The sequence below is a fragment of the Acinetobacter sp. 22512 genome, from assembly GCF_052044755.1.
GTDB lineage: Bacteria > Pseudomonadota > Gammaproteobacteria > Pseudomonadales > Moraxellaceae > Acinetobacter > Acinetobacter pittii.
The window spans coordinates 230,686-288,356 of the sequence record NZ_JBQENP010000002.1; the positions used below are offsets into that span (position 1 = coordinate 230,686).

At 39.5% G+C, this 57,671-nt stretch carries 54 protein-coding genes and 1 pseudogene (2 of these 55 only partly in view); 25 read left to right on the plus strand and 30 right to left on the minus strand.

Annotation, left to right across the window (positions count from 1 at the left end; all coding sequences use genetic code 11):
- A protein-coding gene (locus ACTJJG_RS04045) for a M23 family metallopeptidase (RefSeq protein ID WP_017399845.1) crosses the window boundary here: on the minus strand, positions 1-114 show its 5' portion. Its footprint begins 579 nt before the window's first position; only the first 114 of its 693 coding nucleotides appear in the window; its start codon is at positions 112-114; the stop codon falls past the left edge of the window.
- Between the two features lie 100 nt (positions 115-214).
- Between ACTJJG_RS04045 and ACTJJG_RS04050 the strand changes: the two genes are divergently transcribed.
- On the plus strand, positions 215-661 hold the full coding sequence (locus ACTJJG_RS04050; protein ID WP_002121887.1) for a DciA family protein: 447 nt from the start codon (positions 215-217) through the stop codon (positions 659-661).
- Between the two features lie 97 nt (positions 662-758).
- On the opposite strand, the gene lpxC is transcribed toward ACTJJG_RS04050, so the two are convergent.
- From lpxC to gshB, 8 genes are all read right to left on the minus strand, one after another.
- Positions 759-1,661: a UDP-3-O-acyl-N-acetylglucosamine deacetylase gene (gene lpxC, locus ACTJJG_RS04055; RefSeq protein WP_002121967.1), complete on the minus strand. Its 903-nt coding sequence runs from the start codon at positions 1,659-1,661 to the stop codon at positions 759-761.
- 110 nt (positions 1,662-1,771) lie between these two features.
- Entirely contained in the window at positions 1,772-2,947 is a 1,176-nt protein-coding gene (ftsZ, locus tag ACTJJG_RS04060; RefSeq protein WP_002121912.1) for a cell division protein FtsZ, read from the minus strand.
- A 164-nt stretch (positions 2,948-3,111) separates the two neighbouring features.
- A complete protein-coding gene (ftsA, locus tag ACTJJG_RS04065) occupies positions 3,112-4,374 on the minus strand; it encodes a cell division protein FtsA (protein ID WP_002122057.1) in 1,263 nt (420 codons plus the stop codon).
- Between the two features lie 60 nt (positions 4,375-4,434).
- On the minus strand, positions 4,435-5,289 hold the full coding sequence (locus ACTJJG_RS04070; protein WP_014207933.1) for a cell division protein FtsQ/DivIB: 855 nt from the start codon (positions 5,287-5,289) through the stop codon (positions 4,435-4,437).
- Between the two features lie 2 nt (positions 5,290-5,291).
- Positions 5,292-6,218: a D-alanine--D-alanine ligase gene (locus tag ACTJJG_RS04075; RefSeq protein WP_032054508.1), complete on the minus strand. Its 927-nt coding sequence runs from the start codon at positions 6,216-6,218 to the stop codon at positions 5,292-5,294.
- A 37-nt stretch (positions 6,219-6,255) separates the two neighbouring features.
- Positions 6,256-7,704 (minus strand): UDP-N-acetylmuramate--L-alanine ligase, encoded by a 1,449-nt coding sequence (gene murC, locus ACTJJG_RS04080; protein ID WP_002122011.1) that lies wholly within the window; start codon positions 7,702-7,704, stop codon positions 6,256-6,258.
- A gap of 11 nt (positions 7,705-7,715) precedes the next feature.
- Complete coding sequence (murG, locus tag ACTJJG_RS04085; RefSeq protein WP_005078668.1) at positions 7,716-8,813, minus strand: undecaprenyldiphospho-muramoylpentapeptide beta-N-acetylglucosaminyltransferase; 1,098 nt, start codon at positions 8,811-8,813, stop codon at positions 7,716-7,718.
- Between the two features lie 237 nt (positions 8,814-9,050).
- Positions 9,051-9,995 carry a glutathione synthase gene (gene gshB, locus ACTJJG_RS04090; RefSeq protein WP_032057094.1) on the minus strand — a complete coding sequence of 315 codons (945 nt, stop codon included), beginning with the start codon at positions 9,993-9,995 and terminating at the stop codon, positions 9,051-9,053.
- A 160-nt stretch (positions 9,996-10,155) separates the two neighbouring features.
- Between gshB and ACTJJG_RS04095 the strand changes: the two are divergent.
- The 3 genes and pseudogenes from ACTJJG_RS04095 to ACTJJG_RS04105 all read left to right on the plus strand — a co-directional run bounded on the left by ACTJJG_RS04095 (position 10,156) and on the right by ACTJJG_RS04105 (position 13,403).
- Positions 10,156-10,368 (plus strand): annotated as a pseudogene (locus tag ACTJJG_RS04095) (DUF1737 domain-containing protein).
- Between the two features lie 230 nt (positions 10,369-10,598).
- On the plus strand, positions 10,599-12,788 hold the full coding sequence (locus ACTJJG_RS04100; protein WP_032057095.1) for a TonB-dependent receptor: 2,190 nt from the start codon (positions 10,599-10,601) through the stop codon (positions 12,786-12,788).
- A 330-nt stretch (positions 12,789-13,118) separates the two neighbouring features.
- Positions 13,119-13,403: a surface-adhesin E family protein gene (locus ACTJJG_RS04105; protein ID WP_227502952.1), complete on the plus strand. Its 285-nt coding sequence runs from the start codon at positions 13,119-13,121 to the stop codon at positions 13,401-13,403.
- A gap of 51 nt (positions 13,404-13,454) precedes the next feature.
- Here the strand turns inward: ACTJJG_RS04105 and pyrE are convergent, their stop codons facing one another.
- Positions 13,455-14,105 (minus strand): orotate phosphoribosyltransferase, encoded by a 651-nt coding sequence (gene pyrE, locus ACTJJG_RS04110; protein ID WP_000211305.1) that lies wholly within the window; start codon positions 14,103-14,105, stop codon positions 13,455-13,457.
- Between the two features lie 38 nt (positions 14,106-14,143).
- On the opposite strand from pyrE, the gene ACTJJG_RS04115 reads away from it, so the two are divergent.
- Together ACTJJG_RS04115 and ACTJJG_RS04120 are read left to right on the plus strand one after the other, a co-directional pair.
- The gene (locus tag ACTJJG_RS04115) at positions 14,144-14,968 is read left to right on the plus strand and encodes an exodeoxyribonuclease III (RefSeq protein WP_016142748.1); all 825 of its coding nucleotides are present in this window, start codon (positions 14,144-14,146) and stop codon (positions 14,966-14,968) included.
- 459 nt (positions 14,969-15,427) lie between these two features.
- Entirely contained in the window at positions 15,428-15,778 is a 351-nt protein-coding gene (locus ACTJJG_RS04120) for an arsenate reductase (RefSeq protein ID WP_032057097.1), read from the plus strand.
- A 38-nt stretch (positions 15,779-15,816) separates the two neighbouring features.
- Here ACTJJG_RS04120 and ACTJJG_RS04125 read toward each other — a convergent pair whose 3' ends face one another.
- Positions 15,817-16,254, minus strand: a complete 438-nt coding sequence (locus ACTJJG_RS04125) for a DUF2147 domain-containing protein (RefSeq protein ID WP_002121971.1) — start codon at positions 16,252-16,254, stop codon at positions 15,817-15,819.
- Between the two features lie 152 nt (positions 16,255-16,406).
- Between ACTJJG_RS04125 and ACTJJG_RS04130 the strand changes: the two genes are divergently transcribed.
- Positions 16,407-17,318 (plus strand): alpha/beta hydrolase, encoded by a 912-nt coding sequence (locus ACTJJG_RS04130; RefSeq protein ID WP_004790086.1) that lies wholly within the window; start codon positions 16,407-16,409, stop codon positions 17,316-17,318.
- A gap of 174 nt (positions 17,319-17,492) precedes the next feature.
- The gene (locus tag ACTJJG_RS04135) at positions 17,493-18,686 is read left to right on the plus strand and encodes a GGDEF domain-containing protein (RefSeq protein ID WP_032057098.1); all 1,194 of its coding nucleotides are present in this window, start codon (positions 17,493-17,495) and stop codon (positions 18,684-18,686) included.
- On the opposite strand, the gene dsbD is transcribed toward ACTJJG_RS04135, so the two are convergent.
- The 4 genes from dsbD to ACTJJG_RS04155 form a co-directional block, all read right to left on the minus strand.
- On the minus strand, positions 18,681-20,507 hold the full coding sequence (gene dsbD, locus ACTJJG_RS04140; protein WP_032070465.1) for a protein-disulfide reductase DsbD: 1,827 nt from the start codon (positions 20,505-20,507) through the stop codon (positions 18,681-18,683). The genes ACTJJG_RS04135 and dsbD overlap by 6 nt on opposite strands.
- Positions 20,508-20,525: 18 nt before the next feature.
- On the minus strand, positions 20,526-21,293 hold the full coding sequence (locus ACTJJG_RS04145) for a transporter (RefSeq protein WP_069120254.1): 768 nt from the start codon (positions 21,291-21,293) through the stop codon (positions 20,526-20,528).
- A 12-nt stretch (positions 21,294-21,305) separates the two neighbouring features.
- Positions 21,306-21,851, minus strand: a complete 546-nt coding sequence (locus ACTJJG_RS04150) for an ankyrin repeat domain-containing protein (RefSeq protein ID WP_005066773.1) — start codon at positions 21,849-21,851, stop codon at positions 21,306-21,308.
- A 153-nt stretch (positions 21,852-22,004) separates the two neighbouring features.
- The gene (locus ACTJJG_RS04155) at positions 22,005-22,355 is read right to left on the minus strand and encodes an HPF/RaiA family ribosome-associated protein (protein WP_001019316.1); all 351 of its coding nucleotides are present in this window, start codon (positions 22,353-22,355) and stop codon (positions 22,005-22,007) included.
- A gap of 252 nt (positions 22,356-22,607) precedes the next feature.
- On the opposite strand from ACTJJG_RS04155, the gene puuE reads away from it, so the two are divergent.
- The 5 genes from puuE to ACTJJG_RS04180 all read left to right on the plus strand — a co-directional run bounded on the left by puuE (position 22,608) and on the right by ACTJJG_RS04180 (position 26,735).
- Positions 22,608-23,573: an allantoinase PuuE gene (gene puuE / locus ACTJJG_RS04160; RefSeq protein WP_005804409.1), complete on the plus strand. Its 966-nt coding sequence runs from the start codon at positions 22,608-22,610 to the stop codon at positions 23,571-23,573.
- Positions 23,574-23,672: 99 nt separating this feature from the next.
- Positions 23,673-24,176, plus strand: coding sequence for a 2-oxo-4-hydroxy-4-carboxy-5-ureidoimidazoline decarboxylase (uraD, locus tag ACTJJG_RS04165; protein ID WP_014207943.1), 504 nt, complete (start codon positions 23,673-23,675; stop codon positions 24,174-24,176).
- Positions 24,173-24,496 (plus strand): hydroxyisourate hydrolase, encoded by a 324-nt coding sequence (gene uraH / locus ACTJJG_RS04170; protein ID WP_005066767.1) that lies wholly within the window; start codon positions 24,173-24,175, stop codon positions 24,494-24,496. The genes uraD and uraH overlap by 4 nt, the downstream gene beginning before the upstream one ends.
- A 24-nt stretch (positions 24,497-24,520) precedes the next feature.
- A complete protein-coding gene (locus tag ACTJJG_RS04175) occupies positions 24,521-25,888 on the plus strand; it encodes a nucleobase:cation symporter-2 family protein (RefSeq protein WP_031949632.1) in 1,368 nt (455 codons plus the stop codon).
- Positions 25,889-26,009: 121 nt separating this feature from the next.
- Positions 26,010-26,735 (plus strand): outer membrane protein OmpK, encoded by a 726-nt coding sequence (locus ACTJJG_RS04180; protein WP_002121976.1) that lies wholly within the window; start codon positions 26,010-26,012, stop codon positions 26,733-26,735.
- 53 nt (positions 26,736-26,788) lie between these two features.
- On the opposite strand, the gene hpxO is transcribed toward ACTJJG_RS04180, so the two are convergent.
- Entirely contained in the window at positions 26,789-27,946 is a 1,158-nt protein-coding gene (hpxO, locus tag ACTJJG_RS04185; protein WP_032057105.1) for an FAD-dependent urate hydroxylase HpxO, read from the minus strand.
- 199 nt (positions 27,947-28,145) lie between these two features.
- Here hpxO and alc point away from each other — a divergent pair, with 199 nt between their 5' ends.
- Positions 28,146-29,156: an allantoicase gene (gene alc, locus ACTJJG_RS04190; RefSeq protein WP_002121874.1), complete on the plus strand. Its 1,011-nt coding sequence runs from the start codon at positions 28,146-28,148 to the stop codon at positions 29,154-29,156.
- A complete protein-coding gene (locus ACTJJG_RS04195) occupies positions 29,153-29,656 on the plus strand; it encodes an ureidoglycolate lyase (protein ID WP_044425248.1) in 504 nt (167 codons plus the stop codon). The genes alc and ACTJJG_RS04195 overlap by 4 nt, the downstream gene beginning before the upstream one ends.
- Positions 29,657-29,782: 126 nt before the next feature.
- On the opposite strand, the gene parE is transcribed toward ACTJJG_RS04195, so the two are convergent.
- Together parE and ACTJJG_RS04205 are read right to left on the minus strand one after the other, a co-directional pair.
- Entirely contained in the window at positions 29,783-31,666 is a 1,884-nt protein-coding gene (gene parE / locus ACTJJG_RS04200; RefSeq protein ID WP_372552649.1) for a DNA topoisomerase IV subunit B, read from the minus strand.
- Positions 31,667-31,680: 14 nt separating this feature from the next.
- Complete coding sequence (locus tag ACTJJG_RS04205) at positions 31,681-32,262, minus strand: YqiA/YcfP family alpha/beta fold hydrolase (protein WP_032070466.1); 582 nt, start codon at positions 32,260-32,262, stop codon at positions 31,681-31,683.
- A gap of 211 nt (positions 32,263-32,473) precedes the next feature.
- Between ACTJJG_RS04205 and ACTJJG_RS04210 the strand changes: the two genes are divergently transcribed.
- The gene (locus ACTJJG_RS04210) at positions 32,474-33,817 is read left to right on the plus strand and encodes a PGAP1-like alpha/beta domain-containing protein (RefSeq protein ID WP_032057108.1); all 1,344 of its coding nucleotides are present in this window, start codon (positions 32,474-32,476) and stop codon (positions 33,815-33,817) included.
- A gap of 55 nt (positions 33,818-33,872) precedes the next feature.
- On the opposite strand, the gene ACTJJG_RS04215 is transcribed toward ACTJJG_RS04210, so the two are convergent.
- The 5 genes from ACTJJG_RS04215 to gshA form a co-directional block, all read right to left on the minus strand.
- Positions 33,873-34,400, minus strand: a complete 528-nt coding sequence (locus tag ACTJJG_RS04215) for a hypothetical protein (protein WP_032062531.1) — start codon at positions 34,398-34,400, stop codon at positions 33,873-33,875.
- Between the two features lie 15 nt (positions 34,401-34,415).
- Positions 34,416-36,014 carry a glycoside hydrolase family 19 protein gene (locus tag ACTJJG_RS04220; RefSeq protein ID WP_032057109.1) on the minus strand — a complete coding sequence of 533 codons (1,599 nt, stop codon included), beginning with the start codon at positions 36,012-36,014 and terminating at the stop codon, positions 34,416-34,418.
- A 3-nt stretch (positions 36,015-36,017) separates the two neighbouring features.
- Positions 36,018-38,894 (minus strand): type VI secretion system Vgr family protein, encoded by a 2,877-nt coding sequence (locus tag ACTJJG_RS04225; RefSeq protein WP_032057111.1) that lies wholly within the window; start codon positions 38,892-38,894, stop codon positions 36,018-36,020.
- A gap of 158 nt (positions 38,895-39,052) precedes the next feature.
- Positions 39,053-39,574 carry a disulfide bond formation protein B gene (locus tag ACTJJG_RS04230; RefSeq protein WP_002121896.1) on the minus strand — a complete coding sequence of 174 codons (522 nt, stop codon included), beginning with the start codon at positions 39,572-39,574 and terminating at the stop codon, positions 39,053-39,055.
- A gap of 16 nt (positions 39,575-39,590) precedes the next feature.
- On the minus strand, positions 39,591-41,168 hold the full coding sequence (gshA, locus tag ACTJJG_RS04235) for a glutamate--cysteine ligase (RefSeq protein ID WP_005066727.1): 1,578 nt from the start codon (positions 41,166-41,168) through the stop codon (positions 39,591-39,593).
- 168 nt (positions 41,169-41,336) lie between these two features.
- Here gshA and ACTJJG_RS04240 point away from each other — a divergent pair, with 168 nt between their 5' ends.
- The 5 genes from ACTJJG_RS04240 (at position 41,337) to ACTJJG_RS04260 (ending at position 46,480) form a co-directional block, all read left to right on the plus strand.
- Positions 41,337-41,876, plus strand: coding sequence for a DUF924 family protein (locus ACTJJG_RS04240; protein ID WP_002121850.1), 540 nt, complete (start codon positions 41,337-41,339; stop codon positions 41,874-41,876).
- A 59-nt stretch (positions 41,877-41,935) separates the two neighbouring features.
- Positions 41,936-42,499, plus strand: a complete 564-nt coding sequence (locus ACTJJG_RS04245; protein ID WP_372552652.1) for a CC0125/CC1285 family lipoprotein — start codon at positions 41,936-41,938, stop codon at positions 42,497-42,499.
- A 13-nt stretch (positions 42,500-42,512) separates the two neighbouring features.
- Entirely contained in the window at positions 42,513-43,823 is a 1,311-nt protein-coding gene (locus ACTJJG_RS04250; protein ID WP_017387594.1) for a DUF445 domain-containing protein, read from the plus strand.
- Between the two features lie 28 nt (positions 43,824-43,851).
- Positions 43,852-45,006, plus strand: a complete 1,155-nt coding sequence (locus ACTJJG_RS04255) for a pyridoxal phosphate-dependent aminotransferase (protein WP_032013090.1) — start codon at positions 43,852-43,854, stop codon at positions 45,004-45,006.
- Positions 45,007-45,112: 106 nt separating this feature from the next.
- The gene (locus ACTJJG_RS04260; RefSeq protein ID WP_017387596.1) at positions 45,113-46,480 is read left to right on the plus strand and encodes an MATE family efflux transporter; all 1,368 of its coding nucleotides are present in this window, start codon (positions 45,113-45,115) and stop codon (positions 46,478-46,480) included.
- A gap of 57 nt (positions 46,481-46,537) precedes the next feature.
- On the opposite strand, the gene ACTJJG_RS04265 is transcribed toward ACTJJG_RS04260, so the two are convergent.
- Positions 46,538-47,371: an SDR family NAD(P)-dependent oxidoreductase gene (locus ACTJJG_RS04265; protein WP_002121857.1), complete on the minus strand. Its 834-nt coding sequence runs from the start codon at positions 47,369-47,371 to the stop codon at positions 46,538-46,540.
- Between the two features lie 210 nt (positions 47,372-47,581).
- On the opposite strand from ACTJJG_RS04265, the gene ACTJJG_RS04270 reads away from it, so the two are divergent.
- From ACTJJG_RS04270 to phoR, 3 genes are all read left to right on the plus strand, one after another.
- Positions 47,582-48,253, plus strand: coding sequence for a TetR/AcrR family transcriptional regulator (locus ACTJJG_RS04270; RefSeq protein WP_000224580.1), 672 nt, complete (start codon positions 47,582-47,584; stop codon positions 48,251-48,253).
- Between the two features lie 253 nt (positions 48,254-48,506).
- The gene (gene phoB / locus ACTJJG_RS04275) at positions 48,507-49,217 is read left to right on the plus strand and encodes a phosphate regulon transcriptional regulator PhoB (RefSeq protein WP_000650776.1); all 711 of its coding nucleotides are present in this window, start codon (positions 48,507-48,509) and stop codon (positions 49,215-49,217) included.
- Between the two features lie 9 nt (positions 49,218-49,226).
- Complete coding sequence (gene phoR / locus ACTJJG_RS04280) at positions 49,227-50,585, plus strand: phosphate regulon sensor histidine kinase PhoR (RefSeq protein WP_002121907.1); 1,359 nt, start codon at positions 49,227-49,229, stop codon at positions 50,583-50,585.
- A gap of 67 nt (positions 50,586-50,652) precedes the next feature.
- Here the strand turns inward: phoR and ACTJJG_RS04285 are convergent, their stop codons facing one another.
- From ACTJJG_RS04285 to pncB, 6 genes are all read right to left on the minus strand, one after another.
- Positions 50,653-51,849, minus strand: coding sequence for an alpha/beta fold hydrolase (locus tag ACTJJG_RS04285; protein WP_372552653.1), 1,197 nt, complete (start codon positions 51,847-51,849; stop codon positions 50,653-50,655).
- Positions 51,850-51,888: 39 nt separating this feature from the next.
- Positions 51,889-52,308 (minus strand): hypothetical protein, encoded by a 420-nt coding sequence (locus tag ACTJJG_RS04290; RefSeq protein WP_069120258.1) that lies wholly within the window; start codon positions 52,306-52,308, stop codon positions 51,889-51,891.
- Positions 52,309-52,438: 130 nt separating this feature from the next.
- Positions 52,439-53,659 carry an acetamidase/formamidase family protein gene (locus tag ACTJJG_RS04295; RefSeq protein ID WP_032006661.1) on the minus strand — a complete coding sequence of 407 codons (1,221 nt, stop codon included), beginning with the start codon at positions 53,657-53,659 and terminating at the stop codon, positions 52,439-52,441.
- A 425-nt stretch (positions 53,660-54,084) separates the two neighbouring features.
- Positions 54,085-54,936, minus strand: coding sequence for an archaetidylserine decarboxylase (asd, locus tag ACTJJG_RS04300; protein WP_032006660.1), 852 nt, complete (start codon positions 54,934-54,936; stop codon positions 54,085-54,087).
- Entirely contained in the window at positions 54,933-55,781 is an 849-nt protein-coding gene (locus tag ACTJJG_RS04305) for a sulfurtransferase (RefSeq protein ID WP_032006659.1), read from the minus strand. The genes asd and ACTJJG_RS04305 overlap by 4 nt, the downstream gene beginning before the upstream one ends.
- A gap of 148 nt (positions 55,782-55,929) precedes the next feature.
- On the minus strand, positions 55,930-57,144 hold the full coding sequence (gene pncB, locus ACTJJG_RS04310) for a nicotinate phosphoribosyltransferase (protein WP_032006658.1): 1,215 nt from the start codon (positions 57,142-57,144) through the stop codon (positions 55,930-55,932).
- A 168-nt stretch (positions 57,145-57,312) separates the two neighbouring features.
- Between pncB and dtd the strand changes: the two genes are divergently transcribed.
- Positions 57,313-57,671, plus strand: partial view of a D-aminoacyl-tRNA deacylase gene (gene dtd / locus ACTJJG_RS04315; RefSeq protein WP_032005029.1) — the 5' portion only. It continues 85 nt past the right edge of the window; 359 of the gene's 444 nt are visible here — the first part of the coding sequence; it begins with the start codon at positions 57,313-57,315; its stop codon lies beyond the right edge, outside the window.

Here is a 57,671-nt window from a genome sequence, read left to right on the forward strand (position 1 = left end):
CTGTTCCAATCGATCTGAATCAGTAGATTGGTTAATTGTTTGATAATCTGCAAAAGCAACTGATGCTGCCGAAGCGGCAAGTGAAAACGCTAATAAAATACGACGCGTGTGCATAAAAACCTCTTGAAACTGTTCTTACTCAAGTTCCTTATGATCTCTTCCTTGATATCGATTGAAATGAACGCTTAAGATTAAGACAAGAATCCATCCGAGAATGACCATGTCTAAACCCGATAACGTTTTTCAACAAACCGGAAAACACATAAAAACAGGAAACCTTACGTTTCTAACAACGCAAGTCGCGCAATGGCAAAGACTTACGAAAATTATCCAACCCTTATTGCCCCAACCGGAACAATGGCAGGTCGTGTGTTATCAAAATGGCTCTTTAATCATTACTGGTGAAAATCAAGCGATGATTAGTCAACTCAGCTATTTACAGAACCAATATGTATCTAAATTATCTCAGCTTGAAGGGTTAAAAGACTTACAAAGAATTCAGGTCCGATTGAGAAATAAAAACATTCCAAATACACCCTCATCTGAGCCATCTAAACCCATTCCCCCGGAAACACAAGAAATGTTACGTAGTGCAGCCGACTTCGTGAGCGACCCTAAGCTTAGCCAAGCTTTACTACGTTTGGCAAGCAATAAAAAATGACGAGCTTTCTATTTCTTAATTAGAATCATTATTATTATGTGATTATAATCACACTTTTTAATGTTACATTATAACGTAGCCAAGTAAAGACAAGGACTTATGTCACGCTCACATATGGAATTGGACATTGACTCTCGTCATCAAATGTTACAATTTCATAATTACTCGGATCACTTTGAACATTGCGTAACAACTGATTATTTAAAGCATGTCCTGATTTATAGCCATCAAACTTGGCAATAATTTGATGACCAAGCAAATACAAATCACCAACTGCATCCAAAATCTTATGTCTAACAAATTCATCAGCGAAACGTAAACCTTCTTCGTTGACGACCCCTGTATCATCTACACCAATTGCATTATCTAAACTTGCACCTAGTGCTAAATTGTTTGCCTTCAGGTAGTCCAAATCTTTCATGAAACCAAAAGTACGTGCTTCACTGACTTCATAAACAAACGTTTCAGTCGAAAAATCGATAGTCGCAGATTGATATTCTTTAGCAAATGCCGGATGGTCAAAATCAATCGTGAAATTTAATTGAAAACCATTGTGAGGGCTAAAAATTGCTTTCTTATCATCGATGAGTGCTTCAACTGGTTTTAATATTCTTATGAATTTTTTCGGTGCATCCAGTTCTCGTAATCCACCTTGCATTAAAAGGTAAATAAATGGACCAGCACTACCATCCATAATTGGAACTTCAGAAGCAGATACCTCAACAATCAGGTTATCAATTCCTAAACCTGCAATCGCACTCATTACATGCTCAATTGTGCCTACTTTTATATCTCCGGTTACCAAGTTGGAGCACATAAAAGCTTCTTGGATGAGCAATGCATTAGCAGGGATATCGACTGGCGGATCCAAATCGATACGGCGAAATACAATACCCCCATCCACGGTATGTGGAATGAAATTGATCATCACTTTTTGACCGCTATGAAGACCTATTCCACTCGCTTTTACCACACGATTGAGAGTACGCTGTTTCACCATGCTTTGTAACTTCTTTTTTAAAACCGCTATACGTTAGCATATTTAGTCATTGATCAAAAATAAAAAAAGGCAGTGTTTAAACACTGCCCTTCATTAAATCTAACGATACTTTACTTACGTTGCTGATTTTTCAAGTAATCTTGAATACTCATTGGAGAAGAACGCGGAGTAGAACTTGCTGTGCTACTGACTTCATTATCGGCGTTTTGACGCTTATTAATTGCAGGAACGTCATCTTCATCAACAGATTGAGCTGATTGAGACGAAGCATGGCTTACCGTATTACGTTTTCTTGGTTCAGCATCTGCTGCATTACGAGTTAAACCAGTTGCAATCACTGTTACGCGTAATTCATCACGTGCATCTGGATCAAATACTGTACCGTAGAAGATTTCACCTTCATCAAGGTCAACAATCTGGTTCACAACGTCAGTAATGATTTCTGTTTCACGTAACGTAATATCATCACCACCCGTAATGTTAATTAACACACCTTTGGCATTAATAATATTAACATTATCAAGTAATGGACTACGGATCGCTTGTTCAGCAGCTTGACGTGCACGATCTTCACCACGACCTAAACCAGCACCCATCATTGCGTAACCGCGAGTACTCATTGCAGTTTTCAAATCGGCGAAGTCAAGGTTAATATGACCACGGTTAACAACCAAGTCAAAGATACTACGTACAGCGTTTAACAATACATCATCAGCTTTTTTATAAGCATCTTTCATTGAAATATCGCCATATACACTTAATAAGCGTTGATTAGGGATAATAATCAATGAGTCAACATGTGCTTCAAGTGCTTCAATACCACGTTCAGCAGACTTTAAACGGCGGCGGCCTTCAAAGTTAAATGGCGTTGTAACTACACCAACAGTCAAAATGCCCATTTCTTTGGCAACTTCAGCCACAACAGGCGCTGCACCAGTACCTGTACCACCACCCATACCAGCGGTAACGAAAACCATATCCGTACCTTCAAGGTGGTGACGAATGATTTCACGGCTTTCTTCTGCTGCAACTTGCCCTACTTCGGGGTTAGCACCAGCACCAAGACCACGTGTACTTTGCTCGCCTAACTGAATTTTGAAAGGTGCATTCATACAGTCCAGTGCTTGTTTGTCTGTATTGGCACAAACGAATTTAACACCTTGAATATCAGACTGCACCATATGTTGAACGGCATTACCGCCACCACCACCTACACCAAATACAGTGAAACGGGCTTGACCGTTGCCATCGTTTAGTTCATCTTCTATAAATTCAAATGAGGCCATGACCTTTAGGGTTCCTAATACATTATGGCAGTCACTTCAGCCCGTATACTGCCTTGATTTTCAAAAATAACTAATTTTAAGAATGCTGTGCAATACCAACCTTGTCAAGTACAGCGGTTTTCTCTTACAACTTCCTAACAATTCTACCAATAAATACATACATCCTAAAAAATGGCTTTTAACTTGCTATTAAACGCATTCCAGCCATTTACCATTCGTTCCCATACCGAACGGTCATTTGCCTCTTCAGGCTCTTCAACAGCATCTTGCAACTCACTTTGGCTAAACATGAGCAAACCAGCTGCTGTTGCATACATAGAACGACGTAAGGCTGCTTGATGTTGATCATCAGCATAAACCTGTAACGGCGGATTACCCAAATGTGCAGATACACCCAACATACGACGAGCTAAACTCACCATACCTTCTATTTGACAAGCATCCCCTGTCAATACTACCCCATGGTATAAACCATGAATTGCACCACTTTGTTCGAGTTCATCGCGAATCTGGCTAAAGATCTCTTCATAACGGGCAATAATAATTTCTGACAACTCAATTCGGCTAATCGTTTGAGGGCCATCAATTCCTTCTACCTGAATCATGTGATCTGGCTTAACAGCACTTAAATCGACACAACCATGCAGAATTTTAATTCGTTCAGCTTCTTCTGTCGTGGTTTGCAATACAGCAGCAATATCACGTGTAACGTGCTCACCACCGCGTTGCAATGTACGTGCTAGAGCTAAACGACCATCTAGATAAACAGCAAGATTGGTAATGCCTGCGCCAATATCAACCAGACAAACACCATACTCTTTTTCATCTTTCAGCAAGCTTGCCTCAGCGGTTGCCAGACAAGACACCACCATTTTTTCAACCCCGATATTTGCACCTTTCATGGCACGATCAAGGTTTTGCATAGTCGCTATAGGCATCATCATTAACTGATAATGTCCAGTCATACTATGGGCAGTCATATTAATTGGATTCTGCACCCATTCAGCAGAATCACCTAATTCAAAGCCTAACGGCACTGCACTTGCTAAATAGTAATCAGAAGTCACATGACTTGCTTTTGCCAATTCTAACGCGCGCACGACTTCATTTGTTGTAATCACATGTGCTGGATTAGATACTGGTGTGCGACCAGAGGCATAAAAACTTTGCAACTCGGTACTCGGAATAGATACCCATGCGCTATGAATGCGACATTCGGCCATATTTTCCGCTTCAGCAACAGCATTTTTAATCGCAGCAATGACTTTATCGAGGCTTACAATTTTTCCTTTATTCATGCCTCGATTGCGAGCAGTTGCCATACCGATAACTTGAATGTTATCCGGCGCATGAATTTTTCCAATCAAAACTGAAACTTTATGCGTCCCAATGTCAATCGCAACAACTGAGGGAACAGCTTCACTCATCACTCATACCATTTCTTTGTTGTTTAATACCAGGCAAATTGCCTATTTTAAAGCCACGTATTATGGCTTTGCTTTTGTTCCACCTGCAATGCTTGTGTCATCACTCGTTACAACAAACTGACCATTCACAATTTTAGGTGGTGTTGCGTTCTTCCATTGAATAGATAATCCATTACGATATCGCAAATCAATGGCTGAGATTTTCGACCACACCGGTTTTAAGTCAGATTGTGCCAGATGACTTAAACGTTGCAACTTATTCATTGTTTGATCTTGGTCAACAATAATACGTAAACCAGAATCAAATTGCATAAACCAAGTCATTCGCTCAGTCAGATATAACTCTTTTAAGCGTAAATTAACAGGATGGAATAATTGATTAATTTCATTATAGCGTCGCATCATCATTTTTGACTGACTTACCGGCCCATGAAGCAACGGAAGTTCAGGATGAATTGTCGGCTCCGCCTCACTAAATACATCGCCTCCATCGCTTAACAAGCGACCTGTTCCCCAACGGGCGATAGCATGTCGAGGCATGACACGAACACGAATACCATTGGGCCAAGCGCGAGATACAACAACTCGGTCTACCCATGAAATTTCTAATGTTTTGTCACGAATCTGTTCTAAATCAGATGTGAAATAATTCGCTTTTATAATTGGAGCAACATGTTGCATCACTTGTTGTGTTTCAACAGAAGACGCTGAACCTACAACTTCTAGTTTTGCAACTGTTGCATCTGTAATAACTTTATATAACCCATAAATTCCGACTGCCAGCACTACAAAAGCAATAACCAACAGCACCCATCCACCAGCATTCGCAAGCTTCTGCTTACGCGTAGGCGGTTTATCATGAATAGAGGTGATGGCCGCACGTTTACGGCGCATGGAAGCCGGAAGTTGTGCCATATTTAAGCCGTACCTTCCAATGTTTGCTCAAGAATCGCAACACACAATTCATCAAAGCTATAACCAACAGCTTTAGCAGCTTTTGGAACTAAAGAGTGGCTGGTCATACCTGGAACAGTGTTTACTTCTAAAAGCCAGAAATTGCCTTGCTCATCCTGCATCGCATCAATACGGCCCCAGCCTTCTGCACCCACCGCCTGAAAAGCACGTAAACACAATGCTTGTAGGTTTTTCTCTTCAGCCTCACTCAGACCACAAGGGATACCATACTCTACATCGTTACGTTGATACTTCGCTTCATAGTCATAGAAAGCAACATCTGCTGGTGGTTGCAAACGAATAACTGGCAAAGGCTGTCCATTGAGGAATGAAATTGTGAATTCACGACCAGTGATCCATTTTTCTGCCATCACCACAGCATCGTGCTGAGTCGCCTTTTCAATTGCAGCAGCAAAGTCTTCTGCTTTCTCAACCTTACTCATGCCGACACTCGAGCCTTCATGTACAGGTTTGATAATGACAGGTAAACCTAACTCAGCAATCACCGCATCTAAATCTGTTTCTTTAGTAATAATGCGATATGGCGCTGTAGGTAAATCGCTACCCTGCCAGATTTGCTTGGTTTTAACTTTATCCATGCCAATAGCAGAACCTTGCACACCTGTTCCTGTATAAGGCAGATTTAACCATTCAAGCACACCTTGAATTTGGCCATCTTCACCGCCGCGACCATGCAATACAATAAATGCACGATCATAATTTACAAGTTCAGTCACACTGCGGTCTTGTGGATCAAATGCTTCAGCCTGAACACCTGAACGTAACAAAGCGTCCAAAACTGCCTGACCACTATCCAAAGACACAGCACGCTCAGCCGATTTCCCACCAAACAACACGGCAACTTTGCCGAATTTTGTAGCATTTGACACGTTTAAATCCTTAACCCGATTATTCAATACTTTTTGTTTATTTCACATACAAATGGTGTTGTGCAAGTTCTACTGAAATTGCTCCCACGTTACCCGCACCTTGTGTTAATAACAAGTCATTTGGTTGTAACACATTTTGCATGATGTTTTGCAAATTACCTTCAACCGGATCGACCAAAATCGGTTCTACTTGTCCGCGTAAACGAATACTGCGCGCTAAAGTGCGGCTATCTGCACCCACAATAGGTTTTTCACCAGCAGGGTAAACTTCCAACAATAATAATTGATCGACTTGAGAGAGCACTTCAATGAAGTCATCAAAACAATCGCGAGTACGAGAGTAACGGTGTGGCTGGAACAACATAACCAAACGACGGTCCGGATGGCTTTGGCGAGCAGCTTTAATAGTTGCTTCTACTTCTTTCGGATGGTGTCCATAGTCATCAACTAACTTAACGTTGCCATCAGCAAGTTCAAATTCACCTTGCACTTGGAAGCGGCGACCTACACCACTAAATCCTTCTAATGCACGACTAATTGCATCATCAGAAACACCTTCATCTGTTGCAACACCAATTGCTGCCAAGGCATTTAAAACATTATGTAAGCCTGGTTGATTAATTGTTAAACGCAATGGTTCACGGCCTTTACGCAACACAGTGAAGTGCGATTGCATACCATCTTGTTCAATATCAACTGCACGAATGTCATTATCTTCATTAAAACCATAAGTAATGACCGGACGGCCTACACGCGGTAGAATTTCACGAATGTTTGCATCATCACCACAAACTACAGCCAAACCATAAAATGGTAGGTTATGAAGGAACTGTACAAACGTATCTTTTAATTTATCAAAGCTACCTTCATAGGTATCCATATGGTCAGCATCGATATTGGTTACAATCGCTGCCATTGGTTGCAAATAAAGGAAAGATGCATCTGATTCATCAGCTTCAGCTACGATAAAACGGCTTTCACCTAACGCTGCATTTACGCCTGTACTGTTAAGTAAGCCACCAATAACATAAGTTGGATCAAGGTTTTCTTCGGCCAACATCGTCGTCAAAAGACTTGTAGTTGTGGTTTTACCATGTGTACCAGCCACAGCAATACCGTGACGGTAACGCATAAGCTCGCCTAGCATTTCTGCACGACGCACAATTGGAACGCGCTGTTCAATCGCAGCTTTAATTTCCGGATTTTCCGGATCAATTGCTGTAGAAACTACAAGTACATTGGCATTTTTAATATTTTCCGGTTGATGGCCAATATAAACTTTGATGCCATTTTTCTCTAATTGTTCTGTAGTTTTAGACGCCTTAATGTCCGAACCGGAAATTTTATAGCCTTGGTTACCCAAAACCTCTGCAATGCCACACATCCCAGCGCCACCGATCCCCACAAAATGAATGTGTTTAATACGGCGCATTTCAGGCACTTTAATCAGTTTTTTTGCTTGGTTCGCAGCTGTTGATGGAGACATAGTAAATCCGATTACATTTTTTGGATAAGATCAACCACATGCTGAGTCGCATTTGGTTGGGCATGTTGACGCGCTTTCACTGCCATTTCAGTAAGTAATTGGCGGTTCATCAGCGAAGTGAACAATTCATTTAAAACATCTGGTGTCATGGTCGATTGCTGGCAAATTTTCGCAGCACCGACATCCGCCAGAAATTTGGCATTTGCAGTTTGATGGTCATCAACTGCTATAGGGAGTGGTACAAAAACTGCGGCTACACCTGCTGTTGCAACTTCTGTTACTGTGAGTGCTCCAGCTCGGCAAATAATTAAATCTGCCTCACTATAAGCTTTTGCCATATCTTCAATAAATGGCAAAACGTGTACAGTTAAATTAGCTGGTGCATCTGCATAAAGTGCTTGAGTTGCCTCAACTTGTTGCTGACCACACTGGTGAAAAATATTGAGTGGAACTTGTAATTGTTTTAATGCTGGAGGTAAGCGTTCATTGAGTGCTTTGGCACCTAAAGACCCGCCCACAATTAAAATATTTAAAGGCTTGCCTGCTTGCTCACGCTCATCATAACGCCACTTTGGACTTAAAATATCCGTGATTTCACGACGCACAGGGTTTCCTGTGGTTACAACTTTTCCACCAGCAGGAAAGGTATTTGGAAATGCTTCACACACCACTTTAGCAACACGAGATAACTGTGCATTGGTAAAACCTGCAACTGCATTTTGCTCGTGAATAAGTACAGGAATACCTAACAAACGTGCGGCTAAACCACCTGGACCAGCTACATAACCACCAAAGCCTGCAACCGCATCAACTTTAAGTTGTTTCATATAGCGCATTGCACTAAAAGTGGCTTTTAAAATTTTAAAAGGTGCAGCAACTTTACGGACTAATCCATTGCCACGAACACCTTGGATATCAATTTGATATATTGGAATATTTTGATCTTTTAATAACCGATTTTCCATACCTGTTGGCGTGGCTAACCATGAAACCTGACAACCTTGTTGTTGAAGTTGTTTGGCTACGGCGAGGGCTGGAAAAACATGTCCACCTGTACCGGCAGCCATCATCATGACATGTTTGGGTTTGCTTTGCTGTGAATCGGTCACGGTCTAATTCTTCAACTCAAAAAACAATGGAAATTGTCATCTATTTTTGTAGCCGTTTATTTTAATCCTAAAGCTTCATTAACGAAAAGCTAATTTCACTCGTTTATAACAGAAAGATGTGCTTTTTTGAAAATATGCCTACAAAGCTGTGGTGTATTTAGTATTGTTATTTTATTAATTCATATATTTTCAGGTGATTTCCAATAAATACCGCTGAAAATCACCTGAAATAAATAATTAAGCTGTACGGCCAGCTTCTAATACATCAAATAGATCATCGGCAATTGATGTACCAAATTGAGCATCAATTTCGCGGATGCAGGTTGGACTAGTGACATTAATTTCAGTGACATAATTACCAATCACATCTAAGCCTACAAAAACTAAACCTTTTTCGCGTAAGAAAGGCCCGATTTTCGCTGCGATCAACTTATCATTTTCAGTAAGCGGACGCGCTTGGCCTAAACCACCTGCCGCCAAGTTACCGCGTACTTCACCATTTTGTGGAATACGAGCTAGACAGTAAGGAACAGGTTCGCCATTTACCATTAAAATACGCTTATCCCCCTCTACAATTTCAGGAATGTAACGCTGAGCCATAATTGGACGAGTACCTAGCTCTGTAAGCATTTCTAGGGTAGAACCAATATTTACACCATCTTGATATAAACGGAAAATTCCCATACCACCCATACCATCAAGTGGCTTAACGATTACATCGCCATGTTCTTTAATAAATTCACGAATTAAACTTTGTTGAGATGTTACAAGTGTAGGCACTTGTAGCTCTGGAAACTGCGTTGCAAAGAGTTTTTCATTGCAATCACGCAGTGATTGAGGCTTATTAATAATCCATGAACCTTCGCGCTCAGCTTGCTCAAGCACGTAAGTCGTGTAGACAAAATTCATGTCAAACGGCGGATCTTTACGCATGAGCACAACATCGTAAGCCGCAATTGATTCCTTTTTCTTTTCGCCCAGCTCATAGTAATGGTTGTAATCTTCGAACACCTTTAACGGTGAAATGAGGCCGTAAGCTTTGCCTTGATCGATATATAAATCTTGTTGTAATGCATAACCTAATTCATGTCCACGACGGCTCGCCGCCCACAACATTGCCATGGTTGAATCCTTTTTAAGGTTTACGGTTTCAATCGGATCCATGATGACAAGTACACGCATGCTCAAGCTCTTCTTAAAATTTAAATTAGCATGAGTATAACTGAGATTTTTCACTGGTTTTTCTTAATTTCAGTAAAACCTTATCGGTTATTTCTTTATCTTGAATTAAGGTAAATTCAGTTAAACTATGATCATAAAATATTATTTTTAAAGGCTAAACATGAAACTTTATCGCTATTTAACTGGCCCCGATGACTCTGCTTTTTGTGCATGAGTGACTAAAGCTCTGAATCATGACTGGGAGTTATATGAAGCACCCACTATGACCTTTAACGGCACGCATGTCATTGTGGGACAAGCAATTTGCAAAACAATTGATGAAAATTATGATCCAGAAATGGATATTTTAGATGTTCTCAAAAATAACGCGTAATTCCAGAAGGGTGCTTTTAATCGGTAAAAAGTCCCCTTTAAACCCCAATTAACAAGAAAAACTAATGAGTCAACTCATACAATTCATTTAATTTGCTAATTAACTTACTAAAAATCAGTTATTAAAAAATAAATATGTCATTTTTTAAGGTAATAGTTCTTTTATTCTAAACAATTAAATGATTATAATTATCATTTATACTTTTATTTTTGTTAATTGATTTTATTTTTATGTTAAGAATTTCTATACCATCTCCCCAAATGAAGCGTCTTTTCCCGCTGAGCTTACTCAGTTTAATGATCTTGAATATTCAAGGTGCCTACGCAGAGGAACCGACTGATTCAGCCGCAAAAGTGGCAGCTACCATGCCCACCATAAAAATTGAGGCAATGAGTGAGCTCGACCCAATTAAAAGTTATATCGACTATGATAAAGCCAATGTCACACGTAATGGTTTAGACAAAAAAGATATTCCTCAAACCATTGATACAATTGATGTTCAGAAATATAAAATTTATGGATCAAATGATTTAAGCGTTATGCTGCAAGGCACCCCTGGCGTATCAACCAGTTACGATATGCGCGGTGATGGCATCACAATTCGTGGCTTTGGTGCTGATACAGGTGATATTTACCGTGATGGCATACGTGAAAGCGGACAAGTACGTCGTAGTACAGCAAATATCGAACGTATTGAAATTTTAAAAGGCCCCGCCTCTGTTTTATATGGCCGTAGTGCTGGCGGCGGGGTTGTGAATATGGTGAGTAAATTCGCCAATTTTGACTCTAAAAGTTCAGTTGGTGCGTACGCTGGTTCATATGATAACTACGGAACAACGGCTGACATCAACCAAGTACTTAATGACAATCTAGCAGTACGTTTAACTGGAGAATATGGCGAGTCAGGCAGCTTCCGCTCTGGCATTGAAAATAAAATTGAAATGTTTTCACCAAGTTTCACCTATAAAAATGATGATGGAACACTCACTTGGACCACACAATACACCTATGACAAATTAGGTCGTGTACCTGATCGCGGACCATCACGTGACATTCTGCCTGCAGGGACTTCAATTAAAATGGGATTTGCCCAAGACGGCGATTATGTGGATGATATTTTGCAAGTGGTCCGCACCGATGTGAATTATCAATATGCGCCTGATTGGAACTTTCACTGGGCAGCAAGTTACCGACAAGCAGAACAAAACTTTGACCACTTTTATTTTGGAACTTATTGTGGTTTAGATGGTAAAAACTCAAAGAATGAGTCTTGTACTAAAAAAGGTTACGTCGACCAAATTTACTACTGGCAACAAACCAGCAATAAGACCACCACCAATACCTTTGATATTAAGGGCAAGTTCAAAACAGGCTCGCTTGAACACCAAATTATGGTGGGTACAGACTGGACTTATGAGCAACGAGAGCCACGTCTAGCCAATAAAACTCAAAATGGGTCAGCCATTTATGGTTACGTTAATCCAATCACTGGTGAACGAGAGTACAGTCGTGGCAATGGCCCATTAGAAATTAGTCAGCATAACTATAATGAAGGCACAACTTACGGCGTATTTATTCAAGATTTAATTGGTCTAAATGACCAACTTAAACTGATGATGGGCATCCGCTACGATTACTTTGACTTTTCAACTACTAACAAAATTAAGAATGAACATCGTAATGTAAAAGATGGCAGCTTTAGCCCAAATGTGGGTTTTGTATGGCAACCGCTTCTGGAACATAGCTTTTATACCTCTTACTCTAAGAGCTTTGCACCATTTGGCGGACAAATGGGTGTTAACCAAGTCACTGCAAGCACCGATGTCACAAAAATGGATAAAGAACCTCAATATAACGAGCAATATGAAGTCGGAGTAAAAAGCGAATGGTTAGATAGTCGTTTAAATACTCAATTTTCTGTTTTTGATATTCGTAAAAATAATATCCGCTATAAACCAAATCCTAATGAGCAACCAGATGTGTGGGCAACTGCTGGTCAACATCAATCTCGTGGTCTCGAATTTAGCTTTATTGGCCGCGTACTTGATAATGTCTTTGTCCGCGGTGGCTATGGTTACACAGATGCAAAAGTAAAAGAAGACAAACAAAAGCCTGAACAAGAAGGTAACTATTTAGCAAATACATCTAAAAACACGGGTAATTTATTTGTTCGTTATTTACCAACCGAGCAGTGGTATACCGAGGTGGGCGTAACCTATGTCGGGTCTTATTATCCAAATATTAATAATCAAGTAAAAATGGAAGGATTTAACCGTGTCGATGCAGCGATTGGTTATAGTGCAGACCCATGGAATGTCACACTTGCAGTGAATAACCTAACTAATAAAGAATATTGGCGTTCGGACAGCATGCCAGGCACTCCACGTAATGTGTTATTGCGTTTGAATTATCAGTTTTAAGTAAATATTAAAAAAGCATACCCCTATTTAGGGGTATGCTTTTTGTTTTTAATAATAAAAGAAACAAGTTTTTTATCTTCAATAAATAAAATATTTAATTTTTAGATTATACTTTCCTCATTAAAGATACCAATTAAATCAACAATATGAATAAACAGTTTATTTTAACTTTTTTATTATTTTTTTTTATCGCTATCAACAGAGGCAAAAATCATTACTCTTTCAATTGATACATATCAAAAATTATCAAAACAACAGCAAAATAGTATTAAAGACAACCTCAACAAAGGATGGATCAGTTATGCTAGAGATGATACAAAAATTCATTATTTGAGTTATCAACTAATTAAATCTATTTCAGATTCCATCGTAATAGCCCCTGTTAAAACTACATCAGTCAATCTAGGAGATTTAAACTCTATAGGGTTATGGCAATTTGACTGCAAAAATAAAAAAATGATGTTGTTGTCTACTGCAACTTATTCAATTACGAATTCTAAAATATTTTCAATAGAAGAAGTAGAATTTCCAAAAGAAGTACCAGCTATTCCTAATTCTATGGCAAATAGAATTTTAGAAATGGCATGTGTTCTGAACTACATAAAAAATAATTAGTCATAAAAGGAAGAAGAGCTCAAGCGCTCCTTCCTTTTATATTATTAAAAATCAAATCCCGTATTTTTCACGATAAGCTTGCATGTTTGCTAGCGCTTCTTTTTCACCTTTCGCTTCCAAATAATCCATTAAATCTTTCATGGTAATCAGTGCATGTACAGGGATTTCTAATTCTTTTTGAACTTCTTGAATTGCAGAAAGTTCACCTTGACCACGTTCTTGACGATCTAGCGCAACCAAAACACCCGCAATAGTTGCACCGGCATTTTTCAAAATCGTTACCACTTCGCGAATCGCTGTACCTGCGGTAATTACATCATCAATAATCCAGACCTTTTTGCCTTCAACCGCAGCACCAACTAAAACACCGCCTTCGCCATGATCTTTCGCTTCTTTACGGTTAAAGCCCCATGGCACGCTTTTGTTATGGACTTGAGACAAAGCAACAGCAGTCGCAGCTACAAATGGAATACCTTTGTAAGCTGGTCCAAAAATCACATCAACATTTTCACATTGTGTTAATTTATCAGCATAGCCTTGCGCTAAAAGAGATAAAGCTTCACCATCGTTGAGTAGGCCTGCATTAAAAAAATAAGGACTCACGCGTCCAGATTTTAAAGTAAACTCACCAAATTTAAGCACACCGCGTGATAATGCGAGTTCGATAAATGCTTGCGGGTGAAATGACACAGGCGTTGTCATGAGGTGCTCCAAATTCACAATTGAGGTTAAATTTTCGCATGATACCAAAGGATCAGTATCCAAGTGATGTAAAAATTCTTCGAGTCGTTTCCATTAACGTAAATGGCTTACGTTCTTCAGTAACGAAAGGCTTACTTGAATGGTTAGAACAATCAGATGCCGATGTCGTATGCATGCAGGAAAGCCGCATTACCCATGAACAATGGACTGAAAAATTTAGACCCGAAGGATGGCATACCCATCTCTTTCCAGCAGAGCGTGCAGGTTATGCGGGGACTGCGATATATAGCCGTCTACCCTTCGTCTCTGTTAAAGATGGTTTAGGGTTTGAGCTGGCTGACAGTCAAGGCCGCTTTATTTCTGCGGAATTCGATTTAGGTTTGTCACATCCGGTACATATTGCGTCATTATACTTACCTTCGGGCTCAAGTGGTGAAGAAGCGCAAGCACGTAAAGATTTATTTTTAGGTGAATACGCAAAAATTCTGAAACAATGGCGTGATGAAAACAAGTCAGTCATCATTTGTGGTGACTACAACATTGTTCATAAACGAATAGATATCAAAAACTGGTCAGGTAACCAGAAATCATCTGGTTGTTTACCACATGAACGTGCTTGGCTTGATCATATCTATGATGAACTTGGCTATGTCGATACTTTCCGTGTAGTTCGCGCAGAAGCAGAACTTTATTCGTGGTGGTCAAATCGCGGTCAAGCTCGTGCAAAAAATGTAGGGTGGCGTATTGATTACCATGCATGCTCGCCAGACTGGAAAGCACGTACAATTAATGCTTGGGTTTATAAAGATCAATGGTTTAGCGACCATGCACCCGTTATTATTGACTATAAAATTCAAGAATAAGTGAACACTCGTTCACTTACATTGTCGTTTTCGCTTACAGCATATGTCGTTTTTGAGTATTTTTCTCACACAGCTTTAACGGCATTATAGCCCCACGGCACAGGGAAGCAGTCAGGATGACGCAAAAGGATAGGACGCCGTAGGAAGATAAAATAAACTTATGATAAGTTTATTTGCAAGGATGTGACATTGGACGTTGAAATGAGACCCGCATGATCAGGATGATTAAATGCGGGTTTTCTCTTTTCTGTCTCTTATTTTGCGCTAAGTTCTTTGTTCTTTTAGTTTTAACTTCTTCTTATTAAGCTCATTATTACCTTGTCTTATGACAATAACATGACATTTCTCTTTCGATTAATCATTAATTTTCATTTGTTTTAAAAGTATCGGTATAAAGTAGTGCTTAAAAGCATTTTGGGTTAGGCTGTGTGCTCTCTCTTTTTGACATGGTCCGATAAAATGTTAAAAATTTATGGAATTAAAAACTGTAACTCAATGAAAAAAGCATTTGATGCCTTACAGGCTAAAGGGCTTAACTATGATTTTCATGATTATAAAAAACAAGGCATTGATGCAGATACTTTAAAAATCTGGTTAAAAGAAATTGGAAAAGATACCGTTCTCAACAAAAAAGGAACGACTTGGCGCAAGCTTTCAGAAGAAGAACAAAATCGTGCTCTAAGCAGTGAAGATCACCTGATTGAAGCACTCATTGCTCAACCAAGTTTGATTAAAAGACCTATTTTAAAAACTTCACAGGGTTTTATTGTGGGTTTTGATGAAACCGCCTATCAAAATATTCAAGCCTAAAAAAACGAGCCATTTGGCTCGTTTTTTTATTAAAACTTTTAGTTCGCGCGAATCCACGTTTGGTTACGACCAAGTGCAGAAACGCCAATATAACCACGTAATTTAAGCTTTTTGCCGCCATCGGTTAACTCACCTTTCAGTTTGTAAGTTTTACCTGATTTTGGGTCTAAAATCGTACCGTTTTCATAACTGTTACCACCTACATTTTTTAAATTATGTACAATGGTGACACCTTTAAGCGGTTTGTTTTTGTACGGACCTTCACATTTTGTACAAGCGTTTTCTTCACCCGGTGTCAAAATGTTCTGAATGGTTGCAGTTAAGGTTCCGTCCTTCTGTTCCGTAAATTTCACTACGGCTTTTGGCTTGTTGGTCTGATCATCAATCGTTTTCCATACCGTTCCATTGAGTGAATCAGCCGCATTGGCAAATGCAGCCATACCAATGAGTCCTAAAGCTAAAGCAATCTTTTTCATTTTTGTAATATCCTTGGGTCTTTCAAGATTTTCAGTATTCAGAAGTCGCAAAGATATTGCAATTTTTGAATGTGACTGTTTCGTGTAACCTTGTAATCTTGCAAAATAAAATTTACAAGAAAACAAGAAACTAGCATAAAAATGGATGCTATATGAATATATCAAATGTTTGGAAATATTATTTTACAGAAACTTTTCTTAAAACAACAATTCGCAAGCCAAGCCAGCTAAATTTGCCGGCTACTGCCTTACGTCCTGTGCTAGATCAGATGTGTCGTGCTTTCCCACGACAAAAAAATGTTTCCGTGCGCCCGATTCGACTAGCAGGTATTAAAGGTGAAGAAATCAAACCGCAAGATTCTGCAACTCAACTGATTTTTCACATTCACGGCGGTGCTTTTTTCCTTGGTAGTGTCAAAACACATCATGCTTTTATGACGGATTTAGCTGCCCGTACTCAAATGCAGATTATTCATGTGGACTATCCGCTTGCACCTGAACATCCTTACCCTGAGGCAACTGAAGCCCTATATGACATCTATCAGTCTTTGGTGGTACAAGGTATTCAGCCGAAAGATATTATTTTATCGGGTGATTCATGCGGGGCAAATTTAGCGTTAGCACTTTGCTTACGTTTAAAAGAACAACCTGAACTCATGCCGAGTGGCCTGATCTTGTTGTCTCCATTTTTGGATTTAACACTCACGAGTGAGTCTCTTCGGTTTAACAAAAAACATGATGCTTTATTATCAATTGAGGCACTACAAACAGGCACTCAGTACTATATAGGCAATCACATCGCAGCCGACGACCCGCGTGTTTCCCCTATCTTCGATGACTTGCATGGCCTACCACCTACTTTAGTTCAAGTGGGTTCTAAAGAAATCTTATTAGACGATGCCAAGCGTTTTAGAGAAAAAGCTGAAGATGCTGGCGTTAAAGTTCAATTCAAACTTTATACGGGCATGTGGCATAACTTCCAGATGTTTAATGCATGGTTTGATGAGGCTAAACAAGCATTGGCAGATATTGCTGAATTTGCCCACGAACTCGATAAAACTTAATTTATTTATAAATGATGTGAATAGACCTCAAAACTTTTCACATCATTTTCTTTATAAAAAGTCATCATATATAAATTGAAAATCATGTTATGTTTAAAATATAAATTATTGAAACAATCCAATTTTAGGATGGTCTAACAAAGAGGCATCTATATTTAGGAGCCCTTATTTATTATGAAAAATCGTTTAATCACTTATCCCGTAAATAGAATAAAACAGGTGATAATCGATTTCATCCACAATAATCACATCATCAACTGGACGCCATTACAAAAAAGCGCACTGATGCTCACACTTGCTTGCGCAATGAATTTCAGTTGGATTTTATGGAAAGGCTATATTTTAATTACACCAAGTGTCTGGCAATGGGCAAATTTACCTTTAGTTGAATCACAAATCTGGCTCAATTTATTTACCTTATTTTTATTAGTCCTTTTGATTATTCCCTGTTACCGCTACAAAAATGATGAATGGGCTCAAAAAGTTATTCCTTTCATTAGCGTGCAGTTCTTTGCACTTATGCTATGTCATGATGGATATTTAATTGGCAGTATCAGCCCTGCCACTATGGTCGGTTATGTGGGTACGATTGGGGTGGGTTTGGTGTTATTTGACCGTAAAATTGTTTATAGCGCCCTTGTACCTGCCACAATTATTTTAACTGTTTGTACATATTTAAGTATGACAGGTGCTTTAGCGTATGCACCTCTATTTAATTTTAGAGCCATGGATCATGCCCAAACCAATTCTTTCTGGTTAGGAAGTATGGCTTTTTTTATTATGCCTATTTTATTGGCCTGTTTTGTTTTATTTGAAATATTACTCACCCAATGGCGTCAGCGAGAAACTTATATTCAACGTTTAAGCCAAATCGACCCATTAACTAATGTATTAAATAGACGTAGTTTAAACATGCATTTGGAGTCGCTACACCAACAACAATTTGATTATGCTGTGGTACTTCTTGATATCGATCATTTTAAAAAAATTAATGATATATACGGCCACCATCAAGGTGATCAGGTCTTAATTGAAATTGCTCAATGTCTTTCTGAGAATTTGCGTAGCGAGGATATTATTGGTCGATTTGGTGGAGAAGAATTTATTTTACTACTCCCCCATACAGATATTATTCAAGCAGAAAAAATTGCTGAGCGTTGTCGCCAAGCCCTACAAGAATTACCTGTTTTTACCGCTCAAAATAATCCTATTCACATTAGTGCGAGTTTTGGAATAAGCAGTTCAGCTTTTGCACAAGATCCTTATCTGGTTATTCGGCAGGCTGACCAAGCACTCTATGCAGTAAAAGCTTCAGGACGTAATCAGGTACGTACATTTCATCAGACAGAAGCTATCGATACCTTATGATTCTTTGAATTTTGCCAAACTCGCAAGTTGCTGCAAAAGCTCTTGCTGACTAAAAGCGCCCGTTAAACGTAAAGCACGAATCTCTTTTTGCTCTGGACTTAAAAATAAATAGGTCGGTGGTCCTAAAATATTCCACTGCTTGAGTAGTGCTTCATGCGACTGGTCATAATGGCTCAAATCAAGCTTAATTAAATAATAAGGTGCAAGAGCAGATTGAACCTCTGGTGCTTTTAAAATACGGTGCTCAATCGGTTGGCAGGCAACACACCAATCTGCGTAGATATCAACCACAATAGCTCGGTCAGTAGGTGCTGCCGCTAAAATTTTCTCAAAGTCCGCTGCTGTAGTTGCAATATGCCACTCGGCCATATGATTAGAACTTTGCAAAGTTCGATTTTGAATGTGTTGATATTGGTTATAGGCTACAAAAGGGGTAACGATTAATAATAAAATCGCATAGAGCCACTGTAACTGCCCTTTTTCCCAGAAAAACTGATAAACAGCATAGGTTATAAAAGCAAGGCCTAATACGAGGCTAAGCACTTGCATGCCCAAATCTGGCAGCAAAGGACGAATAAAATAAAGACTTAATCCCAACATCAGAAAAGCAAAAATTACTTTAATCTGATGCATCCAGTCGCCCGCTTTAGGCAAGAATTTTGCCCCTAAAATACTTGCCAGCAGGAGCGGAATTCCCATTCCAAAGCCTAGGCAGAATAAAAGCAAAGCACCTTGCCACTGATTTTGCGTTTGAGAAATAAATAATAAAGTTCCAGCGAGAGGTGCGGTCATACAAGGCCCCACCAAAAGCGCAGAAACGACACCCATAACCCCAGCACCGACCAACGTGCCGCCTTGTTGCATTGACTGAATACGGTCAAGTCGGTTTAACCATGTCTGAGGTAAACGAAGCTCAAACAAACCAAATAAGTTCAGAGCAAAAACAATAAACAGCAAACTAAAAGCAATTAAAGTCGCTGGCTGTTGTAACCAGCGCTGGAAATTTAAGCCTGCCGAAGAAGCAATTAAACCCAAGCCTGCATAAACTAATGCCATGCTACACACAAAAGTAAGCGCAATGGTCCAAGCCTTTAAACCTTTATGTTCGCGAATAATCAATGAAGTTAAAATAGGAAGCATCGGTAAAGAACATGGCGTAAATGCGAGCAACATGCCTAAACCTAAAAATAATAAAACTCCATACCAAAGCGAGTGTTCAATTAATTTAGCTGACCAGATCTGATCTTGTGCAATTTGAGGTGTAGTTGTATCAGCTGCTGTCTCTGTACTCGGCTCTTTTTCTAAAGATTCTGAACTCGAGGAAGTGTCGGATTGTGTATTCGCTAAATCTAGTAATCTTTTTGGCGCTGTTCCTGCTTGGTTTTGCACACCCACCAAGCCATCTGCATCGGTTTGAAACTCAATGGTTTGAGGTGGATAACAAATACGGTCTTTGGCACAGCCCTGCCAAGTCACACTATAGTGCTCTGACGGCTTAGTCTTAATTTGGAAATTAACTTGATGGTAGTAAACCTGACTTTGCCCATAATTTTCATCATATTGGGCAACCGCTTTAGGTAACTTTAAAGTTAAAGGTTGAGTACCTTGTTGTACGGAAAATTTATGCTGATAAAGATAGTAATTTGGCTGAATCTGCCAAGACAAACTCGCAGTATGCGGCTCAGAGGATTCAACCGAAAATGAAAAAGCTTGTTCGGGTGAGAGTAGCTTATCTTGCGCAGAAACCAACTGGCTAAACACACAAACAGCAACTGCTAGAAAATAAAGAATTCCCTGATGAATAAGCTTTTTCATTAACATAAATTTAAATTGCTTCGATTAGAACAAGAATGCCACGCCTAAGCCACCGTTGTAGCTCTTGTCTTGACCCTCTAAATCAACCCCGATACTTGCATCGAGCTGAGTACGATCATTTACGGCGTAGACTAAACCTGTCCCTAAACCATATTCGTAGTCTTGGCTTTCAGCTTTACGGTAAATAAACTCGGAATAACCTGACAGCTTACCTGCGATTTTATAATCAATCGTCGGGATTGCAGTTACTGCCCAGTTACTATTTTGTACTTCGTAGCGCATGGTAATTGATGTACCGACTAAGTCATTATATTTATAAGCGACTGCTGAACTTAAGCTATAAATATCGTCATGTGCAGTAAATTCATCATTTCCAGTGGCAATGATCGCTTCAGCTAACACAGCCATTGATAAGTTTTCATCATTTAGATCAATTGCTTTTTTCAAACCGATGCTGACATCACCAAAGCCTGACGTGTCATGTTTTTTACCAGCACGTTTAGTTTGAGTCCATGCTGGACCTTGCCAACCTAATTGTAATTCCAAGCCGTCGGCTAAACCGGTACGGAATAACATATCTTCATTTACAGTTACGGTCTTTTCTTTGACGCCATCAACCGTTGACTCTGTATAAGTTGCACTTGGCAAACTTTGTTCCCAAGCCAATTTACCAACCGGAGTAATCCCTGTTCCAAAGCCAGTACCTGGGCGGTCAAAAGAGAACTCTGCAGCAAAAGTACTTCCTGCGGCAACAGTGGTCAAAGCAAAAGTTAAAATTTGAAATGTTCTCATTCTATTATCCAATCAAGTAGTTAGTTCTTTTGACATTTTTGCCCCATGTTGGCGCAATAATTCTAATGTTTCACGCTCTTCTTGAAGCGCTTCTGACCAATCTATTTCATCAAAGTCACAATCAAAGAACAACTGACTGATTGAAGATAAAATAGTGAGTCCCTCTTCATCGCGTGTGTTTGGATCAACTTTTTCATTTAATAAACGTTGAACGGCTGGCGCACATGCCGAGCTTGCCGCATCCCATAAAGGTCCATAAAACTCTTCTGCATCCCAAAGGTGTACATTCGCTTTGGCTTGAATCAAAGCTTCGAGAATATCGAGGTAAACTTGTAATGATTGTTGCTTTTCTTCTTTTGATAGTGGTGTACCCGCTTCATAAGCTTCTGATACATCTTCCCACCATTTAAAAATTCCATCACAAATGATTGATACAGGTGGTCCTTGTTCCGGATCAATAAAGTTCGGATCAAGTCCTTCAGCAAGTAATTTTTGCACTTGCGCGAGTTCTAATTCTTCTATGGCTTTAATTAAAGCTTGCTGCTGGGTGGTTAACATGACCATCTCTCAAAAATATATTAGGACTATTATGCCTAATCTCTTCTGAAGATTTTAGAGGTTGATTGCATCGCATTGCAAACCTAATGTTGTGAATAGTTTTATTTTCATCAAATATAAAAAAAGCCCCGAAGGGCTTTTTAGCATTTTAAATTAAACTTCATCATCAATGAATTCTGGTTGACCACCTCTCGGGTGTTCTTTTTTCTCAAAAGTATGTTCAAGGCTACGTTTTAATTTTTCAATCGCGCCATGAATCGAGGCGTCAATATTTCCTGCTTTATGATGTACTGCAACTGGTTTCAAACCTGAAGGACGCGCTTCAATCATACAGTGGATATCTTTGTCACCACCTTTGTCCCCATTTTCATCACTAAAATGAACCGAAAAATGCGTAATACGTTCGCTATGACGTTGGAATTCTTGAGTAAGTTCTGCACGTACATAAGTAATTAAACGTTCGCTGTTATGGATGTTTTTATCTGTGCGGATTTCAATATTCATAAATACCATCCTCTCTTTCTTACTGTGGATCTTTTCTATGCAAAACTTTTTTATGTTGGCATGTTTTAAGCATGCATGAACTGACTTCAATTGTACATTTTGATGGTGTAATGGTTTGTTATCTCCTGACTTAAACGTACTGCTTTTAATTTATTTTGAAGATCTTCATACCTTCAATATCAGTCCATCTATAAAAATATGCAAGCTGATTTTTTAAATTTTTATGAAAAATTGAACAAAAGGAGAGCAATCGTGTCCAAATCTTATCTATCTGGAGCAGAGCTTATTGAGCAAATCCAGAAGTCTCCTTATTCACGTGATTTAATCGGATATCACGGACAACCACCACAAGTTAAATGGCCTAATAATGCCAAGGTTGCTGTGCAATTTGTGCTTAATTATGAAGAAGGTGGCGAAAAACATATAGAGCATGGCGATGAGGGCTCCGAACAGTTTTTATCAGAGATTATTGGCGCTGCAAGTTACCCAGCTAAACATATGTCGATGGACTCTATGTACGAATATGGTTCACGTGCTGGTTTTTGGCGCATTCATAGTGAATTCCAAAAGCGCAAACTTCCAATGACCATTTTTGGGGTTGCAATGGCACTTGCTCGCAACCCTTATATTGTAGAAGCGATTAAGCAAGCTGATTATGATGTGGTTTCTCATGGTTACCGCTGGCTTCACTATCAAGATACCGATATTGAAGTCGAAAAACAGCATATGGAGCAGGCTTTAACTGTCTTAGAAAACCTGTTTGAAAATAAAGTGATAGGTTGGTACACCGGACGTGACAGCCCCAATACACGTCAGTTACTCGCAGAGTTTCCACAAATACAATATGACTCAGATTATTATGGTGATGACCTGCCTTTTTGGACAACGCTTACCAATGCTGATGGCGCATCACGTCCTCATCTGATTATTCCTTACACTTTAGAATGTAACGACATGAAGTTCTGTTCACCAGGCGGATTTAATAGTTCAGAACAGTTTTTTCAATATTTGAAAGATAGTTTTGATGTGTTGTATGCAGAGGGAGAAACTGCACCAAAAATGATGTCGATTGGAATGCATTGCCGCATTTTAGGGCGTCCGGGCCGTTTTAAAGCACTACAGAAATTTCTCGACTATATTCAAATGCACGATCGGGTCTGGATATGTCGTCGTCAGGAAATTGCTGAACATTGGTATAAAAATCACATAACTAAATAATTGATTTTTAATTTTCAAAATTCTTAAGCGAACCAAAACTCGCTATTGGCACTGTTATTGCTAAAACTCTATATCAAGACAACGAGTTTAGGAATAACAGTGTTTTTAGCCGAGTTTAATCAAGCCCCACCAGAACAACTCAAGACTTTGTTAAAAAACTGTGTCCACATTCAAGCATGGGCCGAAAAAATCATCTCAAATCGTCCCTATTCAACAAAAGCATCACTTTTGGAATATGCAGAACAGTTAAGTCAAATGTGGTCATGGCAAGAGATACTAGCGGCTTTAGCAACCCATCCAAAAATTGGTGAACGCCAAGCTAAAAAACAACTCAATGCAAAAGAGCAAGATTTTTCATCTAAAGAACAAGCTGGCATTTCTTTAGATGAACTAACACAACAGGCTCTGCTACAAGGCAACATGGATTATGAACAAAAGTTTGGCTTTATTTTTTTAATTAAAGCGGCAGGCCTTAGTAGCGATGAAATTTTAAAAAAGCTACATGAACGACTACAAAACGACTTGGCTATCGAAAAAACAATTGTACATGAGCAACTTGCAGCGATTGCTCTATTACGTCTATCTCAGGAAATACAAGCATGATCAGCACTCATATTTTAGATACGAATTTAGGTAAACCAGCTGCAGACGTAGAAGTGAAGTTGTTTCATGCAGCAACCCATGAGCTGATAGCAACAGCAACCACCAATCAAGATGGTCGAGTGAGTGATTTTGGAATAACAGACTTTGCAGAAGGTGCTTATCAACTTGAATTTGAAATTGCCCCTTATTTTTCATCGCAGCAAGTCAAAACTTTTTTCCCACGTGTTTGTATCCAATTTTTTATAGAAGACATCAATCAGCATTATCACATTCCATTACTGATTAGCCCATTTGCTTACTCCACTTATCGCGGTAGCTAACTCAATTATAAATAGGAGAAAAATATGAATCATCAGCAAAAAAATGCAATTTCTCCAGAGCATGAATATTTAGGAATTTCCAAAAGTTTTGCTTACGGCTTACAGCATGTGCTGACCATGTATGGTGGCATTGTAGCCCCGCCTTTGATTATTGGAACGGCAGCTGGCTTAAGCTCAGCACAAATCGGAATGTTAATTGCAGCGGCCCTATTTGTAGGTGGATTGGCAACCCTGATCCAAACAATCGGAACCAAATATTTAGGCGCAAAATTACCTCTGGTACAGGGTGTATCTTTTGCGGGTGTGGCCACCATGGTCGCCATTATCACTACAGGCGGTGGTTTACCTGCTGTCTACGGCGCGGTCATTGCAGCCTCTTTAATTGGGCTATGCCTTGCACCTTACTTTTCAAAAATTATTCGTTTTTTCCCACCTGTTGTGACGGGATGCGTCATCACAATTATTGGTCTATCTTTGTTACCTGTTGCGATTCGCTGGATGATGGGTGGCAACAACAAAGCGCCCGACTGGGGTAGCGTAGAAAATATCTCTTTGGCACTGCTGACCTTAGGCATTGTGATTGTTCTAAATATGCTGCCGCAAGCAAGCATTCGACGTTTATCAATTTTGTTGGCTATTGTGGCTGGTACTACCCTCGCCTACTTCATGGGTTTTGGTGATTTTAGTCAGGTGAGTTCAGGCGCATGGCTCCAATTTCCACACTTATTTGCATTTGGTTTACCGACTTTCGAGCTAAGTGCAATTTTATCGATGCTAATCGTTACCTTAGTGATTATGACGGAAACCACAGCCGATATTATTGCTGTCGGAGACATTGTAGGAACTGAAGTCGATTCAAAACGTATCGCCAATGGTGTTCGTGCAGATATGTTCTCAAGTGCTTTTGCGCCTATCTTTGGTTCTTTCATGCAAAGTGCTTTTGCCCAAAATGTTGGACTGGTTGCGATTACAGGCATCAAAAGCCGCTTTGTAGTCGCAGCAGGCGGTGTCATTCTGATTATTTTAGGTCTACTACCTATTATGGGTCGTTTGATTGCAGCGATTCCAATGCCCGTACTCGGTGGTGCAGGTTTGGTCTTGTTTGGGTCGGTTGCAGCGAGTGGAATTCGCACTTTGGCAAAAATAGATTATAACGATCAGAAAAATTTGATTATTGTCGCGACCGCTTTATCAGCAGGGATGATCCCAATTATTAACCATGAGTTTTATGCTCATTTTCCAGTTTGGGTACAAACTTTGTTCCATTCGGGCATTAGTTCAACATGTATCTTTGCTATCTTGTTGAATTTACTATTTAATCATTTACCCTCATTTCGCAGCTCGCGTACCCCACATTTAAGCCAAACAATAAACACAAGAAATACTCATTAAAGATTTAGTTTTTAGCGCCCCACTTCGGTGGGCTTTTTTTTAACCGTTGATCAAATTTGGCTTCATTTTTGCTTAAGACCCTGTATCCTTAGCGTGCTTTATTTGGGGGGAGATCATTTAAATGCAATTAAAGCAACTTGCGGCGACTTGTGCCTTGTTATCTGCAACTGCCATGGTTCAGGCGAAACCAATCTGGCAAGATTTTAGTGTGACTGGACTTTATGGTGAAAACTATGAAGTTGTAGATGACAAAGAAACTACGATTACTTTGGAATATGCTGCGAAAGTTAAATACGCTGATGTGTTTTTCTTTATGGACCGCATGCGTGGTGAAAATGACCACAAGAGTACTTACTTTGAGTTATCACCACGTCTAAGTTTAGGCGAAGTTTCTGGTAAAAAACTGTCGTATGGCCCAATCAAAGATGTACTCATTAGTACTACTTGGGAAGGTAACAGTGAAGACGGCAACAACTTCGACAACTTCCTTTATGGTTTTGCAGTTGATTTAGATATCCCATATTTCCAATATGCAAATTTAAACTTCTACCGTGCAAATAATGAGAACATCGACGACGATTATCAAATGACATTCGTTTATGGTATTCCATTAAAATTAGGATCTGAAGATTTCTTGGTAGATGGTTTCCTTGACTGGTCAACTGCTGAAGGCGACCATGCGAGCGAGTTAAACTGGACAACTCAGTGGAAATGGAATGTGGGTAAACACATTTCTCCTGATACACGCCTATACCTAGGTATCGAGCACTCAGTGTGGAATAACAAATTTGGTATTAAAGGTGCCGACGAAAATAACGTTAGTGCATTGGTTAAATACCACTTCTAAAATCTAAATTTAGAAGATAAAACAGCAAGGAAAATTCCTTGCTGTTTTTGTTTTTAATCAAGTGGATTACCCACAATATTGCTAATAATTCCCTGCATAATATGTCCACCTTGTTCACGGCGTAATTCTTCATACCATGCTTGTGTAACGGCTTCATCTTTCATATGTGTCACATCACAACGTTTGCGCGCACGAAGTACCAATTCATTAGCACGTTCATTGCGCTTGTTTTGATAGCGACGTAAAGCATCCTCTAGCCCCAAAGTATTAATTTGCAGAGAACGCGCTAAATAAATCGCGTCTTCCATGGCTTGGCAACCGCCTTGCCCAATATCAGGTGTCGTGCTGTGTGCAGCATCACCCAAAATCACCACGCGACCTTTATAAAATTGAGTGAACGGTTCAATATCATGTATTTCTACCCGATTGGTCTTTTGCGGGTCTAAGCGTTCAATAAGCTGCTGTACGGGTTGGCACCAATCAACAAAATATTGTTTTAAAATTTTTTTATATTCATCTCGATTATTATCTAATCCTGCTGGTAAAGGCACATCTAAAAAGAAATAGAACTTTCCATCTGCAACTGGCATTAAAGAAGCACGCTTGCCTTCGCCCACATAAGTCGTCCATTGCTGGGCCGGAGCCAAATCTTCAGAGATCTCAACCAAGCCATTCCAGTTCACATAACCCGCATAACGGCGCTGTACTTGCTGACCTAACACATAGGTACGGGTTAGTGAGTGAGTACCATCCGCCCCAATCAATAAGTCAGCCTGCGTTGAACTACCATCTGCAAAATGCACCTCGACAGAATCGGTCTTGTCTTCAAGGCTCACCATTTTTTTGCCTAGATAAATTTGGTCTCGTCCAAACTCATCCATCAGCATATTTTGTAAATCGGCACGTGCAACTGGATAAGGTCTTTGGCCTACTTCTTCAATTAATGGTAGTAAACTGAATTGTGTCATCACATCTCCAGTTAAACCGTCCACATAGGCCAAATCATCCATTTGTCCACCAAGTTTGGCGATTTTGTCAGTTAATCCCAGATAGTTCAGACATTTCACACCATTCGACCACAGCGAAATTGCCGCGCCGACAGGAAGAATTTTTTCAGTTTGCTCAAAAATTCGAACTTGGTGACCAAATTTCTTTAATGCAATGCCTGTGGTTAGACCTCCCATTCCTGCACCAATAATCACCACATTCATAACACTCTCCTATAGATATTCACCTATAGGGTGCTTATGCTAAAAACATGCCATCGTTCAAAATTTATTTAGCTTTTCCACAAAACTGGCATGCACCATGCTTATATATTTACGTGTAAAACTCGACTTGGCACGCTCCGTGTTAGCGCAGTTTTAAATGAAAAATCATGTTTTTAACAAGAAATACGGATACTCCATTATGGCAACATTGCACGCTCCAGCTTTTGAACTTCCTGAGATTTTGAATACTAAGACCAATTTGGCAGATGCCCGAATTGGTGCACAAGTCATTGAGTGTTCAGATGATTTCTTTGCAGAAGCAAAGCGTATGCTGCAATTTGATGCGCCTATTTTTGTTGAAGATAAATTTGATGATAACGGCAAATGGATGGACGGATGGGAGACGCGCCGTAAACGTCACGCAGGTTATGATTGGTGTATCGTGAAGCTTGGTGTAAGTGGAAAAATCACTGCTCTTGATATTGATACCAGCTTTTTTACAGGAAATTACCCTGCCTCTGCATCATTAGAAGCATGTTATGCACCAAATGGGGACCTGACAGGGGCAAAATGGGAGAATGTTTTAGGAAATACTGAACTAGGCCCGAGCCAGCATCATATTTTTATGGTCAATAATGATGCACTTTTCACTCATATACGCCTTAATATTTTCCCAGATGGCGGTATTGCCCGTTTACGTGTCTATGGTGATGTTCATATTCAGGTAACTGACAGCGAACAAACTCTCGATTTATTGGCTCTCGAAAATGGTGGCCGCGTAGTTGCCTATAGCGATGCGCATTTTGGCCATCCTCGTAATTTGATTAACCCAGGCCGTGGAGTCAACATGGGCGATGGATGGGAAACTAAACGCCGCCGTGCACCGGGTTATGACTGGTGTATTCTTGCGTTGGGTAAGAGCGGAAAAATTGAGAAACTTGAAATTGATACGGCTCATTTTAAAGGGAATTTCCCTGCCCAAGTATCTATTCAGGCGGTTTACCTTGAAAACGCAACCGATGCACAGTTAATTCCTCAAAGTATGTTCTGGTCTTACTTACTAGAAGCCCAACCGATGCAAATGGATCATATTCATGAATATGTGAATGAGATTTTACAACATGAAAAAATCTCGCATATTCGTATTAACATGATTCCAGATGGTGGTATTAGCCGTGTCCGTTTATGGGGGAAAATTGCCAAGTCATGATAATGAAGAATGTTCAAATTCAGCCCTTAACAATTGAAAATTTCCAGCCCTTCGGAGAAGTCATCTGTTGCGACGGGCATGACTTTTTTCATATTAACGATGCCCACACCGAGCGCTACCATGCGCTCGTTGAAACTGAAGTTGAGGGTGAAGCAAAGGCAGGAATCAGTATATTCCGTAATATTAAGGCCAGTGTGCTGCCTTTAGAGATTTCAATGTTAGAGCGCCATCCGAAAGGCTCTCAAGCATTTATTCCATTACAGCAACAAAAGTTTTTAATTATTGTTGCACCCGCTTTGGATGAAAATACTCCTGATATTTCAAAGTTATGTGCATTTGTTTCAAATGGGAAGCAAAGTATCAATTATCGGGCAGGCATATGGCATCATCCTTTGCTTACCTTTGAAGCACCCAGTGATTTTGCGGTGGTAGATCGAATTGGAGGTGGAGCGAATTGTGATGTTTTTCAATTTCCACAGGCTATAAAAATTACCGCCTAAATTAAAATATACAGATCTGTATATTTTTACTTTAATGAATGGCAGAACCCGTTGTGGTGATTTCCAACAATTTAGATTTACATAAAAAAAACCCCCGCTAATTGAGCGGGGATTTTTTACGCCTTTTTAGACAGTGATATCAGCTAAGTTACCCTTCTGCTCAAGCCACTGCTTACGATCTGCCGAACGCTTTTTCGCAAGTAACTTGTCGAGTAAACCTGCCGTTAGATGCACATCATCTAGATCGAGCTGAACTAAACGACGCGTGTTCGGGTCCATAGTCGTTTCACGTAATTGAATCGCGTTCATCTCACCCAATCCTTTGAATCGGGTAATTTGCGGATTACGATTGCCTTTAATATTTTTCAAAATAGTTTCAAGTTCATCATCATCAAGCGCGTAATGAACATCTTTACCAATGTCGATACGGAACAATGGTGGCATTGCCACATACAAATGTCCTTCTTCAACCAATGCTGGGAAGTGTTTAACGAATAAAGCACAAAGCAAAGTCGCAATGTGTAAACCGTCCGAGTCAGCATCGGCCAAAATACAGATTTTGCCATAACGCAGTTCAGATAAATCATCACTGCCCGGGTCTACCCCGATGGCAATCGCAATGTCGTGAACCTCTTGAGAAGCGAGTACTTCATCTGAAGAAACTTCCCATGTGTTTAAGATTTTTCCACGAATTGGCATGATGGCCTGAAAGTTTTTATCACGCGCTTGCTTGGCACTACCGCCCGCAGAGTCGCCCTCGACAATAAATAACTCACTGTCTTCACGTGTTTGACCAAAACAATCTGCCAACTTACCCGGCAATGCAGGGCCGGAAACAATTTTTTTACGCTCGACTTTCTTTGCTGCTTTTAAACGACGACCTGCTTTAGAAATTGCCATTTCTGCCAGCTGCATGGCAATTTCAGCATGTTGGTTGAGCCAGAGTGCGAAAGCATCTTTAGCAATATTTAAAACAATATTTGATGCTTCTCGACTCGAAAGACGCTCTTTGGTTTGACCTGAAAACTGAGGCTCTTGGAACTTGAGCGACAAGATATAGTTCACACCATCCCAAACATCTTCCGCCGAAAGTTTGAGGTTTCGTGGTAGCAAATTACGCAATTCACAGAACTCGCGCAATGCTTCGGTAACCCCAGAGCGCAAACCGTTCACATGAGTACCGCCTTGTGCAGTTGGAATTAAGTTGACGTAACTTTCTTGAACCTGTTCACCACCTTCCACATTCCAACAAATCGCAAATTCACATGCCGCACGATCTGCCTGACCGCTGCTCACAAATGCAGGATTTGGCAAAATTTCGCGGTCTTGCAATTCATCCATCAAATAATCGACGAGGCCATTTTCAAATTGCCATTCGATTTTTTCATCGTTAATTTGATCGATATAGATAATTTTTAAACCAGCAGCTAAAACAGCTTTGGCTTTTAAATTGTGTTTCAGTGCTTTTAACGCAAATTTTGGACTATCGAAATATTTCGCTTCTGGCCAAAAATGTACCGTTGTACCTGTCGCACGTTTTGGTGCTTTGCCTTCTAGCACTGCTAAAGGTGCTACTGGTTCACCTTGCTCAAAGGCCATCTGGTATAGGTTACCCTGACGTTGAACTTCGACCTCAACTCGTGTTGATAAAGCATTTACAACGGAAATCCCCACACCATGCAAACCACCTGAAAACTGGTAGTTATCGGTGCTGAACTTACCGCCTGCGTGGAGCTTGGTCAGAATAATTTCAATACCACTTTGGCCATATTCAGGATGAATATCGACCGGCATACCACGGCCATTATCTTCAACCGACAACGAACCATCTTTATAAACCGTAACACATATTTTGTCGGCATGACCAGCTAATGCTTCATCAACAGCATTATCAATAACTTCTTGGGCTAAATGGTTAGGTCGAGTCGTATCGGTATACATCCCTGGACGACGACGAACAGGGTCTAAACCGGAAAGAACTTCAAGCGATTGAGCCGTATATTGTGTCACGTTGTACGTTTTCCTTATTTGATGGTGTGCGCAAAGAATTCGATCACTAACGGTAATTTTTCTTCAAAATCTTCCATAGCATGATTGCCATGAGCATCCGTCAAAATCAATGAGGATGGCGTTGCAGCACTATAATAGCGTTGTGCTTGACGATAATCCAAAATTTCGTCGCCTTGTTGCAATAAGACGAGTATTTTGTCGGCATTTTCAGGTTGTTTCAGTTCCAGTTGTTGTAACTGCCTTAACTGGACATGGTCAATTGACCATTGATCATTCACCACATAGGGCATACTTTCAACTTGAAATAACTCATCAAACAGCTTCCATGGTTGCATAGCAGGGTTAATCAGTACAGCTGGAACATTATATTTCGCGACAAAATATGTCGCAAAAAACCCGCCAAGGCTACTACCGACTAAGGCTACATCATCTAAAGACTCTATCAGCTCTGAAACTTGCTCAACCACTAGATCAGGAGATCTGTTTAAGTCTGGCAAATGCACATTTATGCCCAATTCGCTACAATACTGCTTAAGGCTCAGCCCTTTAATTGAAAGAGAGCTACTATTAAAGCCATGGAGGTAGATAATATTCATATATTTTCCCTCTAAATTGAGAATAAACTCACATTTTTGTTCTCAGTTTGTATATAAAAACACTATTGTCAGACAAGAAAAACCACTCAACTAACCATTCATCAGTATTTTAAAAACATGTGTTATTTAAACTACTAAGATGGAAACGTTTACTGCCGTTGATAAAAAGTACAGCTTAAAACGTCGGTTATAACGTATATGGGGAAAAGATATGCCGAGCTTAACACCACTACATGAAACTTATTGTAAATGGGATCGTACGCCACCTAGTCAGGCAGACGTATTAGAAGGTTTAGCTCAACTGTTCAGTACCAGCTTAAATGGTGTACATGAATTAATTCAAGTTATTAATATTGAAGTATTAAAAAATGCTTTTGGTGTGAGTACACAAAATGCTAAAAACTTTCAAAAACGACCATTTGTGCAAAAGGCATATCAATTTTCTTATGGTGCTTTACAAAAATATGGGAGTTGTTTTTTAGCGCCAAGCTTACGTCACATTATTGAAAAATATCCTACACTTCACGAAAAACCACTCACCCCAAGCCTACATTTTTTAGTCGGTATTTTGAATGGGATTTTTGGGGATTATCTACTGAAACAGCATAGCCCCCTCGCTTTACCCATGGTGCTATATGATCACTACGGTGCAATACAACAAGGGGAACTTGCAGGCCGTATCGTGATTTTAGCTCATGGTTTATGTATGAACCATCTGACTTGGTCAAATGCACACTATGGCGGCATTGGTGAGCGCCTGTTAGCGCAGCGTGACCATAACACCATGTTGTATTTAAATTACAACACAGGTCGACGCATTTCAGCTAATGGACGCAGTTTTTCAAACTTATTAGAAGACTTGGTCCAACGTAATCCAAGAATTACCAGCATCGATATCATTGGCCATAGTATGGGCGGACTGGTTTCCCGTAGTGCCTTGTTTTATGGCAAACAAAATATGTATCAATGGATCCATATGGTCGAGAATCTAGTCTGTATTGGCTCTCCACATCATGGGGCAGTTTTAGAGCGCTTTGGCTTTACCATACAAGATAAACTTGGGGCTTTCCCTTTTGTCGGCTTACTCGGTCAACTGGTTAATATTCGGAGTAATGGTATTTTAGACTTACGCCACGGTAGCGTTCGTGATGATGATTGGGAACATATGGATGCCCGTATTGGTATGATGGATGATAACCGCGCCCCTGCTCCGCTACCTTCCCATATCAACACCTTTTTAGTGGCAGGGACCTTAGAATTTGAAAAGGTGCGCAATAAAGCGTTGACCGTAATTGGCGACTACTTAGTGAGTGTAAAAAGCGCGCTAGGCGAACACCCTAATCCACGTTTTCAGCTTAAAGTTCCAGATTCACATAAAGCCGTGTTTTATGGCTTAAATCACTTTGAAATTCAGTATCACTCAAGTGTTGCGGAACAGATTACTCGTTGGTTATATCCTCATATTAATGATTACGTCCAAGAAGGTATTCAAACTCATATTATTGATATGCCGAACTATAAGCTCGAAGATTTAGAAGGAATTGTAGAGACGTAAAAAAAGCCCAACTTATGTTGGGTTTTTTTAAATTATTCTAAAAATCATAAATCTATTAATAATTTTTATCTAACCATTTTTTAATCTCAGAAATATTTTTATATTTATAATAGACTTTCCCTTCTGCAATCCCTTCAAAACCCTCTGCATTACTACCTAATATATTTGTTATATTTTTCAGATTTAAAGTCTTATTTTTACTAATTTGATATAGGTTAACTTGATAAATTTCACCTTCAATTTGTGGAGTACAACAGTAATATGATGAGTTAAGGGTAATTAATATAGGAGGTTTTCTTTTATTTGATTTATAAATACTGACAGCTAAAAGTTTAGGACTTTCCTTAGCTGCAAAATCAGAATAATCACCAACAAATATTTTTTTTTCTTGATCTCCTACATAACCTTTAAGATATGAACCTTCCGAAGATTCACATATATAATTATAGAATTTATAATCATTTTTCTTAAATATATTTAAGTTTACTTGTTGGTCAATATTACATTGATCCTTTGCAAATAAATTCTGAGAATATATTAGAGATGATATAATAAACAGAATACTAGTAAAATATTTTTTCATTTCATAAACACTATATTAAATAAAAATCTTTCTTGCCTGAACAAAATGTGCTCGTCGATCAGCATATGAATTTGTAGCTTCATTAATTACTTTTGTTATGGCATCTACCTGTTCTCCATTAGCACCCTTATCAGCAACATCATAAAGCTTAAATTTCAACCAGAATCTAATGGCAGATCTAACCGCATATTTTGGTTGTTCAATTAATTCAGGATTCTTTACAAAATCGACTTTCTCTCCAGGCCATATAGTTGAGTACATATTAGTTAAATCTTGATAATTATTCTTTCCTGTTAATTGTTTTAGTCCTCGGCCTAAATACCTCCAACCATCACCAGGAGAAGTATTACCTAATTTATATTTAGCGCTACGATAATTATCATCGTACATGCGATTAGCAATTACTTCTCCATTTGCTGGTCCTTGGCCTCTTTTATATCCATCAATATCTGCTTGTTTATGATGAGTTCTATAATAGCCAATTTGTTTCAATGCCGTTGGCCCCATATATTCCACTTGTTCTCTCAGTGAAAAAGAGCTACCAACTTCTTGCCTAACTTGAGCCATGAAATGGGCTTGTCTCAATCTAGTATCCAATTTGTAGCCAGTTAAATCGCTATTTAATTCATCTAAAATTGGTTGAATTTTTGTAGCTGAAGCTTTTGGCCACATTTTTTTCATTTGGTCCATTGTAATTAATATATCAACTTTAACATTCTTATTAATCTCTGGATCATTCTGTGCCGTACTGCCTTTTGTTATATCTACATCCAGATGAAACTCAACAGGGTTGTTTTTGACTCGCGTTGCCATATAGGTTTGTGTCTTTAAAGGCTTACCATCAGGCTTATACACCGTAAATTCTAGTTTCTGCCCTACCATGCTTTGTAATGGTAATTTTCCATTCGAAATACTAAAAAGCTGTTTTTTACCATTTTCAACAACTAACATTTCCACATTAGTTTTTTCTACAATGTAGTCACTTCCATCTCGATCTAAAATTTTAATCGTAGATGCACTTTTAAATTTTTCATAAGGCTCATCTAATTTAATAAAAATTGGTTGTGAACTGCCATTAGCAGAATTTATTGAACTTTTTAAAAAAAATGTATCATTTGATGTTAATACTAAGACCTCTATGTCTCTATTAGGTGATGAGCGTACTTCTACTATGCCTTCATCATTTGTATATTTATCGGGCGAATTTCCTTTACCTTTTGGTCGTGATTGAATAGGAAAGTTTTTCATAACTTTTCCATTCATATCAACAATTTTAAAAAAAGTACTTACGATTCCTTTGGTTGAGCTGGATTGCTTTACTTGTTTATATTCATCAATTGTTTTTGGCAACTGAACTTTAATAGGATTTTTTTCTGAGGAATGAATAGAAGAGTTTATCGTTTTAAATACTGTATAATCTTTTTGATTAGGAGGCTTTGCTAATATCTCAACAGTTCTATTTGGTGAAGCCTGAAATACAAAAAGACCGAGTTTATCAGTTTTTTGGCTATTAGCATTTAATGAATCTTTATATCTAGATTGTACATTTAAGTTAATAATCTGCTTTCCAGACTTATCATAAAACTTAGAAGTAATAGTGACTAATTTACTCATTAATCAAAACTCCTCTTCTGTATAGACGTCATCATTTTCTTCGTCATACAAAAGTGTTTCCTCTAAAAGCTCATCAATATTTTCACTATCAGGCATATTTTGCTTTAACTGAATATAATCTGAATTAAAAATCATTGCAGTAAAGTCTGCTTCTTCTGGTGTATAAAACCGTAATGAACTTAAATTATTATTCTTATCAAGCTTATTTTTATGGGTTTTTATAAGGCTATTGTTCTTTTTATTTATAATAAATAGTTCTTTTTTATCTTCCGAATTTATATTCCAATTATAGTTAATTTTATTACTATAAGGTGTTTTTATAGTAGGTAAGCTTATCTTGGGAACAACAATATTTGCACCGCTCATAAATAAATGCTGACCTGCTTTAACCTCAAGCTTGCCCCCAGTTACAGGGAAAATACCCGAACTATTAATCTTGAGTTGTGAACCGTCCGCAGTGAGTATAATTTCTTTTGGGCTAGTTATTTCGATTCTATCTTCTGTTGAAATAATCTGTATCCCTTTTCGTGCAATGATATCTGTACCATCACTTTGTGCTTGTAACTCAATTCTGCCCTTACCTGCATACATTCTTGCTCCATTTTGAGCTGCAAAAAAACTTATCTTATTCTGGGCATGAGCAATAAAATTCTTTTGAGTACTCAGGTTAATACTATCACCAGCAGTTTGGCTAATATGTCCATCTGCACTCAGATGGATATTTTCATTACTAGTAAGGGCCATACTATTTGGTGCACTTAACACCATAATCGCTTGTTTAAATGCAGCAGCTTTATCTCTGTCTCGCTGTTCAATCTGATCTAAAAAGGTTTTTAAATGATCAAGAACTTCCAATGGATCTGTTTGCTGATTTTTTGCAAGTTCACTTAGAGCTTTGCTGTTGTTTAACCCGCCTTCAAGCTGCTGTTTGGATTCATTCGCATCAAGGTGAAGTCCTTGAGCTTGCTCTTGTGCATAGGTACTAATGAGCATGCCTTTACCTGCACGCACAGCTCCCCAAGCATCTGTTCTTAGCTCAAAGCCTTCTCCACGACCCTGACTCGTCGCTTGTTCTTTCGGATGGCTTAAATTACCCAAATTCAGCTGTGTTGCTGCATGACTACTTTGTAATTGGGTACTAATTTGTCCCGTTGTGTCATCAAAGCGTAATTGGTTAAAACCACTACCACTGATTTCCTGACTGCGAATTCCGCTTAGTTTTTTAGTATCAGGAAGCTGCCCTTTCACATCGAACTTGGTTGGTGAGCGCTGTGCTTCATGAATGCGTCCAGTCACAAATGGACGGTCAATATTGCCATCAAAGAAGTCAATGACCACCACTTCACCAATACGTGGTAAGAAACGTGCTCCATAGCCTTCGCCTGCCCAAGGAGTCAGTACATCCACCCAAGCTGAGTCGGTATCATTGTCATTGCTACCCGCGCCACCGTCATGCCCATGATCATCACTACGGGTAAATAGAAAACGCACCTTAATGCGCCCCCATTCATCAACATGAATAGTCTCTCCCTCTGGCCCCACGACTTTGGCTCTTTGCGGGTAAGCAATTGGGCGATGCTGTTCTGGATTATATTCAGGTGCCGTCTTGATCTGACGGCGTATTAGGGTCAGCTCATTACCTTGGCGCTCAATATCATCATAACCATGTTTATCCCAACGACTTTGGGTTAACAACTGGCTAACTTGCTGATGTAAATCTTTTGGTAAGTTATTTTGGTTATAAAAATTTTTAGCAATGATGAGGAACTCTTGATCAGCCCCTTCATGCTGATCAATTTCAGGATGCTCCTGTAGGTTAAACCAATAACCAACTTGGCTATCACGGACACTACTATAGGCCTTAAAGTATTTGGCCTGACTCGCATACATGTCAGTGAAGTGCTGATTTAATTTCTCTAGCTGATTACTACTTGAAGCAGTGGCCTGATCTTCCCCTTTCAAATCTTGCATCCAAGCAGGACTAAGATGCCATGCTTCTTCAAGACTCAAACTCGCTGAATCAAACTGCTCAGAATGTAGGTGTGTAGTGATAACTGAACCTACACCTTCTTCATGTGCTAGAGCATCAGGTTGCCAACGCTGCACATGTACAGCAGTCGGCTGTAAAGTCCGCACTGCAACAAAACCAGTAATGCTATCTTGATATTCTGTTGCACTACTTCTGTGATAGCGAATACTACGACGTGCTAAAGCTTGGTACTGGCTATTATCATCAATGAGTCTTAGTTTTTGAGGTTGTATAGGTGCAGTAAAGTGAGGAACAAAAAGCTCTGCTTCATCAATTAGCCAGCTAACGCCTTCACTTCGCCATAAGCGTGTAAGAAAGTCATAATCAGATTCATTGTGCTGCATGATAAATGGGCGAATATCATAACTCTGGCTTAACCCACTGAGGTCGAGACTTAAACTTGTCGCAAAAAGTGGACTTCTTTCTTGCCATTCTTTAAATAGAACTTCCGTGACTTCAATAATGCTTTTATTCATAAAAACACGACTATTACGGCGCTTGTGCCATAAGTTTGTCGCGTCTTTTAAGGTGAGTTTATAAAGCGTTAAAGCACCGTCACTCTGGCCATAACTCGCTTCTGTCACAATTCCTGTAGTTCGGAACAATTGTCCAGAATCAGTGACCTGATCAACGGCAACTTGCACACCTATAAACTGCTTCAATGCAATTTGGGCACTCGTTGAAAGGCAGATCAACTCAGCTTCCAATCCCCCATTTAGCTGATGTTGGCCTTCTATACGTTGTAAAAAAACTTGGCTATTGAGTAGTTCATTAGAAAATTGCACATGGACGGCACGTTTCTGCGCACTTAACCCTATTTTTTCCAAAACATTAAAGATATTAAAAAGCATTTTTTTATAATCATAAGGATATATAAACGGCTGCACTTTATAAAAAACAGAACTATCTGTCTACATGATTATGCTTTTTTTTAATTCGTTTTTTTATATTTTGACCTATTCCCAAGCAATAAAAAGCCCAACATAGTGTTGGGCTTTTTGATAGAGCTTTAAGCTCTTTTTTTGGTTGTCTTAAATACTGGATAAAAACGGAATAACTGCCATAAACAGACCAGTAATAGTAAGAGGAAATAGACCAATGACCAAACTGGTAAAGATTGACCTAAAAAGGTCCAATCAATTGCTGCACATTCACCTGAACCCGACAATACTTCTTGTAAAACCGTTTTCATTGGTAAGGCATCAATTAGATAATTTAAACCCGGGCCACAGCTTGGTACTTGATCTGGTGGTAAATGTTGCAACCAGACATGACGTCCTGCTACACCCACTGACCATAAAATTGCGATGCCTGCTAAAAATGCATAAAAACGTTTAACCGCATTGGAAACTGGGTTATGCAAAAAGGCTATGAGTGCTACAAGGCCCATCGCCATTAAGCCAACACGTTGAAAAATACAGAGCGGACATGGCTCTAAACCTTTTACATGTTCCAGATACAACGCAAAAGACATGCCGACTATACTTGCTAAAACAAGTAGTCCACTCACCAAACGGTAACTTAATCGCATGTAAAACCTCGTTTTATTATCGATATTGTTCAAGATATTGATCAAAACTGATCTTGGTATCTTGCTCAAGTTTTTCTTGCTGCTGTAAAGATTGCGCAGCCAACTGTTCAAAATGTTTCAAAGTTTCCACACTAAGCTCATGCTGTTCATAACTTTCAGCATGTAACTGAGCCATGTGGCTACCAAAACTCCAAGTTCCACCATGCTTTAACGTATCGTCAATGACATGGGCAGATAAAGTTTCATCAACTTCATCAATTCGTGCTTGCATAACCGCCAAAGCTGAACCATACAAGTCGGTTGCATACGTCTGATCGAGTAATTGTGCACAATCTTGCATTTTTGCAATATATAAACGTGCCCAATCTTCGATGTGATACGACCCAGTTAAATCTGTAATGGTTGCGTTTGGCGCTCGACCTCGGTTGACCACCTCTGTCTGATTTTTCTCAACCAAGTCTTGCTCAGGACATAATAAGTCTGGGCTATCACTTAACAGACAATAAAGTGCTAACACTTCAAGAAAGCCTGCTGTCGTTTCATCAACACCAATTGCCGAGTATGGATTTACATCTACAGCACGTAACTCCACATAACCAACGCCTCGATTTTTTAAAGCTTGAGACGGTGTTTCACCTGCTTGAGGCACCTGTTTTGGACGTACTAGACTGTAATATTCATTCTCGATCTGCAAAACATGATCATTAATTTGCAACGGCTCACCAGATGCATCATTTAACCCTAAACGGCTAAATGGTGGGTAAGGAGAATGAACGGCTTTTTGTAAACCATCCAGATAGCCAGACAAATTGTTGTAATGAATACCTAAGCTTTTTTGTGCTGAGTTTTGATAGCCCAATCGCCCCATACGGAGTGCTGTAGCATACGGTAAATAGTATGAACCTTTGATTAAAGGCAACAAATGATGTTTGTGTCCGGTCAAGAAACAACGACATACCGTTGGACTCGCGCCCACCAAGAACATGACCAATGGTGTTAAACGAATAAAATTACGAATAAGGCCAAAATAACGATGGCTACGGTAATCCTGCAAACTTAATGATTTTAATTGTTCGTCAGTTTCATGAGCTTGCAGCTCAGCAAAAAGTGTATCTGGGAAAGATAAGTTGTAATGCACCCCTGAAATGGTCTGCATACGACGACCATATCGAATTCCTAACCCACGGCGATATAGTGTTTTAAAACGGCCAATATTAGAAGTGCCATATTGCGCTAGACGAATGCGTTCTTCATTGTCGTCTAACATACATGGCATAGACAGCGGCCAGAGTTTTTCACCATTTTCTAAATGACGATGCACAACCGCATGAATATCGGTGAGCTCATGCAGAGCTTCTTCAATCGTTGGCTTAGGTGAGGTAATAAACTCCATCAACGCTTCTGAATAATCAGTCGTAATTTTTGGATGTGTTAACGCCGAACCTAGTGCCTTCGGATGTAACTCTTGTGATAAGAACCCATTACTTTGCATACGTAGGCTTTCACGCTCTATTCCACGTAACATGCCTTGTAGTAGCGACGAATCCACCCAAGCAGGAATAACTGATTGAGATGGTGTAGTGGGTTGACTCATGCATTTGCTCGCTTATTAAAGATCACTATATACAAAATCGTGAGATGATACGGTTACTTATATAATCACATCATTCCAGTTTGGCAATTTTTATCACAATCTTGTTATTTAAGACACGAAAGAATTGTGATTTTATTGAAGAATAATTGCTAAAGAGTTGTCAATATCATGAACGAACAAGACATTTTAAACTTCTGGTTTTCTCCTGAACACCGTTCACTTTGGTTTGCAAAAAGTGATGATTTTGACAAAAAAATCCGTGAAAATTTTTCTGATGTTCATCGACAGGCAACTCAAGCAGAACTCTGGTCTTGGCGAAAAACAGCAGAAGGTCGTTTGGCAGAGATTATTGTACTAGACCAGTTTTCTCGCAACATCTATCGTGATCAGCCCCAATCTTTTGCCTATGACAGCTTGGCATTAGCTTTGGCACAAGAAGCAATTAGTTTGCAACTCGATGCACAGCTTAATCCAGAGCAACGCTCTTTTTTATATATGCCGTTTATGCATAGTGAATCAAAATTGATCCATGAATTTGCCTTAAAATTATTTCAACGTCTTGGCAATGAAATTAACTTAAGCTTTGAGAAAAAGCATAAAGTCATTATTGATCGCTTTGGACGCTATCCTCATCGCAATACCATTCTCGGACGTGTTTCTACTCCAGAGGAAACCGAATTTTTATTAGAACCGAACAGTAGTTTTTAAAGCTTCTTAATTTTTAATGCTGAGTCATCTTTGTTTTAATGCTCAGCTGGGAGTTCACCATGAAATATCTCTCTCTTTGTTTAGCCTTAGGCGCTGCCTTAACCTTAACTGCTTGTGCAACGACTCCAAGTAAACCAAAAACCTTTGATCAACTTGGCCAGTTTTCCGCATACCCTTTAAATGCGCAAACGTTTCGTATTAGTTTTAAAGCCGATCCGAATATGAGTTACGGTGCAGCTGAAGAAATCACTTTGGTAAAATCAGCGCAAACGACCGTACAAAAAGGTTTCCGCTTTTTTAAAGTACTGAATGACCCAAGTAACCAAAGTCAGAAACCACCACGTCAGGCTGTGGTTTATCCATCTGCTCCAAGCTTTTATCCTTATGGCTATGGTCGTCGCTATCCGGGTTTCTGGCATGATCCGTTCTATGATTTCCCACAAGTGGTCAATATCGACCCTGTTCAAGTGTCGTATACTATTGAATGTTATCGGGATCAAAAGCAAGCTCCTCAAGACGCTTTTGATGCAACCTTGATCTTGAAATCAATCGGACAAAAATATGGATTGAGTCCGACAGGAGCGCTGTTGCCACCACCCGAGCCTCCAGTAAAACAAAAATGAATAGGATAAATTTATGAGCATGGCAGAAGAAGTTCACCACGTGCCCAGTCTTAAACGTAGTAAATATTTTGCTACCCTAGCGCTGATCATCGTCGTTGTGCTGTGGATTGCACTGATGGTAGCCGACCGTTTTCTGCCAGAATACACAGGTTTTATTCATATTTTGATGCTAGGGGCCGAAGCCGGCGTAGTTGGTGGTCTAGCCGATTGGTACGCGATTACAGTTCTGTTTCGGAACCCTTTTGGTAAGTTACCAATTCCTAAGTTTTTACGTGACCATACCGAGATTATTCCGCGTAACAAGGCACGGATTGCAGAGTCGATGGGCCGTTTTGTACAGGAAAATTTTCTTTCGCCTCAAGTGGTCGAAAAAAGCTTAGAAAAAACAGACTTAAGCCTCGCAATTGGTCAATGGTTGGCAAGTCCGCAAAACAATACGCAAGTGGTGCAGCTCATTCAGCAAACTGTACCGAAAATTTTTGAATTTGTGAGCCAAGAGCAAATTGCTAATTTCGTGCAAAACAACAGCGTGCAATGGGTACGTAATACCCAAGTCAACAAACTCGCCAGTGAAATGCTACGTGCAGTCTTGGAAAATGATTTCCACCAAGATGTTTTACAACGTGGTCTAGATATTGCCCATGAGTGGGTGGTACAAAACCCAGATAAAACCCGTGAATTAACCCGAAAAATGTTTAAAGCACTGGGTGTCTGGTCACTTGCAAGAGGCGCAAGCTGGATTGGAATTGATGTTCAACAACGTACCATCGACTCATTGGTTGAAAAAGTAGAATCAATGCTGGCCGACCATGAACACCCATGGCGACAAGAAATTGAAACAATTGCACATTCACTCATGCTAGAGCTAGCGAAACCCGATAGTGTTGCCAGTCAACGCCTTAACAGCGGTAAAGATGCTCTCCTTGATAGTCCTCAAGTTCTAAATTTTATTAGTGGTGCTGTCACTATTTTGTGTGATGCCATTAAAGAAGATTTAATGAAAGAAGACTCTGGCATTGCAATGAACCTGCGAGCTGCGATTCAGCAGTTGGGTGAAAATCTCGTTCAAAATGTAAAAGTACGTGAAGTTCTCAACAAAGAAATGACAGGACTTGCCATGAATTTTACGGATCAATATAGCCATAAAATCATACGCTATGTGAGTGAACGCATTCATGAATGGGATTCACGTGAAATGATCGGGAAAATTGAAAATGAAGTCGGTGGCGACTTGCACATGATCCGAGTAAATGGTGTTGTAGTGGGTGCATTTATTGGTTTGACACTTGGTGTAATTCGGGCAGTGATTGAATCAATTTTATAACTTTAAATATTTTTAATAAGAGAACAATATGCTTCAGCTACAGTCAAAATTGGCCACTCAAGGCGTGACTATTTTTAGTACCATGACGGCACTGGCACATCGTCTAGGTGCACTCAACCTGTCACAAGGATTTCCAGATTTTCCGGCGCCACAAGCCTTACTTGAAGCCTTATCTCAAGCGACTTTAGCTGGACATAATCAGTACCCGCCTGGCGATGGTATTCTCGGTTTACGGGAGCAACTCGCTTTACAATTTCAGCAACGTGATCAAATTCAACTTGATCCGGTTACTCAAATCACGATTACTCCTGGCGCAACCATTGCAATTTTTTGTGCCATACAAGCCTGCATCAATGCAGGTGATGAAGTCATTATTTTTGACCCAAGTTATGATAGCTATGGCCCTTCTGTCGAGTTAGCAGGCGGCAAAGCGGTTCATATTGCCCTGCAAGCACCTGACTTTAAGGTGAACTGGCAACAAGTTAAAGATTTGATTAATGACAAAACCCGTATGATTGTGGTGAATACGCCCCATAATCCAACCGGTACGATCTGGGCAAAACAAGACTGGTTAGAACTCATTGAACTGATTCAAGATAAAAATATTCTGGTTTTATCCGATGAGGTCTATGAACACTTAGTTTTTGATGGTCAACAACACTTTAGCGCATTGCATTTTCCAGAGCTCAGAGAGCGTAGTTTTGTGATTGGTTCTTTTGGAAAAACCTTTCATGTGACGGGATGGAAAACGGGTTACTGCGTCGCTTCACCTGAGCTGATGCGTTTATTCCGCCAGATTTATCAATATGCGAATTTCTGTGGTACGACCCCTTGTCAGATTGCTCTAGCGCAATATATGGAGCAACATCCAGAACATATTCAAGAGCTTTCTCAGTTTTACCAAACGAAAAGAGATCGATTTAATCAGGCAATTCTCAATAGTCGTTTTTTACTTAAACCTTCTCAAGGTACTTATTTCCAAAATCTTGATTATAGTCAAATTCGTCCCGACTTAAACGATGTGGAAATGTGCCAGTTTCTTGCCGAGCAACACAAGATTGTGGCAATTCCAGTTTCGGTTTTCTACCAGCAAGCGCCTGAGTCTTTACGCTTGATTCGATTCTGCTTTGCTAAAAATGATGAGACTCTGCAAAAAGCAGGAGAAATTCTGAATCAATGTTAATAAATTTAGCCACTTAGCACTGTAAAAATACTACAAGTCATTCACTCCAAATATGCTAAGTTGAATATCCGCCCAACTCAACAAAGAGATGGGCGATGGAGAATACATGCCACCAAGACAGTCCTTAATTCAACAGCAAAATCTATGGAAAACATTTTTTGTTTTCTTGCTACCCTTGATTGCAACCAATATTTTGCAGAACTTGTCGGGAACTATTAACACCATCTTTGTTGGTCAAATGATGGGAGTAGATGCAATTGCGGCAGTTTCTGTATATTTCCCTATCTTATTTTTGCTACTCGCTTTTATTATTGGGATTTCAACGGGTACTACTGTTTTAGTAGGGCAAGCATGGGGTGCGCAAAATATAGAGAAAGTCCAAAGTGTGGTCGGTTCTACCCTGTTTATGACCATCATTGGTGGAATTATTACCGCGATTCTTGGTGTGTTTTTCGCCCATGATATTTTGGAGCTTTTAGGTACAGATCCCAAGGTAATGCATCTTGCTTTGCCTTATGTACAATGGATGTTGGCGGGTAGTCCACTTCTGTTCGTTTATATTATCTATACCTCAATTTTACGTGGTGTGGGAGACAGTACGACCCCTTTACTGGCTCTAGCTTTAACCAGTGTCATCGGTGTAATTATTACACCAATTCTTCTCAAAGGTTATTTTGGCTTTCCTGCCCTAGGGATTATTGCTCCTGCTATAGCATCAATTATTAGTTATATCGCAATATTAATTTTTCTCGCGATTTATCTTAACAAGAAAAATCATTCACTTCGGCCGAATCGTCAACTTCTGCAACATATCCGTCATAATCCAGAACTAAGCAAAATTATTTTACGCTTAGGCGTCCCAACGGGTATTCAAATGATTACGACCTCAATGGCGGGTTTAGTTATTGTTGGGTTGGTTAACCATTATGGTTCACATGCTACAGCAGCGTATGGTGCAGTGAATCAGGTACTCAACTACATTCAGTTTCCAGCGATTTCGATCTCCATAGCAGCCTCAATTTTTGCAGCGCAAGCGATTGGTGCGGGTAAATCAGATCTATTAGCGCGAGTAACCCGTACGGCTCTGGGAATGAACTTTTTATTTACAGGTGCCTTAATTGCACTTGGTTATCTATTTTCAAAATATTTAATGGCTTTGTTTATTACCGACCCAACTGTGGTGGTGTTAGGTCAACAGCTTTTATTTATTGTACTTTGGGCGATTTTATTCTTTGGCGCAGGTGCCATTTTTGCCTCTATCATGCGTGCGAGCGGCACCGTGACTGTTCCAATGCTGATTAATATCTCTGCCATTTTATTTATTGAAATTCCATGCGCTTACTGGTTTAGCTCAATGTGGGGACTTAAAGGCATTTGGGTTGCCTATGCCTTGGCATTTGTGAGTTTATGTATTATTCAAGGCTTGTATTATCAATTTATCTGGAAGAAAAAGACGATCAAAGTTCTTATTTAGAACCATCCAAGCCACATAAAAAAAGCCATCATTTGATGGCTTTTTTTAATTTAAATCTTATTTCATCCATTTGGTCACAACGGTTGAAGCGCGTTGATATCCTGTTGGGAACAAACGCTGTAATGCATCAAGAAATTTTGCATCACTACCAATCAATAAACGGCGTTTATTTTTCAAAACGGCATCCAAGATTTGACGAGCCGCTTCTTCTGGTGGGGTACGTAAGAACTTATCAAAGTTTTGAATCGATTTAGCTGGGTCCATACCTAAAGTACTCAAGCTATCACTCATTTTTGCAGCTTTAGCAATATTGGTGCGAATTCCCCCTGGATGTACGCACAAAGAACTCACGCCACTTTTTTCAATATCTAACTCTTGGCGTAATGATTCGGTAAAGCCACGCACAGCAAATTTGGTTGCATTATAGCCAGACTGTGTAGGTTGGGCAGTCAGACCAAATAAGCTCGAGATGTTAATAATGTGTCCATCTTGAGTTTGCTTAATGAACGGTAAAAATTCTTTAGTACCGTATACGACGCCCCAGAAATTAATCCCAACAATCCACTCTAAATCTTCATAGGTCGCGCCTTCGACAGTCGAACCTAACGCAACGCCAGCATTGTTAAAAATCAGGTTAACAGAACCGTGATCTTGTACTGTTTCTTGCGCCCACTGCTTTACCGCTTCACGGTCAGACACATCAAGCTTTTTAGTGGTAACAGTAATATTGCTGTAAGGCTTTAAAAGCTCGACAGTTTGTTGTAATCCTTTTTCATTAATATCACTCAACGAAAGATGGCAACCCTGTTTTGCCAAAAGAATTGCTAACTGTTGCCCAATGCCAGAACCCGCGCCCGTAATTGCAGCGACTTTGTTTTTAAAATTTTTCATTGTCCATCCTTTGTTTTTCGATTTGCACAATCGGTTCATTGCATGTGCACTTTAGACACCTTCAATATAATTTTGACAATACACATTGTCAATATAGTACACTGTAATTTCAGATAGAATGGCACAATTCTGCTGAGGGCTTTATCATAGTGAGCATATTTGGCCAAAACCTATAAATTAGGAAACCATTCTTTAGGAAAAAATTTATTTATGGCGACTAACGACTCAACCAGTAAAAAGAAAACAAAAAGTGTGAGTAAAGAACGTCAGTTCAAAGGGTTATCTCTATCTGAACGTAAAGAAGCACGCCGCGAAAAACTGATTGAAGCGGGTATTGCAACCTACGGAACCCTTGGTTTTTTTTCAGTGACGGTAAAAGATGTCTGCCAAGAAGCTAAACTCACCGAACGTTATTTTTATGAATCATTTAAAAAGAGTGAAGATTTATTCCAAACCATCTTTTTAAAAATGATTGAAGAATTACAGCAAAATCTGATGCAAGCCGTGATTAAAGCTGCACCCGATCCAGAAAAAATGGTCGATGCGGGTTTGAGAGCGCTGCTGACAACATTAAAAGATGACCCGAGATTAGCTCGTATTGTCTATGTCGATGCAGTTCTGGTGCAAGAATTACATAATCAGGCCACCATTCAAGAAACACTTGCGCAATTTGATCGCATGATTCAAGCCTTCGTTATGCTGACCATGCCCCAAATTCAACACCATGAAAATGAGCTCTCTTTAATCGCAACGGGTTTAAATGGATATGTCACTCAAATTGCAATTCGATGGGTGATGGGAGGGTTTGAGCAGTCTCTTGAGCAGGTTTTAACTGCGTGCCGTATCGTTTTCTTATCTTTATTAGCTCAAGTTTCAAAATAATATTAAAGTTTTTTGACAGCCAAAATGTGAAAAAATAGCTAAGCAATTAAGGTGATAACCTATTGAATGATTTTAGAAAGTTTGAGGCTTAGATGTCATAATTTGGTCATACCTTTGCCTTAGTTTTGTCACAAATTATTGCTAAATTCATTTTTATAGACTTTTCTGCAATGAAATTGTCATAATTAATCTTTGTAATAAGCCTGTCATAACTACAAAACGGTTCACCGTTAAATCTATAGGATATTGCGTTGTGAAAGATGACTATATTTTAATTGTCGATGATGAGCTTCCTATTCGTGAAATGATCCATACTTCTTTGGACATGGCAGGTTTTCAGTGTTTACAGGCAGAAGATGCCAAACAGGCTCATCAAATTATCGTCGACCAACGTCCGGCGCTTATCTTGCTTGATTGGATGTTACCTGGAGGTGTAAGTGGTGTCGATTTATGTCGCCGCTTAAAACGCGATGAGAATTTAGCAGAAATTCCAGTGATTATGCTGACCGCTCGCGGAGAAGAAGACCATAAAGTACAAGGTCTTGATGCGGGTGCAGATGATTACATGACGAAGCCTTTCTCAACACGTGAACTGGTTTCACGTATTAAGGCAGTTCTGCGCCGCGCGAATGCATTAAGTGGTGAAAAAACAATTGATGCCAATGGTTTAATTCTTGATCCTGTAAGCCAGCGTGTTAGCTTTGGTAACAGTATTTTAGATATGGGCCCAACTGAATATCGCTTACTTGCGTTTTTTATGACCCATCCAGAACGTGCCTATACGCGTGCCCAGTTGCTCGATCAGGTATGGGGCGGTAATGTATATATTGAAGACCGCACTATCGATGTGCATATCCGTCGTTTACGTAAAGTGTTAGAACCTTTTGGTGTTGACCGATTTGTTCAGACTGTACGTGGAACTGGCTACCGTTTCTCAACACGTGCAGATTTAGCCGCAGGTTAACCAAGATTTATGTATGAACCCTACCCCGTCCCTGAACAGGTACGTGAACAAAAGCTTTCTCGCTACAGTAGTTTATGGACGTTTGCCAAACAAGATTTACGGCTTTTATTATTTTTTCTAATTATTGCCGGTTTAGTCGGTTTCGGTATTGGGTATTTCTGGAGCTGTATTTTTATCGCCTTCGTGGTGTTTTTTACACTCCAGTTGCGTTCTTTATATCTGGTCAATGACTGGATTGCGAATAAACCTTATGACGTTCCTCCAAACCTTAACGGGATTTGGGGGGCATTGTTATTTAATGTTTACCGTGCTCAGCGTCAGGAACGAATTGTTCAGGCCGAAATGGTCGGTTTAATTGACCGGGCTCAGTCTTCATTAGTTGCTCTTGCTGAAGCGGTTGTACTCATTGATGACCAACATCAAATCGAGTGGTGGAACCCTGCTGCCGAACGTTTGTTAGGAATCAGTCCTCTCGACCGTGGCCGCAACTTATTAACCATTTTACGTCAGCCTACTTTTATTGAATATTTTAACAATATTGATCAGGCACCTGATGGGATTAAGCTGCATTCCAATTTTGATGATGACCGTTATGTACAGGTTAAGCTCACTCGATTTGGTGGAGAAAGTCGTTTATTGGTGGCTTACGATGTGACGCGTATGCACAACCTTGAGCAAATGCGTAAAGACTTTGTCGACAATATTTCGCATGAACTTCGTACCCCATTAACCGTGCTCAGTGGTTATATCGAAACCTTTACCGATCAGGAAGATATTAGCCCACGCTGGAAACGTGCATTTGACCAGATGCAATCACAAACCAAACGTATGAATGCGTTGGTCAATGATTTACTACTGTTATCAAATTTAGAAAATAATAAGAAAATCGCAAAAAACCAGATTATTGAAATGCCGAGCTTAATGAATCAATTGTTTGATGATGCTCAGGCCTACAATGCTGATTATGGACACACGCTCAATTTACATATTGATAGCCACTGTGACCTAATTGGTTCTGACATGGAAATTGCCAGCGCATTTAGTAATTTAATTACGAATGCTATCAAGTACACGCCAAAAGGTGGAACCATTACCATTGGCTGGCATGATGATGGCGAACATGCATACTTTAGTGTGCAAGACACAGGCATCGGAATTAACCCTAAACATTTGCCACGACTGACTGAACGCTTCTATCGTGTTGATAGCGACCGTAGTCGTCAAACAGGTGGTACAGGTTTAGGCTTAGCGATTGTAAAACATGTGCTGATGCAACACGGCGCTTATTTAGATGTGCAGTCTAAAGAAAACGAAGGATCAACATTTACCGCAGTTTTTCCAAAAGAAAGACTATATAACATGACCTAAAGTTGCCCTCTCACATTTAAAAAGCCGACTCATGAAAAGTCGGCTTTTTTGTATTATTTAAACCAATTTACTTAGAATTCGAGCAATACGATTTTGTCTGATTTTTCTCTATGACATTTAAAAAGTGAGTGGCAAAAGTATTACTTTGACGCAGTGCATCACGGTGATCGCCACCATCAATCGTTTGATAAATAGTTGGTTTTTTTAATTTACATAGCTGTTGGTAATAAGCAGATGTCCCTCTAGGGTCGACTAAATGATCTTTAGAGCCTTGAACAATCATTAACGGCACAGTCGGCACCATATTTTCAATGGACTGCTTTTTAAGATAAGCCAAAAGAGGTTTTAAGTCTGCGTTAGGGCGAAATATGCTAGAAGGAGACTTCTTCAAATCAGATGGAAGTTCAGATAAACAGCGACTACGTGCTTGAGTCAGCACAGTGTTCATTTCAGGACTTACCAGCTTTTCAGGAATGATGCTTGGATCTGCTGCTTGCGCACCCAATAATACAATCGGGAAGAAAGCTGCCACACTTGGTTCTGGGTTTGGATTACTCTGCACATATTCTGCGATGCCTTCATATTGATAGCCGCCTGGCGCAAGAGCGATTGCCCCTTTTAAATCTAATTCGGGAGCATCTTTTTGACCATAGGCAGACACTGCAATTGCTGCAGCCCCGCCTTGACTATGTCCCATCACCAACCACTGTTTATTAAAGCTCTTGGGCTTAAGCAAATGTAATGCCCGCACTGCATCGACCACCGTATGCAGTTGGCTCTTTGCATTCATATAGGGATGTGCGCCTAATGTGCCTAAGCCTTGATAGTCAGGCGCGACAACTGCATAGCCACGTGCAAGCCAACCATCTAAAGCTTTGGAAGCAACTTCTTGATATGAATGAACTGGCCCACCCACATAGTCGCCCGAAGGTGCACAAGTATCAGCAACTCCAGTCGTACCATGTGCCCAAGCCAGTATCGGCCAGCCATTTTTTGGCGGTGTTCCTTTTGGTAATAAAATAAAAGCCGATGCAACAATAGGTTCGCCCTGAATACCTCGACTACGATAATTGACCAACAAACGCTGATCTGCATGAGGAAACAAATCCGTCACAGTTTGCTGTTCTAGCGACAATATTGAACCCGGTTTTTCGCTCACAATTTGCTTACCCAAATCTGTAATTGGAGCAGCCATAGCAGAACCAGATGCCAAACAAATACTGCTAAATAAAATTTTTAAAAAAGAATTACTTTTTTTAATCAAGGGATTACTCCTCTACTTTCTAATCATTTCAAATTGAACTTATAAAAAATATGCCCCTATTGCATATAACGAACCCAACAAGAGGCAAATGAAAGAACTTATATACCAAAATAGATCACTATTCCCACTAAATCTAGCCTTTAACCACGGAAATGCCAAACCACGCAAAATAAATATGATGGCAACGAGAGAAATAATAATTTTTTCAACTGGCAAACTGATAAAGCTACTTGCTGCACAAAAAGCATAAAAAGAAAAAATACAAAGAATAAAACCAACCGAAATTGCCATAAAATTCGGATACCAATGCCCTCTTTCAACCATCTGGACAATACTTTTACCAGCCCCTAAAAACCGAAAACCATTTGCTCCCCAAAACACACAAATAAAATGAAGTAATGCGGCACAGAATGTTAATAGTGCAGCCAAATATAGTAGAACGTTAGGAAGTGATTGCATTAGATTTTATACTAATCAATATATGTGAGATTTATTATACTTAATTATAAAATATATAAAACTTATAAATAGTTAAAATAAAATTAACTTGGTATTTAATATTTTAAATACCAAGCTTAGGTCATCTCAATTATTTACTCTCAAACTCTTTAAAATCAGCTTTTCTGATTTTTGCATGAATACCTTTGGTTTTATCTACCACTTGTGAAACTTCAAAATCAGTCGCGGCACTTAAATAGGCATACGCTGTCGCTTCATCAATACCGTATTCTTGGTTTAAGAAACGAATGGCTTCACGTGTAGATTTCTTCATCGCTTCATCAAGATCTTCATCTAGACCCGGTGTAATCCAAAATTCAGCATTTTCAGCTAAAGGTTGTTTTAAATCTTTGCCCGGTATTTTGTCCTTACCTGCTTTGAGTAAGGTAAATTTCAGCGTGGCGCGGGCTGAAGCTTCTAGTGCCGTTAATGCCACTTCCCCATCGCCTTGCGCGAAATGGCTATCACCCGTATAGAATAATGCACCTTTGACTTGAACAGGATAATACGCGGTTGAACCTGCACCTAGTTCATTAATATCAATATTTCCGCCATACATTGCAGGTGGTACAGAGTGAACAGGCTCAGACGTATTGGCTGCTACCCCCATAATTCCCATAAAAGGATAGAGCGGAAAACGTATTGATTTACCAGATTCTGTTTTTAATACACCTTCGTATTCACCTTTAGCATTTTTTTCGATTGGGGTGAAAATCGATACATTTCCATAACGTTCAGGATGCTCAGCCGATGCATTTTCTTGCTTTGCTTTTTTAGGAAACTCCCCTACTAAAGCACCTTTACCATGTCGATTTGAAATCACACCGTAAGGAACACGTGGCTCAACTTTAAGTACTTCAACTTTCAGAATATCACCGGGCTGTGCACCTTCAATTGCAACAGGGCCTGTCACAATATGCGGCCCATCTTTATGAAAATCATGCTTTAAATTTGACTGCGTAATTATTTTTGCATCTTCCAAGATTTCATTAGATTTGACACCTTTCGATTGAAAGAACTTTTCAGCATTACGCCCTTGGTCTTCAAGCAAACCTTCATGAGAAACCGTATCAAATGTCACAACACTACCCGACGGAACAGTAAGCACGGGTTTAGCATCTCGATTTGGTAAATAGCCCCATGTAATGGTATTTAAAGTAGATGGAACGTAATAATTACCTTTATATTCTCCATTTTGAAGTTGAGTAGGTTGTTTTGAAATTTGATTTAAAACTTTAAAATCATTGGCATGGGTGAGTGAAATACAAAGTACAGATAAAACCGAAGCTGTCAGGCGTTTAACTTTTAACATGATTTCAGAACCTAAAAAATATGAAAGTTACAGTAAAGTCCTGAACAAGTAGCAAGCATTGTGCCAAGGCTAAAGTTGTGTAATATCTAAAAAGCATTTCTTGCTTATAAAAAAATAAATAATTTTTTAGATTTAATAACTTATCTTCAAATGAAATTAAAACCTCGACTTAAGTCTAACTTAAGTATTTCATTCTATTTTTATTTATTAATTTTTAATCATATTAATATTTTTGCTCTCTTCAGATACATATTTATAGACTAGCTTATATAACGTACTCATTTAGATCACTTAATAATAATTATATTTCCATATAATATAAATCCAAACATAATTATATATTTTAGGTTTATATAATTTAAATCAAAAAAACCCTGAATAATTAAAGTCAGGGTTTACTTGTTTTTAGGGAGCTATATAACGGACTAAACGGTATGTCCCATGCGCTCGCCCATTACAACTACAGACTCAGCTTTAAAACGTTGTTCCCATTCGATCTTATCTTTTTCAAATAAAATAACAGCTGTAGAACCTAAATAAAAACGTCCAAGCTCAGCACCTTTCTCTAGCTTTAACTGATGATGTTGTAATTCGATACGGCCTGAAGGTTTTACCTTGCCTGTTGCCACAGTTTCAATACCAGCAACAATCATCGCACCTACTAGAACAACAGCCATACGGCCAAGTTCAGTATCGAACAAACACACCATGCGTTCATTACGAGCAAATAATCCCGGTACATTTTCAGCAGTGACCTGATTTACTGAAAATAGCTCGCCTGGCACGTATAACGTTTCTGTTAATGTCCCGGCAAACGGCATATGAACACGATGGTAATCACGCGGTGATAAATAAACTGTCGCGAACTCACCGTCTTGGAATGGTTGAGCAAGTTGTGGATCGCCAATGAGTTTCTCTACAGAGAAACTTTGACCTTTTGCTTGAAAGACTTCACCCGCAGTAATTTTACCAATTTGGGAAATTGCGCCGTCCGCTGGTGAGACAATGCTATCTGTATTTTCATCAATCAGACGTACACCCTCTTTTAATGCACGGGTAAAAAAGTCATTAAAAGATTTATATTTCAGTGCATTGCCTTGTTCAGCAATCGATAAATCAATCCCATATTTAGCTTTAAACGCATGAATAACAGCGTTTTTCACAACTGGATTTTCACTCGCAGCAACTTTACCTACCACACGGCTCAATTGATGCTGTGGTACAAGGTTTTGTGCCTTAATAAATAATTCTTTTTTTAATCGAGATGTGAAACTCACGACGGTGATTCTCCAGTAATAATAGGACTATCGAGGCGATTGCCCCATTCACTCCACGCACCATCATAGGCTTTTGCTTCCCAGCCCAAGAGTCTAGCCAGAATATAGGCCAAACCGGAACGGTGATGTGACTGGCAGTACACAACTACAGGTTGTTGTAAATCGAACCCAAGTTGTTCAAGGCGCTGCCGCGTGCGTTCAAGCGGATGCAATTTTAGATGATTTTGACGATTAAGTGCAGTACTCCATTCAAAATGGAGGGCATTTGGAATGTGACCGCCGCGTCGCGCTGCTAAACGGACACCACTATATTCATCACTCGTCCGGCAATCCCACAGTTGCACACTTTCTTGCTCAACTTGTTTGCGTAGCTCTTCATAGTTCACACGGAACTGAGCGGCATGTGATAAATCAATTTGAATTAAGTCTGTAACAGGAGAAATTTTTTCAACTTCTGCTGTAGTTGGTAAGCCTGCACCTAACCATGCATGGATACCGCCGTTAATTAAACTGGTACGGGTAAATCCTAGGCAATGCAAATTCCAGATTAAACGCCCAGCCCATGCACCACCTTCATCGTCATAGACCACAACATGATGATTCGGTGAAATATTCAATTTTTCAATCAGTGCTTGCAAACCCGCTTCATCTGGCAAAACACCAGTGGCTTCTTCGTGTTGAGCCACTAACCATTTAGGCTGTAAATGAATGGCATGTGGAATATGGAGTTGTTCATAAACCGATGCACGGCTCAAATCTATAATGCGAATATATTCATTGCCTAAATAAGGCACTAATTCTTCTGCTTCTATTAATAAATCGAGTTTAAAATCAGGGAGTGTCATCGTCATGGTTTCTTTTTATACCAGCTTATTTTCAATCTTAGCATAAGCATATATCTAACAAACTCTGATTTTCTGCTACGCTTTAGCAGAAAATCAGATATCAGCATTCTCACTTTTAAAAATAAAAAATAGCGAGACCACTTTTTACTTAAACCACTTCTTCAAGTTCTTCGATTTCAAAAACCTGACGCAAATAGGCCAAGAAAGTATCGTTGTCAGTCATGGTTTTACCCGGACTATCAGAGATCTTCGCAACTGACTGACCATTACATTCAACCAGTTTCAACACAATATTCAGTGGCTTTTGCCCCATATCGTTGGTTAGGTTAGTACCAATACCGAAACTCACCTGAAAACGATCTTTAAAGTATTGATGCAACTCCCATGCCTTTGGCAAATTAAGGCCATCGCTAAAGGTCAGCATTTTGGTTTTGGTATCAATTTTTAATTTACGGTAATGTGCATACGCCTTATCACCCCATTCATACGGGTCGCCACTGTCATGACGTAAACCATCAAATAGTTTGGCAAAATACAGGTCAAAGTCGCGTAAGAAAGCGTCCATCCCTACCACATCGGTTAGGGCAATTCCTAAATCTCCACGGTACTCTTGTACCCACGTCTCTAAAGCAGCTTTTTGGAAATCACGCAAACGTACATCAAGTGCCTGAAACGCCTGTAGGAATTCATGTGCCATGGTCCCGATCGGTGTAATGTTAAGCTCTTTAGCCAGCAACACATTACTTGTACCACGGAACACATTTGGTACAGTTTTATGAAATGCCGCTACGACATGTTTTTGCCAAGCAAAGCTATAACGACGACGTGTACCAAAATCAGAAACTAAAAACGGTGGATCGTTTGGCTTTTGAGATTTTTCATATTGCTGAATCAAATCGAGTTTTGCTTGTAAACGGCGTTCGCCTTCGGCCCAAACTTGATCTGTTTTGATACGGCTAAAATACAACTCATTTACAATGGCTAGGACAAAAATCTCGAACATCATCGCCTGAACCATCGGTCCTTCAATATGAATATCTAATCGGCCTTCTGCATCAATACTAGCCTGAATAAAACGACGTTTGAGTTGGAATAATTCTAAGTAATCGACAAAGTCGCTTTTAATAAAGCGTAATTTTCTTAAATATTGTAGCTCGTCTTCTTTATATTTGAGATTACATAAATGGTCGAGTTGCTCGTTTAAGTCATCCAAAATATCCACTAATGGATAGACTGTATCTTCTAAGTTTCTGCAACGAAAATGATAGACACTATGTGTTTGCGGGAATTTATGCAGAACCACTTGTAGCATCGTAAATTTGTACAAGTCTGTATCTAGTAAAGAATGGATAATTGGAGACATAGTCAATGATTATTCGCTTGCTTCTTAGCATTAAAGCATATTTTTATGGATGAATTACGAGGTTTTATACCATTGTTGCAGTTCCATGAAATTTCCTTTTAAAAATCATTTAATTTAAATTCTGCTAAACTACGTTAATTCAATTAATTATAGAAATTTGCTTTAACTATGCGCGCTTTAATACAACGAGTTCTTGAAGCCAAAGTGGTTGTAGACGGTGAAACTACAGGCGAAATCCAACACGGCCTACTGGTGTTTTTAGGCATTGGCCGAGATGATACTTTGGCTATTGGTCAAAAGCTTATTGATAAAATTTTGAAATATCGAATTTTTGATGATGAACAAGGCAAAATGGGCTGGAACGTGTCTCAAGCAAATGGTGGAATCTTGCTTGTGTCACAATTTACCTTGATGGCACAAACACAAAAAGGTCTGCGTCCAGACTTTGGCCCAGCAATGCCACCTAGCGACGCAAAAGCGTTATACGAACAATTGGTTGAATATGCGCATTCTCAATTTGAAAAAGT

Excerpts from the sequence above, each read along its gene's own strand:
- ftsZ (WP_002121912.1), bottom strand. The coding sequence starts at position 2,947 with ATGGCCTCATTTGAATTTATAGAAGATGAACTAAACGATGGCAACGGT.
- ACTJJG_RS04290 (WP_069120258.1), bottom strand. The coding sequence starts at position 52,308 with ATGCAATCACTTCCTAACGTTCTACTATATTTGGCTGCACTATTAACA.
- ACTJJG_RS04295 (WP_032006661.1), bottom strand. The coding sequence starts at position 53,659 with ATGTTAAAAGTTAAACGCCTGACAGCTTCGGTTTTATCTGTACTTTGT.
- ACTJJG_RS04050 (WP_002121887.1), top strand. The coding sequence starts at position 215 with ATGACCATGTCTAAACCCGATAACGTTTTTCAACAAACCGGAAAACAC.
- ACTJJG_RS04115 (WP_016142748.1), top strand. The coding sequence starts at position 14,144 with ATGATACCAAAGGATCAGTATCCAAGTGATGTAAAAATTCTTCGAGTC.
- ACTJJG_RS04250 (WP_017387594.1), top strand. The coding sequence starts at position 42,513 with ATGAGCATGGCAGAAGAAGTTCACCACGTGCCCAGTCTTAAACGTAGT.
- pncB (WP_032006658.1), bottom strand. The coding sequence starts at position 57,144 with ATGTCTCCAATTATCCATTCTTTACTAGATACAGACTTGTACAAATTT.
- murC (WP_002122011.1), bottom strand. The coding sequence starts at position 7,704 with ATGTCTCCATCAACAGCTGCGAACCAAGCAAAAAAACTGATTAAAGTG.
- ACTJJG_RS04230 (WP_002121896.1), bottom strand. The coding sequence starts at position 39,574 with ATGCGATTAAGTTACCGTTTGGTGAGTGGACTACTTGTTTTAGCAAGT.
- gshB (WP_032057094.1), bottom strand. The coding sequence starts at position 9,995 with ATGCGTGTACTTGTCATCATGGATCCGATTGAAACCGTAAACCTTAAA.
- gshA (WP_005066727.1), bottom strand. The coding sequence starts at position 41,168 with ATGAGTCAACCCACTACACCATCTCAATCAGTTATTCCTGCTTGGGTG.
- phoR (WP_002121907.1), top strand. The coding sequence starts at position 49,227 with ATGTATGAACCCTACCCCGTCCCTGAACAGGTACGTGAACAAAAGCTT.
- ACTJJG_RS04220 (WP_032057109.1), bottom strand. The coding sequence starts at position 36,014 with ATGAGTAAATTAGTCACTATTACTTCTAAGTTTTATGATAAGTCTGGA.
- ACTJJG_RS04125 (WP_002121971.1), bottom strand. The coding sequence starts at position 16,254 with ATGAAAAAGATTGCTTTAGCTTTAGGACTCATTGGTATGGCTGCATTT.
- ACTJJG_RS04150 (WP_005066773.1), bottom strand. The coding sequence starts at position 21,851 with ATGTTAACCACCCAGCAGCAAGCTTTAATTAAAGCCATAGAAGAATTA.
- ACTJJG_RS04130 (WP_004790086.1), top strand. The coding sequence starts at position 16,407 with ATGAATATATCAAATGTTTGGAAATATTATTTTACAGAAACTTTTCTT.
- ACTJJG_RS04180 (WP_002121976.1), top strand. The coding sequence starts at position 26,010 with ATGCAATTAAAGCAACTTGCGGCGACTTGTGCCTTGTTATCTGCAACT.
- lpxC (WP_002121967.1), bottom strand. The coding sequence starts at position 1,661 with ATGGTGAAACAGCGTACTCTCAATCGTGTGGTAAAAGCGAGTGGAATA.
- ACTJJG_RS04070 (WP_014207933.1), bottom strand. The coding sequence starts at position 5,289 with ATGGCACAACTTCCGGCTTCCATGCGCCGTAAACGTGCGGCCATCACC.
- ACTJJG_RS04145 (WP_069120254.1), bottom strand. The coding sequence starts at position 21,293 with ATGAGAACATTTCAAATTTTAACTTTTGCTTTGACCACTGTTGCCGCA.
- ACTJJG_RS04245 (WP_372552652.1), top strand. The coding sequence starts at position 41,936 with ATGAAATATCTCTCTCTTTGTTTAGCCTTAGGCGCTGCCTTAACCTTA.
- ACTJJG_RS04175 (WP_031949632.1), top strand. The coding sequence starts at position 24,521 with ATGAATCATCAGCAAAAAAATGCAATTTCTCCAGAGCATGAATATTTA.
- ACTJJG_RS04265 (WP_002121857.1), bottom strand. The coding sequence starts at position 47,371 with ATGAAAAATTTTAAAAACAAAGTCGCTGCAATTACGGGCGCGGGTTCT.
- ACTJJG_RS04210 (WP_032057108.1), top strand. The coding sequence starts at position 32,474 with ATGCCGAGCTTAACACCACTACATGAAACTTATTGTAAATGGGATCGT.
- pyrE (WP_000211305.1), bottom strand. The coding sequence starts at position 14,105 with ATGACAACGCCTGTGTCATTTCACCCGCAAGCATTTATCGAACTCGCA.
- ACTJJG_RS04270 (WP_000224580.1), top strand. The coding sequence starts at position 47,582 with ATGGCGACTAACGACTCAACCAGTAAAAAGAAAACAAAAAGTGTGAGT.
- ACTJJG_RS04305 (WP_032006659.1), bottom strand. The coding sequence starts at position 55,781 with ATGACACTCCCTGATTTTAAACTCGATTTATTAATAGAAGCAGAAGAA.
- ACTJJG_RS04225 (WP_032057111.1), bottom strand. The coding sequence starts at position 38,894 with ATGCTTTTTAATATCTTTAATGTTTTGGAAAAAATAGGGTTAAGTGCG.
- hpxO (WP_032057105.1), bottom strand. The coding sequence starts at position 27,946 with ATGAATGTGGTGATTATTGGTGCAGGAATGGGAGGTCTAACCACAGGC.
- ACTJJG_RS04240 (WP_002121850.1), top strand. The coding sequence starts at position 41,337 with ATGAACGAACAAGACATTTTAAACTTCTGGTTTTCTCCTGAACACCGT.
- uraH (WP_005066767.1), top strand. The coding sequence starts at position 24,173 with ATGATCAGCACTCATATTTTAGATACGAATTTAGGTAAACCAGCTGCA.
- ACTJJG_RS04135 (WP_032057098.1), top strand. The coding sequence starts at position 17,493 with ATGAAAAATCGTTTAATCACTTATCCCGTAAATAGAATAAAACAGGTG.
- ACTJJG_RS04120 (WP_032057097.1), top strand. The coding sequence starts at position 15,428 with ATGTTAAAAATTTATGGAATTAAAAACTGTAACTCAATGAAAAAAGCA.
- ACTJJG_RS04255 (WP_032013090.1), top strand. The coding sequence starts at position 43,852 with ATGCTTCAGCTACAGTCAAAATTGGCCACTCAAGGCGTGACTATTTTT.
- ACTJJG_RS04215 (WP_032062531.1), bottom strand. The coding sequence starts at position 34,400 with ATGAAAAAATATTTTACTAGTATTCTGTTTATTATATCATCTCTAATA.
- ftsA (WP_002122057.1), bottom strand. The coding sequence starts at position 4,374 with ATGAGTGAAGCTGTTCCCTCAGTTGTTGCGATTGACATTGGGACGCAT.
- ACTJJG_RS04100 (WP_032057095.1), top strand. The coding sequence starts at position 10,599 with ATGTTAAGAATTTCTATACCATCTCCCCAAATGAAGCGTCTTTTCCCG.
- alc (WP_002121874.1), top strand. The coding sequence starts at position 28,146 with ATGGCAACATTGCACGCTCCAGCTTTTGAACTTCCTGAGATTTTGAAT.
- ACTJJG_RS04260 (WP_017387596.1), top strand. The coding sequence starts at position 45,113 with ATGCCACCAAGACAGTCCTTAATTCAACAGCAAAATCTATGGAAAACA.
- ACTJJG_RS04195 (WP_044425248.1), top strand. The coding sequence starts at position 29,153 with ATGATAATGAAGAATGTTCAAATTCAGCCCTTAACAATTGAAAATTTC.
- dsbD (WP_032070465.1), bottom strand. The coding sequence starts at position 20,507 with ATGTTAATGAAAAAGCTTATTCATCAGGGAATTCTTTATTTTCTAGCA.
- ACTJJG_RS04155 (WP_001019316.1), bottom strand. The coding sequence starts at position 22,355 with ATGAATATTGAAATCCGCACAGATAAAAACATCCATAACAGCGAACGT.
- ACTJJG_RS04205 (WP_032070466.1), bottom strand. The coding sequence starts at position 32,262 with ATGAATATTATCTACCTCCATGGCTTTAATAGTAGCTCTCTTTCAATT.